General features: G+C 62.8%; 51 protein-coding genes and 2 pseudogenes. 30 read left to right on the top strand and 23 right to left on the bottom strand.

The genetic code is table 11. From position 1 onward, the window contains the following. Positions 1 to 977: efflux RND transporter permease subunit (locus tag MFF30_RS09475; RefSeq protein WP_238279058.1), on the top strand; the 977-nt coding region annotated here is incomplete at its 5' end. On the opposite strand, the gene MFF30_RS26170 is transcribed toward MFF30_RS09475, so the two are convergent. The 8 genes from MFF30_RS26170 to MFF30_RS09440 form a co-directional block, all read right to left on the bottom strand. After that, complete coding sequence (locus tag MFF30_RS26170; RefSeq protein WP_373320872.1) at positions 890 to 1567, bottom strand: DUF1254 domain-containing protein; 678 nt, start codon at positions 1565 to 1567, stop codon at positions 890 to 892. The two genes, MFF30_RS09475 and MFF30_RS26170, sit on opposite strands and share 88 nt — an antisense overlap. A gap of 204 nt (positions 1568 to 1771) precedes the next feature. Then, positions 1772 to 2431 (bottom strand): N-acetyltransferase, encoded by a 660-nt coding sequence (locus MFF30_RS09470; RefSeq protein ID WP_238279056.1) that lies wholly within the window; start codon positions 2429 to 2431, stop codon positions 1772 to 1774. A 367-nt stretch (positions 2432 to 2798) separates the two neighbouring features. Next, positions 2799 to 3911 (bottom strand): GNAT family N-acetyltransferase, encoded by a 1113-nt coding sequence (locus MFF30_RS09465; protein WP_238279054.1) that lies wholly within the window; start codon positions 3909 to 3911, stop codon positions 2799 to 2801. Then, entirely contained in the window at positions 3908 to 4642 is a 735-nt protein-coding gene (locus MFF30_RS09460; RefSeq protein WP_238279052.1) for a GNAT family N-acetyltransferase, read from the bottom strand. The genes MFF30_RS09465 and MFF30_RS09460 overlap by 4 nt, the downstream gene beginning before the upstream one ends. Positions 4643 to 5057: 415 nt before the next feature. Next, positions 5058 to 6167 carry an acyltransferase family protein gene (locus MFF30_RS09455; RefSeq protein ID WP_238279050.1) on the bottom strand — a complete coding sequence of 370 codons (1110 nt, stop codon included), beginning with the start codon at positions 6165 to 6167 and terminating at the stop codon, positions 5058 to 5060. A gap of 291 nt (positions 6168 to 6458) precedes the next feature. After that, complete coding sequence (locus MFF30_RS09450) at positions 6459 to 9689, bottom strand: efflux RND transporter permease subunit (RefSeq protein ID WP_238279048.1); 3231 nt, start codon at positions 9687 to 9689, stop codon at positions 6459 to 6461. Positions 9690 to 9692: 3 nt separating this feature from the next. Continuing rightward, a complete protein-coding gene (locus MFF30_RS09445) occupies positions 9693 to 10949 on the bottom strand; it encodes an efflux RND transporter periplasmic adaptor subunit (protein ID WP_238279046.1) in 1257 nt (418 codons plus the stop codon). Positions 10950 to 11052: 103 nt separating this feature from the next. Continuing rightward, a complete protein-coding gene (locus MFF30_RS09440; protein ID WP_238279044.1) occupies positions 11053 to 11370 on the bottom strand; it encodes a hypothetical protein in 318 nt (105 codons plus the stop codon). 115 nt (positions 11371 to 11485) lie between these two features. On the opposite strand from MFF30_RS09440, the gene MFF30_RS09435 reads away from it, so the two are divergent. Continuing rightward, positions 11486 to 11752, top strand: a complete 267-nt coding sequence (locus tag MFF30_RS09435) for a metal-sensing transcriptional repressor (protein WP_238279042.1) — start codon at positions 11486 to 11488, stop codon at positions 11750 to 11752. A 122-nt stretch (positions 11753 to 11874) separates the two neighbouring features. Here the strand turns inward: MFF30_RS09435 and MFF30_RS09430 are convergent, their stop codons facing one another. The 5 genes from MFF30_RS09430 to MFF30_RS09410 all read right to left on the bottom strand — a co-directional run bounded on the left by MFF30_RS09430 (position 11875) and on the right by MFF30_RS09410 (position 16072). Further along, on the bottom strand, positions 11875 to 12522 hold the full coding sequence (locus MFF30_RS09430) for a transmembrane anchor protein (RefSeq protein WP_238279040.1): 648 nt from the start codon (positions 12520 to 12522) through the stop codon (positions 11875 to 11877). Positions 12523 to 12548: 26 nt separating this feature from the next. Further along, positions 12549 to 13277 carry a HupE/UreJ family protein gene (locus MFF30_RS09425; RefSeq protein ID WP_238279038.1) on the bottom strand — a complete coding sequence of 243 codons (729 nt, stop codon included), beginning with the start codon at positions 13275 to 13277 and terminating at the stop codon, positions 12549 to 12551. Positions 13278 to 13645: 368 nt separating this feature from the next. Continuing rightward, on the bottom strand, positions 13646 to 13897 hold the full coding sequence (locus tag MFF30_RS09420) for a hypothetical protein (protein ID WP_238279036.1): 252 nt from the start codon (positions 13895 to 13897) through the stop codon (positions 13646 to 13648). A gap of 100 nt (positions 13898 to 13997) precedes the next feature. Continuing rightward, positions 13998 to 15326: an ATP-binding protein gene (locus tag MFF30_RS09415; RefSeq protein WP_238279034.1), complete on the bottom strand. Its 1329-nt coding sequence runs from the start codon at positions 15324 to 15326 to the stop codon at positions 13998 to 14000. Then, positions 15323 to 16072: a response regulator transcription factor gene (locus tag MFF30_RS09410; RefSeq protein ID WP_238279032.1), complete on the bottom strand. Its 750-nt coding sequence runs from the start codon at positions 16070 to 16072 to the stop codon at positions 15323 to 15325. The genes MFF30_RS09415 and MFF30_RS09410 overlap by 4 nt, the downstream gene beginning before the upstream one ends. 488 nt (positions 16073 to 16560) lie before the next feature. Here MFF30_RS09410 and MFF30_RS09405 point away from each other — a divergent pair, with 488 nt between their 5' ends. The 5 genes and pseudogenes from MFF30_RS09405 to MFF30_RS09385 all read left to right on the top strand — a co-directional run. Then, complete coding sequence (locus MFF30_RS09405; RefSeq protein ID WP_238279030.1) at positions 16561 to 16827, top strand: metal-sensing transcriptional repressor; 267 nt, start codon at positions 16561 to 16563, stop codon at positions 16825 to 16827. A gap of 11 nt (positions 16828 to 16838) precedes the next feature. After that, positions 16839 to 18170 (top strand): MFS transporter, encoded by a 1332-nt coding sequence (locus MFF30_RS09400; RefSeq protein ID WP_238279028.1) that lies wholly within the window; start codon positions 16839 to 16841, stop codon positions 18168 to 18170. After that, positions 18167 to 18487 carry a hypothetical protein gene (locus MFF30_RS09395; protein WP_238279026.1) on the top strand — a complete coding sequence of 107 codons (321 nt, stop codon included), beginning with the start codon at positions 18167 to 18169 and terminating at the stop codon, positions 18485 to 18487. Before MFF30_RS09400 ends, MFF30_RS09395 begins: the two co-directional genes overlap by 4 nt. 168 nt (positions 18488 to 18655) lie before the next feature. Continuing rightward, positions 18656 to 18862: pseudogene (locus MFF30_RS09390) on the top strand (IS6 family transposase); the annotation flags it as partial. A gap of 5 nt (positions 18863 to 18867) precedes the next feature. Beyond that, positions 18868 to 19023, top strand: a pseudogene (locus MFF30_RS09385) (LysR substrate-binding domain-containing protein); the annotation flags it as partial. A gap of 396 nt (positions 19024 to 19419) precedes the next feature. Here MFF30_RS09385 and MFF30_RS09380 read toward each other — a convergent pair. Beyond that, complete coding sequence (locus tag MFF30_RS09380) at positions 19420 to 19671, bottom strand: hypothetical protein (RefSeq protein ID WP_238279024.1); 252 nt, start codon at positions 19669 to 19671, stop codon at positions 19420 to 19422. Beyond that, the gene (locus MFF30_RS09375) at positions 19668 to 20390 is read right to left on the bottom strand and encodes a nucleotide-binding protein (RefSeq protein ID WP_238279022.1); all 723 of its coding nucleotides are present in this window, start codon (positions 20388 to 20390) and stop codon (positions 19668 to 19670) included. Before MFF30_RS09375 ends, MFF30_RS09380 begins: the two co-directional genes overlap by 4 nt. A gap of 433 nt (positions 20391 to 20823) precedes the next feature. Here MFF30_RS09375 and MFF30_RS09370 point away from each other — a divergent pair, with 433 nt between their 5' ends. Further along, positions 20824 to 21570, top strand: a complete 747-nt coding sequence (locus tag MFF30_RS09370; protein ID WP_306424568.1) for a transcriptional regulator — start codon at positions 20824 to 20826, stop codon at positions 21568 to 21570. 353 nt (positions 21571 to 21923) lie between these two features. Then, positions 21924 to 22526, top strand: coding sequence for a hypothetical protein (locus MFF30_RS09365; protein ID WP_238279021.1), 603 nt, complete (start codon positions 21924 to 21926; stop codon positions 22524 to 22526). A 53-nt stretch (positions 22527 to 22579) separates the two neighbouring features. Here the strand turns inward: MFF30_RS09365 and mobF are convergent, their stop codons facing one another. Both mobF and MFF30_RS09355 read right to left on the bottom strand, forming a co-directional pair. Then, complete coding sequence (mobF, locus tag MFF30_RS09360; RefSeq protein ID WP_238279020.1) at positions 22580 to 25912, bottom strand: MobF family relaxase; 3333 nt, start codon at positions 25910 to 25912, stop codon at positions 22580 to 22582. Positions 25913 to 25954: 42 nt separating this feature from the next. Then, on the bottom strand, positions 25955 to 26260 hold the full coding sequence (locus MFF30_RS09355; protein ID WP_238279018.1) for a hypothetical protein: 306 nt from the start codon (positions 26258 to 26260) through the stop codon (positions 25955 to 25957). Between the two features lie 281 nt (positions 26261 to 26541). Here MFF30_RS09355 and MFF30_RS09350 point away from each other — a divergent pair, with 281 nt between their 5' ends. The 9 genes from MFF30_RS09350 to MFF30_RS09310 all read left to right on the top strand — a co-directional run bounded on the left by MFF30_RS09350 (position 26542) and on the right by MFF30_RS09310 (position 32079). Continuing rightward, positions 26542 to 26994: a hypothetical protein gene (locus tag MFF30_RS09350; RefSeq protein WP_238279016.1), complete on the top strand. Its 453-nt coding sequence runs from the start codon at positions 26542 to 26544 to the stop codon at positions 26992 to 26994. Positions 26995 to 27026: 32 nt separating this feature from the next. Next, entirely contained in the window at positions 27027 to 27797 is a 771-nt protein-coding gene (locus tag MFF30_RS09345) for a P-loop NTPase family protein (RefSeq protein WP_238279014.1), read from the top strand. A 155-nt stretch (positions 27798 to 27952) separates the two neighbouring features. Further along, a complete protein-coding gene (locus MFF30_RS09340) occupies positions 27953 to 28486 on the top strand; it encodes a hypothetical protein (RefSeq protein ID WP_238279013.1) in 534 nt (177 codons plus the stop codon). Between the two features lie 124 nt (positions 28487 to 28610). Further along, entirely contained in the window at positions 28611 to 28961 is a 351-nt protein-coding gene (locus MFF30_RS09335) for a hypothetical protein (RefSeq protein WP_238279011.1), read from the top strand. A gap of 86 nt (positions 28962 to 29047) precedes the next feature. Next, the gene (locus MFF30_RS09330) at positions 29048 to 29371 is read left to right on the top strand and encodes a type II toxin-antitoxin system RelE/ParE family toxin (RefSeq protein WP_238279009.1); all 324 of its coding nucleotides are present in this window, start codon (positions 29048 to 29050) and stop codon (positions 29369 to 29371) included. Next, positions 29371 to 29676, top strand: coding sequence for a helix-turn-helix domain-containing protein (locus tag MFF30_RS09325; RefSeq protein WP_238279007.1), 306 nt, complete (start codon positions 29371 to 29373; stop codon positions 29674 to 29676). The genes MFF30_RS09330 and MFF30_RS09325 overlap by 1 nt, the downstream gene beginning before the upstream one ends. Before the next feature lie 75 nt (positions 29677 to 29751). Then, entirely contained in the window at positions 29752 to 30039 is a 288-nt protein-coding gene (locus tag MFF30_RS09320) for a hypothetical protein (RefSeq protein WP_238279005.1), read from the top strand. Positions 30040 to 30093: 54 nt separating this feature from the next. After that, complete coding sequence (locus MFF30_RS09315; RefSeq protein WP_238279004.1) at positions 30094 to 31173, top strand: hypothetical protein; 1080 nt, start codon at positions 30094 to 30096, stop codon at positions 31171 to 31173. 27 nt (positions 31174 to 31200) lie between these two features. After that, positions 31201 to 32079 (top strand): DUF4238 domain-containing protein, encoded by an 879-nt coding sequence (locus MFF30_RS09310; protein WP_238279002.1) that lies wholly within the window; start codon positions 31201 to 31203, stop codon positions 32077 to 32079. A 137-nt stretch (positions 32080 to 32216) separates the two neighbouring features. Here MFF30_RS09310 and MFF30_RS09305 read toward each other — a convergent pair whose 3' ends face one another. Further along, positions 32217 to 33512, bottom strand: a complete 1296-nt coding sequence (locus tag MFF30_RS09305; RefSeq protein WP_238279000.1) for an AAA family ATPase — start codon at positions 33510 to 33512, stop codon at positions 32217 to 32219. A 29-nt stretch (positions 33513 to 33541) separates the two neighbouring features. Between MFF30_RS09305 and MFF30_RS09300 the strand changes: the two genes are divergently transcribed. Further along, a complete protein-coding gene (locus MFF30_RS09300; RefSeq protein WP_238278997.1) occupies positions 33542 to 36088 on the top strand; it encodes a S8 family peptidase in 2547 nt (848 codons plus the stop codon). 519 nt (positions 36089 to 36607) lie between these two features. Here MFF30_RS09300 and MFF30_RS09295 read toward each other — a convergent pair. Genes MFF30_RS09295 through MFF30_RS09285 form a run of 3 tightly spaced genes read right to left on the bottom strand, consistent with a single transcriptional unit; the run spans position 36608 to position 39032 of the window. Then, on the bottom strand, positions 36608 to 38191 hold the full coding sequence (locus MFF30_RS09295) for a DNA primase family protein (protein ID WP_238278995.1): 1584 nt from the start codon (positions 38189 to 38191) through the stop codon (positions 36608 to 36610). Then, on the bottom strand, positions 38188 to 38853 hold the full coding sequence (locus tag MFF30_RS09290; protein ID WP_238279060.1) for a hypothetical protein: 666 nt from the start codon (positions 38851 to 38853) through the stop codon (positions 38188 to 38190). Before MFF30_RS09290 ends, MFF30_RS09295 begins: the two co-directional genes overlap by 4 nt. Positions 38854 to 38858: 5 nt before the next feature. Then, positions 38859 to 39032: a helix-turn-helix domain-containing protein gene (locus tag MFF30_RS09285; RefSeq protein WP_238278993.1), complete on the bottom strand. Its 174-nt coding sequence runs from the start codon at positions 39030 to 39032 to the stop codon at positions 38859 to 38861. Between the two features lie 162 nt (positions 39033 to 39194). On the opposite strand from MFF30_RS09285, the gene MFF30_RS09280 reads away from it, so the two are divergent. The 4 genes from MFF30_RS09280 to MFF30_RS09265 all read left to right on the top strand — a co-directional run bounded on the left by MFF30_RS09280 (position 39195) and on the right by MFF30_RS09265 (position 42414). Next, a complete protein-coding gene (locus MFF30_RS09280) occupies positions 39195 to 40349 on the top strand; it encodes a hypothetical protein (RefSeq protein WP_238278991.1) in 1155 nt (384 codons plus the stop codon). A 140-nt stretch (positions 40350 to 40489) separates the two neighbouring features. Then, on the top strand, positions 40490 to 41650 hold the full coding sequence (locus MFF30_RS09275; protein ID WP_238278989.1) for a hypothetical protein: 1161 nt from the start codon (positions 40490 to 40492) through the stop codon (positions 41648 to 41650). A gap of 108 nt (positions 41651 to 41758) precedes the next feature. Further along, positions 41759 to 41998 carry a hypothetical protein gene (locus MFF30_RS09270; RefSeq protein WP_238278987.1) on the top strand — a complete coding sequence of 80 codons (240 nt, stop codon included), beginning with the start codon at positions 41759 to 41761 and terminating at the stop codon, positions 41996 to 41998. Further along, entirely contained in the window at positions 41998 to 42414 is a 417-nt protein-coding gene (locus MFF30_RS09265) for a hypothetical protein (RefSeq protein WP_238278985.1), read from the top strand. The genes MFF30_RS09270 and MFF30_RS09265 overlap by 1 nt, the downstream gene beginning before the upstream one ends. Positions 42415 to 42672: 258 nt before the next feature. Here MFF30_RS09265 and MFF30_RS09260 read toward each other — a convergent pair whose 3' ends face one another. Continuing rightward, positions 42673 to 43101 (bottom strand): hypothetical protein, encoded by a 429-nt coding sequence (locus MFF30_RS09260; protein ID WP_238278983.1) that lies wholly within the window; start codon positions 43099 to 43101, stop codon positions 42673 to 42675. Then, complete coding sequence (locus MFF30_RS09255) at positions 43101 to 43709, bottom strand: recombinase family protein (protein ID WP_238278981.1); 609 nt, start codon at positions 43707 to 43709, stop codon at positions 43101 to 43103. The genes MFF30_RS09260 and MFF30_RS09255 overlap by 1 nt, the downstream gene beginning before the upstream one ends. Positions 43710 to 43995: 286 nt before the next feature. Between MFF30_RS09255 and MFF30_RS09250 the strand changes: the two genes are divergently transcribed. The 7 genes from MFF30_RS09250 to MFF30_RS09220 form a co-directional block, all read left to right on the top strand. Beyond that, positions 43996 to 44463: a Ros/MucR family transcriptional regulator gene (locus MFF30_RS09250; protein WP_238278979.1), complete on the top strand. Its 468-nt coding sequence runs from the start codon at positions 43996 to 43998 to the stop codon at positions 44461 to 44463. A 407-nt stretch (positions 44464 to 44870) separates the two neighbouring features. Next, complete coding sequence (locus MFF30_RS09245) at positions 44871 to 45038, top strand: ATP-binding protein (RefSeq protein WP_238278977.1); 168 nt, start codon at positions 44871 to 44873, stop codon at positions 45036 to 45038. A gap of 99 nt (positions 45039 to 45137) precedes the next feature. Next, positions 45138 to 45395 carry a hypothetical protein gene (locus MFF30_RS09240; protein ID WP_238278976.1) on the top strand — a complete coding sequence of 86 codons (258 nt, stop codon included), beginning with the start codon at positions 45138 to 45140 and terminating at the stop codon, positions 45393 to 45395. Between the two features lie 291 nt (positions 45396 to 45686). Continuing rightward, positions 45687 to 45920, top strand: coding sequence for a hypothetical protein (locus MFF30_RS09235; protein WP_238278974.1), 234 nt, complete (start codon positions 45687 to 45689; stop codon positions 45918 to 45920). A 62-nt stretch (positions 45921 to 45982) separates the two neighbouring features. After that, positions 45983 to 46345, top strand: coding sequence for a hypothetical protein (locus MFF30_RS09230; RefSeq protein WP_238278972.1), 363 nt, complete (start codon positions 45983 to 45985; stop codon positions 46343 to 46345). Positions 46346 to 46487: 142 nt separating this feature from the next. After that, positions 46488 to 47834, top strand: a complete 1347-nt coding sequence (locus MFF30_RS09225) for an efflux RND transporter periplasmic adaptor subunit (RefSeq protein WP_238278970.1) — start codon at positions 46488 to 46490, stop codon at positions 47832 to 47834. An 11-nt stretch (positions 47835 to 47845) separates the two neighbouring features. Beyond that, positions 47846 to 50114, top strand: a 2269-nt coding sequence (locus MFF30_RS09220; RefSeq protein ID WP_238278968.1) for an efflux RND transporter permease subunit, incomplete at its 3' end; no start/stop codon positions are given.

Genomic DNA, 50114 nt, shown 5'->3' with positions numbered 1-50114 from the left:
AGGCCGCGCGCCTCGGCCTGAGCACGTCAGCGATCCAGGACGTCATCGGCTCAGCCATCGGCGGCCGCGAGGCGGGCATGGTGTTCGAGGGCGACCGGCGCTTCCCCATCGTCGTTCGGCTGAACGACAAGGTGCGTGAGGACCGCGAGGCCCTGGAGAACATCCCGGTGCCGCTTCCCTCGGGCGTCAACGGGCGGGCCTCCTCCGTGTTGCTGAAGCAGGTCGCGGGTTTCTCTGTCACCGAGGGACCGAACCAGATCTCGCGCGAGAATGGGCGTCGGCGGGTCGTAGTCACCGCCAACGTGCGCGGCCGCGACATTGGTTCGCTCGTGGCCGAGGCACAGGGCAAGGTCGCATCAGGCGTCCGGCTTCCGGCCGGCTACTACGTGACCTGGGGCGGCCAGTTCGAGAACCTCGCCTCTGCCCGACAACGCCTGATGGTCGTCGTCCCTGTGTGCTTTTTTCTGATCTTCCTACTGCTGTTCTCTGCCCTGAACTCGGCCAAGGACGCACTACTGGTTTTCAGCGCGGTGCCGTTGGCTCTTACCGGAGGTGTCGCGGCCCTGTGGCTGCGGGGGATGCCGTTCTCGGTTCCGGCGGCAGTTGGGTTCATCGCCTTGTCGGGAGTGGCGGTCCTCAACGGCCTCGTGATGCTGACCTACATCAAGCAGCTAATCGCGGAGGGACGTCCCCAGAGCGAGGCGATCATCGAAGGTGCGATGACCCGGCTCCGGCCGGTTGCGATGACGGCGCTGGTCGCGTCGCTGGGTTTCGTGCCGATGGCCTTGGCGACGGCGACCGGGGCAGAGATCCAGCGCCCCCTGGCGACGGTCGTGATTGGCGGCCTCATCTCGGCGACCCTGCTGACCCTTGTTGTCCTGCCGGCGCTCTATGGGCGCTTCGCAGCCGCCGTGGCCGTGAAGACGGTCCCGGGCACACAGGCAGGTTCGCAGTTCACTTCAATGGCCGTGGAGTAGCCAAGGCAAGCCATGATCCGTTCCACCAGCATGCCCGAAGGCGTGCCTCCATGAGCAAAAAAGTCGCTCGGGCCACCCCGAAATGGGGCGGCGGGGCCATGCGCCGCCGACGTCAAGTCAGGCCCCATATCTTGAGGGCTGCCAGACGCGCGTTCGGACTGGCCCTTATCGGCATTCTGACCAGCGGTTACCTCCTGTACTGCCTCTGCCACATCGGCCTGAGGCCGTAGGTAGATTCGGTCCAGGCGAATTTGAAAAGACGCCTCTGGAAGGAACGCCGTGGGCCTCGTAGTCCCTGGACGTGCCCGTGCAGTTGCTCCGCCCAAGAACTCCAATCGGGCTCGTTGGCGCCTGGATCCGCTTGGCACCCGGCGAAACGTTCCTGGTTCAGCCGAGTCGGGCGATGAGATAGGTCTGCCGACCCGTCCCCGTGGTGCGTTTGCAGGCGCCGCGAACACGTTCGTCCAGGCGCTGAGCATCTGCGTGAGGAAGTAGCAACCGTCCTCCTCGGGAATGGAATAAGAGTAGAGCTCTGCCCCAACGTCGATGAAGGCAGACGTGTAGAGCATGTCGGCGTCGTGGACCGTGATAGCCCGGAATTTTGCGTCCGGGTACGCGCGGAGGTTCCCGAACTGGGCTATTGGCGTGTCCTCTGCGCCCCTGATGGCAGATCAACTCTTCGAAACTCAGCCGCTCAAGATCGCTTTTGCCCATCCTACAAGGAAATTCGCGAAACTCAACCTGTGTAAGGGGGGTAAATGCTTTGGCGGTTTAGTTACAAAATTCTCATCGATTTATATGCTCTTAAAACGTATACGCTGAAATAGCCCAAATACATACTGTTCCCAAGTTCGTACTGTGTAAGGCAATAGGCCAGATTTTTTTACGGCGCTTAAGGAAGAATAATCCTTGGTATCTATAAACATAATAAGAAACTGCCTGTCAACATTAGCGTTATGCTGTGCAATCAACTCGATGGCTGCTGGCATAATGCCGAGACCGCGATGTCGAGGAGGCGTGTATGCGTTTTCGAGTAGTGCCTCGCCAAAACCGAGTGCCGGTAGGGCGAGCGCTTGACGGATTTGGTCGCTGCTGCCTGGCTCCGTGAGCCATTGAATATGGTAAGGATAGCCGGAATGTTCGTCAGCAGCAACAAAGCAACGGCTAATAAGACTTCCCTTCGAGACCATTTCAAGCCTCCAAAGAATATTAATCTTTTCCTGCTCAAGGAAAGTGTTCTCGTTGAAATGGAACAGCGATTGTAGATCGTCGTGCTGAAAATCTCTCAGTACGAGAGGAATAGGACAAGAAGGCGGAGCAAAATTATCTGAAAGTTTTCGGCGCATACCAATTGATGTTCTAGATAGATACGGACCTTTCTTGATTCTAAATTTAAGACCGTGCAAATCAATATCGTTGTATACTGAACGATGGCTGTAAGTTGGATAGTTCATTGCTTGATTTTCTCCAAATAGCATTATAATAAAAATGCGAGTTCACTTTTATTTGAAGTGTGTTGTTAGCTAAGTTATTATTTACAATAAGGTAAGTTCGTGTACTCTATCAGTTTTATTGGTGTTATATTTAAGACACTAAGATTCTGCCCGATAAGATGCGGAGGCCGGGTTGAGCCGTTGGGATGGCAATGATTCCAAAAGGACGCTCAAACTATAATCCAGATCTGCATGTGGACCCCAACCACAAGGCGTCAGCATAGCCGTGCAGGCCTACATCCAAAAATCGATCTAAAAGATAGAATTTTAAAAATGAAGTTTTTAAATCTAATTTGATAAATATATACTAAGAGTAATCATGGTAAGATTAGGATGGATTAGAATAAGCGTGTCTACTCCTAGATCGCACGTACCTCACAGCCTGCTTTATCCTGCGCTTTAAGTCGGCCCAGGCGAAGCGAGACACCGTCACAAGATGATTGGGATAGAGGAGTGTCCAGAGCGAGCGACGGATCACGATGGTTTGCAGCGGCACCCGCTCTGCCCCAAGTTGCTGCTTGTAGGGCAGGTCACCCCACATCAAGTTGAAATCAGTCAGCCCTCTCGCCGCGCAGGCCTCGATAGAATTGATCAGGCTGATCATACCGAGGCTGCTTCTGGAATAGCCGGGATCATAGCCGTGGGTGAGGAAGTAGGCCTGCTGACCGGCGATGCAGATGAAATCTGCCGCGAGGATCGCGTTCTCTTTGCGAATGATCGTCGCATATCCGACCTCGCCCGCCACCATGGCGAGACGTTCGACCTCTAAGGCGTCGATGCCATACACTCGCCCTTGGCCCTCAATCCGGATGCGTCCGAAGGCTGCGATCGTGTCCAGCACGGGTCGACTCGGCGACGCCTCAAAGCGAACTGAGATCCCTGGGTTCTCGCGGACGAGGCCACGGGCCTTGCGCTTGGTGTTGCTAACCAGTTGCTTCGACATCCTCACGGCCGCGTCGCGCAGCGGCAGCCGCCAATTGTTCTGGTAGTGGAAACTGAAGTGGCTCAATCCCGGGGGAAGCTGGCCGATCACCTCCACGTCCTCGAACACGCAGAAGTGCATGCCTGCCTGCTGCAGGAAGTGACGGCTCAGCACGGAGATCAGCACCGCATCAAGCCTGAACAGCCGTCCCTGATGGACAAGGCCGCCACCCGCACGCGCGAAGACCAGATGGGGGGCGGCGCGATCGGGCCGGCTGCCTTCGACAATTACGAGATCGCGCATGCCATAGGTCCGGAGCCAGACAGGATGCGTGTAGAGCCCGCCTGGAACGGCGTCGGTATAGGTCGCGGCATCGGCCGTTCGGATGCGCAGCGATCCGTCGTCAGCGACGTAGTCGGCGTAGCTTAAAGTTCGCCGGTCTGAGACGTTTGACAGATCCGCGGGCGTGCCTTGCCCGTCGTACAAGGCTGCTCCGCCTTTACCAACGGAGGCGCTCATGTCCTGTTATCCAGCGGTTGAACCCCGGTGCTCTTCTCGTGAGGCATCAGAAAGCCGTTCGGCAACGCTTCGAACTGAAGTGTCCGGAAGAGCCCGAAAACGTACTCGCGCTGGCGCCGGATCAGGTGCGCCGAGAAACCGGAGCGCTGACAGCCCTTCAGCGAGGCGATGTTGTGCTGGTCGACAAAGGTGATGACGTAGCGCGCACCAAGATCGCGAGCGCGCTCTGCAATCAGGGCCATCGCGGCTGACATTATGCCAAGTCCACGGTACTGCGAAGGCGTGTAGGCGTTCTCAAGTAACGCTTCATCGGATTGCAGGAGGGGAAACGACCCGAGAGTCTGGATCTGAGAGTTGTAGGCGGCGCCGGTCAGCCACTGCATGTAGCACGGCTGTCCCGTGCCCTCATCGACGGCAACAAAACAGCTCGGCAGCTTGGTTGCGATGACCTGTTTGCGCCAGCGAACCTCGTCTGGCTCGCGCCCGTCAGATGTCAACTCCGCGGCTGGGAAGAGAAGCGGGATGTCGCTGTCTTTGATTTCGCGCACACTGATCGACAGCTTCGCTCTCGGAGTCAGGAAGGGGATAAAGATGTCGCGTCGCAGTCCGAACGAGAGATGCTCGCGATAGAAACCCTGACGTAGGTGTCGGGTGATGCGAGGCAGGAGTTCGGAGAACTGGCCGCGGATCGTAAGGTCCAAGGCAGTTTTAAGGCCTGGTACAACGCTCATTCTGCAGCCTCCAACGTCGTGCTCTCGCAATGTTGCGATCTAGTAACGCCGTCCAGAAGCGATCAACGTGTGATCGGCTTCAGTTCGTCAAGTAGATGGTATAATCTATCATCAATTTGGTCTCATGTGCTAAAGGCAACTCTGCAAAACCGTGTTACTCATGCATATACTACGTAGCTTTCGAATATGTATAAAACGAGGTTTACGGTTAACTATATTTCATATGGTATTTAGCACTAACGCGGATCGACATCTGACTGTCTGCCTCAAATAGGATACTTAGTGGAATATCATTTGAAATTGTCTTCGATTGGAATACGCTCGATCTTATCACGATTAAAATTGAACTATAGTCTTAGTTGGCATCATGATGTATCCTCCTACTTCAACAAATTCTAGAGAACCGCTTAATTGCTCAGGAAGCTCGTGTCTCGATCCACGTGATCGCGTTACGGATTGCGGGGTCCCAGAGTACGAGGATTGCCCAACTCAGCACTAGTGAAGCAACCAGGCTGATCGCTAGAGCTGTAGTATCCGACATGCCATCGATGATCAGATACCCCATCACACTGCCGCTGACGGATTGGTGGATGAGGTAGAAAGGATAGGTCATCAAGCCCAGCGTCCGCGTGACAGAACGCAAGCGTATGTGGCGTGGAAAGGCAGTATTACATCTAATTGAGATTATGATTGCAATACAAGCACTACCCCAGAGACCCAGTGAAATCGCACCAACACTAACTGGCGATTTTCCAACGACAATGTTTTGAACAAATTCAATCGACCGGCAAAGTATTTCTGCGCATGAGAGTAATATGGCAGCTCCCATCCATTTTAGATTTGCTGACCTTGGCTTGTCCCCCTTGGTCAGTTGCCAGAGTAGCATGCCAAGAGCGAACAGAGGGCCATGCCTCAGCAGCGACGCGTTACGAAAGCCGTAGCCGAAGTCGAGCCAGTTTGCCTCAAATACGTCGAGGTTCGAGAGGGTCAGCAGGATAATATATGGGGTGGCCCAGATGATCAGGATCTTGGCAAGCCGCGACACATCCCGTTGCGGGCATACAATGAAGTAGAGGAGGCAGAATGCATAGAAGGCGAGTTCGATTTCAAGCGTCCAATAGGCTGACGAGAAAAACCGTCCACCGAAAAGCGCCAGGGAGACGATGAAGGATCGCGGATCTAGCGTCGCGAGGTCACCTACCACTGTGTGCGTGCCGCCGAAGATCAGTACGGCCGCGGACCCGATGATCGTGCAGCCCCACGCTGTCGGATAGAGCCGCAGCAGCCTGTTCTTGATGAAGCGTCGCGGCGATGAGTTGGTCAGCGACGCGGCAATGACAAAACCTGAGAGGACAAAAAAAATCTCTACGCCAACCCAACCTACAGGTGGGATAAAGGTAAGAGGAGGGTACTGGTAGGTGAGATGCAGAAGCGCCACCATACCAGCCGCGCAGATACGCAGCAGGTCGAGCCCGTAGATATGACGGTCGTTTCCCGGAAATTCTTCAGCAACCTTTGCGGTCAACAATTCCCAGAATCCTTAGATTGCAAGTAAAAAATAAAATTTTTACTTTTGTATTTAGAATTGATATTTAATGTAATTTTGACTAAATTTTTTAATGCATTAATTACCTGTGTATATGTCGATCAATGAATAATGATAGTCTAGTCACATTCAAGACTGATCATTCGTCAATGCGTGGATCGGAAAATCAGATTCGAACTCGCTCTAGAAGCTCAGCGGCCAGTACGATGATCGCCGTCGCCATCTGCGTGCAACAATGCATCGTGAAGGCAGCAGATGATCTGAGATCGCTCACACGGCGGGCTGAGGTACTTCACTCGAAATTTTAACCATTCGCGATCTTCCGAACCGCGCATAGAGCGCAGGCAAGATCGCTAGGGTGAGCAGGGTCGCGCTGACTAAGCCTCCGATGACTACAGTCGCCAGCGGCTTCTGCACCTCGGCTCCTGTACCCGTCGCCAACGCCATCGGCACGAAGCCCAATGCCGCGACCAAGGCGGTCATCACCACCGGCCGGAGCCGGGTCATCGCTCCTTCGCGTACGGCGGTCAGCACGTCAGCCCCCTCGGCGACCAGTTGCTTGATGTGGTTGAGGAGCACGAGTCCGTTGAGCACCGCGACCCCGGACAGGGCGATGAACCCGACCGCCGCCGACACCGAAAACGGCATTCCCCGCAGCCACAGGGCCGCGACACCGCCGGTGAGCGCCAGCGGAACAGCGCTGAACACGATGGCAGCGTCGCGGGCCGTTCCGAGCGCTCCGAGGAGCAGGATGAAAATCAGGGCGAAGCAGGCTGGCACCACGATCATCAGGCGCTGGCGGGCTGCCGTCAGGTTCTCGAACTGCCCGCCCCAGCGAACCTCGTAGCCCGCCGGCAGCGTTACCTCCTTCGCAATGCGCTCCTGCGCCTCGGCCACGAGCGAGCCGATGTCGCGCCCGCGCACGTTGGCGGTCACCACGACCCGACGGCGCCCATCCTCGCGGCTGACCTGGTTCGGACCCTCCGTAAAGCCGAACGAGGCGATCTGGCGCAGCGGCACGCTCGCGCCCTCCGCCATCCCGGTCTTGGCCGGCAGCGGCACCGGCAGGTTCTTCAGCGCCTCGACGTCGCCGCGGATCGCGTCGGACAGGCGTACGACGATCTTGAAGCGGCGGTCTCCCTCGAACACCAGGCCGGCGTCCTTGCCGCCGATGGCCGTGCCGATGACGTCCTGCACGTCGGCGAGGCTGAGCCCCCGTCGGGCGATCTCACGCCGATCGATCTTGATATCCAAGAACGGTAGGCCGACCGCCTCCTCGACCTTCACGTCGGCGGCTCCGTCAAGGCCCCGCAGGATCCCGGCGATCTTATTGGCGCCATCCACCATTGGGCCGAACTCTTCCCCGAATACCTTCACCGCCAGGTCATCGCGGACGCCGGCGATGAGCTCATTGAAGCGCATCTGGATCGGCTGGGAGAACCCGAGCAGGGTGCCGGGGATCAGCTTTGCCTCCGCCTCAAGCTCGCCGATCAGGGCTTCCTTGGTGAGGTTCGGGTCGGGCCACGCCGCCTGGGGCTTCATGATGAGGTAGGCATCGCAGGCGTTGGGCGGCATCGGGTCGGCGGCGATGTCCGGGGTGCCGCATCGCGAGAACACGAAGGCGATCTGCGGGAACTTGCTCATTGCCTGCTCGACGCCGAGCTGCATGGACTGGGATTGCGTGATCGAGGTCGACGGGATGCGCCGGGCCTCCATGACGATGTTCTTCTCGTCGAGGGTCGGGGCGAACTCCTGCCCCAGCGTCGTGAACAGTGCGCCCGCAAGGCCGAGCAGGACGACCGCGCCTGCGACGAAGGCCATGGGCGCCCGGATCGCGCCGTTTAGGAGCGGACGGTAGGCCGCCTTGATCCCTCGGATGAGAGCGTTCTCGGACTCGCTCACGCGACCGGTGACGAAGGTCGCGATCATCGCCGGCACGAAGGTCAGCGACAGCACGAAGGCGGCCACAAGGGCGATCAGCACGGTTAAGGCCATCGGTGTGAACGTCTTGCCCTCGACCCCGGTAAAGGTGAGGAGGGGCACGTAGACCAGGATGATGATGGCCTGTCCGTACACGGACGGCTTGATCATCTCCTCGGCTGAGACCCGGACCGTAACCAACCGCTCGTCTAATGACAGCTTGCGTCCGAGTTCGTGCTGACGCTCGGCGAGGTGGCGCAGGCTGTTCTCGGCGATGATGACCGCGCCGTCGACGATGAGGCCGAAGTCGAGCGCGCCCAGGCTCATCAGGTTGGCGCTGATACGGCCGGCGAGCATACCGCTGGCCGTCAACATCATCGCGACCGGGATGACCAGCGCCGTGATGATGGCTGCACGGATGTTGCCGAGCGCCAGAAACAGCACGACGATGACGAGGAACGCTCCCTCGGCAAGGTTCTTGGCCACCGTCCTGACTGTGGCGTCGACGAGTTCGGTCCGGCTCAGCATGGTCCGGGCCATGATGCCCGGGGGGAGCAGCTTGTTGATCTCGGTGATCTTGGCGTCCGCCGCGGCCGACACCGTGCGGCTGTTGCCGCCGATGAGCATCAGGGCGGTGCCGAGCACCACCTCTTGCCCGTTCTCGCTGGCCGAGCCGGTCCGGAGCTCGCGCCCGATGGTGACGTTCGCCACGTCGCGAACTAGGATCGGCACCCCGGCGCGGGTGGCGACCACGATCTCGGCGATCTCGCCCATGTTCCCGATCAGGCCGCCGGCCCGGACGATGTAGCCCTCGCCGTTGCGCTCGACGTAATTTGCCCCGCGGGTGGCGTTGTTCGCCTCGATGGCATCGGCCACGTCCTTGAACGACAGGCCGTAGCCGACGAGCCTCATCGGGTCGGGCTGGACCTGGTACTCCTTGACGTAGCCGCCGATAGCGTCGGCGCCGGCGACCCCGGGCACGCTCTTCATCTGCGGCCGGATGATCCAGTCCTGCACCGTGCGCAGGTAGACGGTGCGGCGGAACTCGTCGGTCAGGCGTTCGCCCTCGGGCGTCAGGTAGCTGCCGTCGGTCTGCCAGCCAGGCTTGCCGTCCCGGACGGGAGCCCCTTCGCCCGGCGGGAGATACTCGACCGCCCACCAGTAGATCTCGCCGAGGCCGGTTGAGATCGGCCCGAGCTTGACCTCGACCCCCGGCGGCAGCGTCCCACGCACCTCGATCAGGCGTTCGTTCACCTGGGACCGGGCGAAGTAGACGTCGACCTTGTCGCTGAACACCGCGGTGAGCTGGGCAAACCCGTTGCGCGAGAACGAGCGCATGGTCTCCAGGCCCGGGGTGCCGGCGAGCGCCCGCTCGATCAGCACCGTGACCTGCTTCTCGATCTCCACCGGCGTCAGGGAGGTCGCCACGGCGTTGATCTGGACCTGGTTGTTGGTGACGTCGGGCACGGCGTCGATGGGCAGCCGGGCCAGGGACCACGCGCCGATAGCGGTGGCGATGAGCGTCACTAGGATGACCGCGTAGCGGTTGGTGACGGAGAAGGCGAGGATCGGGCGGATCATGGCTTAGTCCTCCGCCGCGGACTTGCCGAGCTCGGCCTTCAGGGTGAAGCTGTTGGCAACGACGACTTCGTCGCCAGGCTCCAGCCCCGAGGTCACCTCGACGTTTCCGTCGTCGGAACGCCCGACTCCCACCGGTCTCGCCTCAAAGCCGCCTTCGACCTTTACGAACACAGTCGGCTTGCCCCCGATCGTCTGGATCGCCTCGGATGGGACGAGGGTGCGCACCGGCTTGTCCGAGACGGCGATCTCGGCCGTAACGAAGGATCCGGGCCGCCACCGCTCCTCGGGATTGGGCAGCTCGGCGACGACCCGTGCGGCGCGGGTGTTCTGGTCGAGAACCGGGCCGATGAACACGATCTTGCCGTTGGCCCGTTCGTCGGTCGCCTGGGTCCACACGGTGACCGTCTGCCCCTCGCGCGTCAGCGGCAGGTCGCCCGGCGAGACCGAGAGGTCGACCCAGACCTGGGCGAGGTTCACGACGCTGTAGAGCTCCGTCTCCAGGTTGTCGCGACCGACCGCGGCGCCGAGGTCGACTCTACGCTCGACGATCTTGCCGGCGATGGGGGACCGGATCTCCTGCCGCTCGAACTGGGCTGCCGGTAGGGATGGCAGGGCCTCGATCTCGGCCGGGTTTAAACCGAGGAAGGTGAGCTTTCGCCGGGCTGAGTCGACCTTGACCTTGAGCTCCTCGTAGCTCGCCTGGGAGCGCAGGTACTGCTGCTCGGACGAGATGCGCTTGTCCCACAGCGACTGATCACGCTCGTACAGGGTCTTCTGCAAGGCGGCGGACAGGCGGGCGGCGAGGTACTCGCTCTTGGTGTCGGCGATCTCGCGGCTGTCAAGCAGGGCGACGACCTCGCCCTTGGCGACCCGGTCGCCGAGGCCCTTTCGCAGTTCAGCCACCGTGCCCTGGGTCTTCACCGCGATCCGGGCGGTGTTGTTGGCGCTCGGGACGATGGTGCCCGGCACGTGGAGGTGGCGGGCGAGCCGGCCGCCCTTGACGCTATCCGTGCGGATGCCGGCCTTGGTGACCTGATCGTCGGTCAGCCGGACGAGGCCGGGTTCGTCCCGGGGCGCTTCCTCGGGCTTCGGGGCCGCTGCCGCCGTCGGTGCCGGACTAGCGGTCGCGGCGGGGCCGAACGTCGGGAAGCCGCCCTGGGCGAGGCGCGTGCGAAGCGCGTCTGTCGCGCCCGGCCAAGCGGTCGCGATCAGGAAGCCGCCGCCGACGGCCCCCAGGACGAGGAGGGTACGTTTAAACATATCTATGCCATAAGCCCTCGCTGCCGGTCTCTGCCGTTCGGCGAGCCCCGGGGAACGCAGGTGCGTAAGAGGAAAAGCCCCGACCTAGCCGGGCGACCCTGGCTCAGCCCCTGGGTGGCTCGAACGGCGCCTTGCCCTGCCGAATGCCCTGGGCACGGTCATGGACGGCCTGGAACCGGACTTCTGCGGCGTTCACCGACTTCGGCATGTTCGTCGGGTAGGCGAACGCCAGGATCTGCACGTGGGATTGCGTATGGTGAACGAGGTCCGCCGACCCGGACCCCTCGGGACCATGATCGTCGTCGTGCTCGCCGTGACCGATCCCATGGAGGAGGTGGGTATAGGCCGCTAAGCTGCCACCGCGCGCTTCCGCGACCAACGGCATCACCGAGGTCGCGATCAGCACGAGTGCAACGAGCACCGACAGGAACCGCCCGATCCGACCCACTCCCGACGCAACGCCTCCGCCTCACGCAGCCGCCCCGGGACCGCGATTTCACCTTAACGTATCCCACCCGGGGGGATAGGATGTCAACATGCAGCACGCCTCTCACCCCGATATCGTTAAGCGCCTCAAGCGCGCCCACGGCCACCTCGCGGGCGTCATCGCCATGATCGAGGAGGGGCGACCGTGCGTGGACCTCGCCCAGCAGCTTCATGCGGTCGAGAGCGCGATCACGAACGCGAAGCGTGTCATGATCCAGGACCACATGGAGCATTGCCTGGCGGACGGGGTCGGACACGGGGGCAAGTCCGCCAAGGACGCCCTCTCCGAGTTCAAGGCGATGGCGAAGTACCTCTAAAGTTCGCCGCCAAGCCTGGCTCTTCTTCGAACCGGACCTCCGCGCACCCGCTCGCCGCGCGGGTCGGGGGCCTCGTCGGCACTTGCCTTCTCACCGGGCCCCCGGCCTGCTCAACCGACTTGCTACTTCATGATCTTCAGATCGTCGAAGTCGCCGGTGACCTTCACGGTCACGGTGACAGGCGCCTGACCACGATTGCGCCAGAACCAACCGTGGTGACCTTCGTAGCCGGCGGTCAGTACGCCCGTATCGCCGGTGGCGTCGCGACCGCGTTTGTAACTGCTTTCCTTGCCGCCGGGCGCGGTGCCGTGCATGTCGTAGTTCACCGAGCTGCCGGACGCGCTCCAGCTGTAATTTGCCTTGGCGCCGGCCTTCATAGCCATCTTAATCTCGGAGCCCTCGCCGGGCTTCAGCGTGACCGACTTCTCCTGCGGCACCGCCGCCGTCTGGGCCTGCGCCCCGCCGATCACGAAGAGTGCCAGGACCCTGTTCATAAGGTCCGAGCGCGGGGACGGACCCGCCGGCTGGCTGGCCGGTGCTGCATCCCGTTGCCGGTCCGCCTCGGCCTCGGCCGCGACCTGGGTCTTGATCTCGCCCATCTCGGTGAGCCCGAGCATCCGACCTATGCCCGTCGGGTCGATTGCGTATTCCGCCGGTAGGACGACGGTGATGAGAAGCACCGCGGCAGTGGCGGCAGCTATGCCGGTCGATCTCAAGAGTTGGTAGGAGCTCGGCAACTCGGCCCGTGACGGCATATCGCTGTTGTACACGCTTCATCTCCCGTTTTGAAGACTGGTTACTTGACGACAAGGAAGCCGGTGAGTTGCATCCCCACGAGCGTAAATCCGGCAGCCATCATTGCGACGTTGGCTGCATAAGCGTGGCGGAAGAAGCCGCCCGAGCGTCGCCAAAACCCCATCACGATCAGGATCGCGCCGAGGGCGAGCAATTGGCCGAGTTCGACGCCGACGTTGAACGCCAACAGGTTCGGCACCAGCCCGTCCCGGGCGACATCGTAATCCTGGATCTTCGTCGCCAAGCCGAACCCGTGGAAAAGGCCGAAGATCAAGGTCGCGGCTTTGGTGTTCGGCTGGACGCCAAACCAACGTTGAAATGCACCGAGGTTGTCGAGGGCCTTGTAGACGACCGACAGGCCGATAATCGCATCGATCAGGTAAGCATTGATGCCGATCTCATAGTACACCCCTAAAAGCATGGTCGTGGAGTGCCCGAGCGCGAACAGGCTTACGTATAGTCCGATGTCCTTGACTCGATAAAGAAAGAAGATAACCCCTGCCAAGAAAAGTAGATGATCATATCCGGTGACCATGTGCTTGGCACCGAGGTAGACGAAGGAGACGAGGTGGACGCCGGAAATCTCCTGGATGTAGCCTTTATCGCCTTCGGCCACGCCGTGAGCCAGGGCGACGCCGCCTGAGACAAGCAGGCCGAACGGGATCAGGAGCGCGCGTAGTACCCCAGCATAGGGTACGAATGCACCATTCCCCGTGGGAAGTCGTGCCATGAATGAGGATCCCCGATTTTAAGCGGAAGGCCGCTCCCGGGCGGCTCCATCATGGTTCCGCGCGTAGCCCTCCCGCGCAGTGACAGGCAAAAGCAACACTCTGAAGGATAAATGGCTCTGAGAACAGATTTGATTTTTGGAAGGGTTTGATCGTGGGTCGCATTGCTTAGGAGCGATGCATCTGCAACATCGCGCAGTGCGGTATAACGTCAAATTTACCCACGCATTATACCAGAACTTTCGAATCTGGCCGGGGAGTTGCTCCCAAGGCGTAGCCGATCCCGACGGTCAAGAGGTCGAACACGACCAATAAGGGAAGCATCCGCATCGATGTGCCTTCTCGGCCGCCGGGAGCTTATGTCCTGGATCTACTTATCGTCGTGGGAATGACCGTGGGTATTCCGGTCCTTCTTAGTCGTGTTGGGCTTCCCGCCCGCATCGACCACTCCCGCCTCGGCCCCGCGCGGGGCGTCATGGTTGGGGCCGCCCGAGACGCCTCCCGTATTGGAGACCGCCCGTTCCGGGTTGGAGGCGTTACCTCCGCCGTCCCGAGCGAAGGCGGGAGCCGAGAGGGCGGTCAGTGTACAGGCGGCGAGAAAGGCGGCGAAGGTACGCTTCATGAGTTCGATATCCACGCTTGCGACGACCGAATGGGCCGCGTCGAGAGGGGGGATAGCAAACCTATTTGACACCCGGACGCCGCGTTCGTGACGAAGTGTGTCAGCCCCCCATGGTCAGTAGCGAAACCCGAACCTGGAAGCCGCCTTCGGGCCGATTGACCAGGATGATCTCGCCCTTCTCTTCCTCTATGATGCGGCGCGCGGTCGTCAGCCCGAGGCCGGTGCCCCCGGTATTGCGGTTCCTCGACGTTTCCAGCCGCATGAACGGTTCGAAGGCCTGGGCGAACTTGTCCGGAGGAATGCCGGGCCCGTCATCCTCGATGACCACGAGAAGCCTCCTAACATCTGCCTGGAGCGAAAGCCGTGCGCGGGATCCGTAGCGCACGGCGTTATCGACGAGATTATCCAGGGCACGCCGAAGGGCGACCGGGCGCACCGTCGCGAGCGCACGCCGGGGACCGACGTAACCTACGTCCTGGCCGGCGTCGGAGGCCGCGTCGGCGATGCTCATAAGAATGCTTGCGACGTTCGTGTTTCGGCGTGGCTCCGGATCGGCGTTGCCGCGGAGGTAGGCGAGCGTCGAATCGATCATGGCCTGCATGTCGTCGAGGTCAGAGCTCATCGCACGGCTCTCCATGGCATCGGTCAGGCCGTCGAGGCGTAGGCGAAGTCGCGCGATGGGGGTGCGAAGGTCGTGGGAGACGGCAGCCAGCGCCTGCGTACGTTCCGCCAGAAGCAGGTGGATGCGTGCCTGCATCGCGTTGAGGGCCCGGGCGATCCCGCGGGTCTCGTCGGGGCCAGCCTCGCGGATCACGACGACATCGCCGTGTCCGATCTTCCCCGTGATGCGGGTAAGATCACGGAGTGGACCCGCGATCCTGTGCATCAGGAAGACGGAGGCGATGCCGACCAGGATAGCCATCGCGGTGGAGAGGTAAGGCCAGGGTCCGAGTCGGGCGAGGCTCGGCGCATGGGCAAAGCGGAAGGTAAGAAAGCTGCTGTCGGGCAGTGCCAGTGCGCCGCCCAGCTCCTCCTCTTGATGAATGGCCTCGTTGTCGCTCCCTATCGCCAGGGCAAGTTCGTTCCCGAAGCTAGGCTCCACGGCGACCATCCGGGCCCGCAGCGACCGAAGCCTGGGGTCGACGGCTTCTTCCTGCCGCAAGGGTGAGATCGAGGACCAGCGGAGCTGGAAATGCGACGACGACAAGGCCTTTGCCTCCGCATCGCGCTCAGGCGGCGGTCTCCGTAACACTGCCTCGCGGGCAAGCGTAAGTTGGTTGACGACATGCCCCGCGAACGCGTCGTCCGCCGCGGCGACCGACTGACGATAGAGCAGCAGGGCACCACCGTGGACAGCAAGGATGGCCAGGAGAAGAACGGCAACCGTGCGCGCTTCGAGGCTACGCGCCAACGAGGCGATTCGGCTCATGCGCGCTCGACCTTCGAGGCGAACATGTAGCCAGCCCCACGAATGGTTTTGATGATGGGGGACGCGCCTTCGAAGGGGTCGATCTTGAGCCTCAAGCGGCTGACGAGCTTGTCGACGCTGCGGTCCGTTGGCGATCCGAGCCGGGCGCGGGAGAGCTCCAGGATGGTTTCGCGTGCGAGGACTCGGCCTGGATGCTCCAGGAAAACCAGTAGTAGGTCGTACTCCGCGCCGGACAGATCAACGCTCGCACCCCCGGGATCGAGGAGTAATCGGCTGCGCAGGTCGAGCCGCCAGCCGGAGAAGACGAGCGTCTCCGCCTTCGGTGAGGAGGGCGATGACGGGGCGATGGAGGCACGCCGAAGCACGGCGCGGACCCGAGCGAGAAACTCGGGCCGGCCGAACGGTTTGGCGATGTAATCGTCGGCACCGAGTTCCAGGCCAAGAACCCGGTCAGCCTCCTCGTTGCGTGCGCTGATCATGATGACCGGGACCGTGCTCCGGGCGCGTACCGCTCGAAGCAGGTCGAGGCCCGAGGTGCCCGGCAACATGATGTCCAAGAGGATGAGGTCCGCGCCCCCGGCGGGCAGGATACGCCAGAACTCCGCTGCGTTCCTGCTCCCGCTGACCCGGTAGCCACTTTCGTTGAGGAGGCGCGTTACGAGCATGCGCAAGCCGTCGTCGTCCTCGACGAGGATGATGTGGCCCGTATCGACAGGCAGCGGGATATCCCTGGTTTGCGGAACCATCGCCCCCTCAGGCTAAAGACCGTTGCGGGTCGATTGCGAATTGGCCGGTCTGTCCGAACCGAAAGCGGTCGAACCCGACGCGGCGAAGGTTCTCGACTGATCCAGCTTGCGCTGAGACCGGATGAACCAGGGGCATGTCGCAACCGGCGACAAAGGCCTCAGGATGAGCCGAACCCGCCTTGCTGCGGAGGCCGTCAATCGACCGACTCACAGATTTGGGCCGTGCAACCGCTCCTGCCTACGGCTAAACGCGCAGGCAAGTTGGAGCTTATGACACACGGGCATCGAGCTGGCCGGCCTCGGCGCCGGGCAGCTCGAACGTCGTCTGGATTCTCCGGACGCCTTCGGCACGTTCGTGAACAGCCTGGGCCCTTAAGTCGTCGTCGGCTGATCCTACCAAACTCGGATGCCACCATTTTCGGATCAGACAGTCCAGCGAACCCCAAATCTGACTTCACATATCCCATCCGGGGGGATAGCATGTCAACATGTACCACGCCTCCCACCTCGACATCGTCAAGCGCCTGAAGCGCGCCCATGGCCACCTTGCCAGCGTCATCACCATGATCGAGGAGGGCCGTCCCTGCGTCGACCTCGCCCAGCAGCTCCAAGCGGTCGAGAGCGCGATCTCGAACGCAAAGCGCCTCCTGATCCAGGACCACATGGAGCATTGCCTCGGGCACGGAATGGAAAGCGGCATCAAGAACGCGTCGGACGCCCTCTCCGAGTTCAAGGCTATGGCGAAGTACCTTTAGGACCCATCACCATGCTCAGCGTCCTCTCGAACCGGACCTACCGGCATCTCTTCGCCGCTCAGGTCATCGCCCTCGTAGGAACCGGCCTTCTCACGGTCGCTCTTGGCCTGCTCGCCTACAAGCTGGCAGGAGACCGGGCCGGCGCGGTCCTCGGGACCGCCCTGGCCATCAAGATGGTCGCTTACGTCGCGGTCGCGCCCGTCGCCGGCGCCTTCACCGGGCAACTGCCGCGGCGTGCCTTCCTGGTGGCCACGGACCTCGTACGAGCTGCCATTGCCCTGCTGCTCCCGTTCGTCGACCAAGTCTGGCAGATCTACGTCCTGATCTTCATCCTGCAGTCGGCATCGGCAGCGTTCACTCCGACCTTCCAGGCGACCATCCCGGACATCCTGCCGGACGAGCGCGACTACACCAGGGCGCTGTCTCTCTCACGCCTCGCCTACGATCTGGAGAACCTGCTCAGCCCGACCCTGGCGGCCCTGCTGCTGACTGTCATCAGCTACAATTGGCTGTTCGGCGGAACCGTCGTGGGCTTCCTATGCTCGGCGGCCCTGGTGGTCTCCGTGACCTTGCCGGCAGCGACGCGGAGCGAGCGCACCGGTGGGATCTACGACCGTACGACGCGGGGCCTGCGGATCTACCTCGCGACCCCCCGCCTTCGCGGCTTGCTCGCCATGAACCTCGCGGTCGCCGCCGCCGGAGCTATGGTCATCGTCAACACCGTGGTGATCGTCCAGGCCTTGCTTGGACGTTCTCAGAATGACGTGGCCATCGCCCTCGGATGCTTCGGGGGCGGCTCGATGATTGCGGCCCTGGTCCTGCCGCGGGTACTCGAACGCCTGTCCGACCGCGGCGTGATGCTGCCGTCCGCGGCCTTTCTCGGCGTTGTCCTTGTAGGTGTCGCGGTCCTCACTTGGGGTGGGGCCATCGGCTGGCCGGTGTTGCTCGCGACTTGGCTTGTCCTTGGGATCGGCTACTCCGCCGCCCAAACCCCGACCGGACGCCTCCTGCGTCGTTCGGCAAGCCCAGAGGACCGACCGGCGGTGTTCGCGGCACAATTCGCGCTATCGCACGCCTCGTGGCTCGTGACCTACCCGATGGCTGGCTGGCTCGGAGCCACGGTCGGGATGCCAATGACCCTGGCGGTCCTCGGCGCGTTGACCGTTGCAGGCGTCGCGGCGGCCGCCTTGCTCTGGCCCGCCTCCGATCCAGACGTCGTCGCGCATGCCCACGGTAATCTCGATCCGTCCCATCCGCACGTCCAAGGGACCGGCCACAGTCGACACGAGCACGCCTTCGTCATCGACGACCTGCATCGCGAATGGCCGGCGAGGGCGGGGTGAACTACGTCGGAAAGCGAAGGCTTGCCATGGCAATGATACTCTCGGCCGGCTTCCTCGAACCGGCCGTCGCCCGCGATTGCGAGGGACTGCTCCGGATGCACGGGCTCCTGCGTCGGGGGGCAAGCCAATGCGCATTCGAGCAATACAACCCTGAGATCGTCGAGGCTGCGCGGCAGTGCTTCGGCGAGGTCGCGCCCGGTGTCGGAGAGCACTCGATGTACGCCGGAGCCGCCGAGTTCGACCAGATGGCCTCGCTAAGCGGACAAGGGAGAGCCTGTTCGGAGATAGAGCGCCGCTTTCCGATGGCCGTCAGATAGTTCCGTAACTTTCGGAGCCTGTTGGAGTGGGACGACAGCCCGAATTCGGCTTGGCTCTTAAATTGGAACGGATGATGTAGATGGGCCTGTCGCAAACGCGAATGCGCCTTCGTTCACGGATTGTTAGCTATCCCTGACCAGCTTGCCGCCTCCGCCTTGGAGCCGGCCATGATCCTGTCCGCTATCGCCGCCAAGCTGAAGCAGCGCTCCAAGGCTGACTTCAAGGGCCGGCACTACGAGGCGTCGCTCATCGTCCAGGCCATCTCCTGGTACCTGCGCTATCCGCTCAGCTACCGCGACATCGAGAAGTTGCTCCTGGCGCGTGGCCTGGAGGTCGATCACGGCACCCTGAACCACTGGGTGCTCGCCTACAGCTTCGAGATCAAGTCGCCGAACACATCGCTACAGGGCGGCTGGTCCGGGTCCTGGAGGACTGGTGCCCGCCGTTCCCGGGCTACTACCTGTACTACCCGAGGCGCCGCCAGACCCCGCCGGCACTGGCGGCCCTCGTCGAGGCGCTGCGTCACAGGGGCTGATCGGCTTGGCCGCAACGACGGCGGCCGTAGGTCCACCTTCGGACATCAAGCCAACTTCCGCTTCCCACGCCGAGCCGAAGTTGCCAGACCGCCGACGAATGACTGCTTATGAGAAGCACCCAGGCCGAACCAGGCGGCGGGGTTGGGTCCCGACCCCAGCGAGCGTAGCTCTGCATTTTCGAATGCAAAAGTAAGGATTTCCGTCACAGATGCACCGATCCCTAGTATTACAGATATACCGATTACCTGATTAACCGATTTCGGTTCTGCTCATCGCTCCTCCAGCGTCTCCTGCCATGCATGGTAAATAAGGCATGCCGACCCAGCTGCGCATCTCATGCGCGTCCATTAATCAAGATACACCGATGTCTGTGCATCGGTGCATCTGTGATTCAGTCAGACTGAAGGCATATAGCCCTTCGCGGTGAAGTATGCGGTCAGGGCCTCGTCGAGGACGTCCTGCATCATCAGATCGCGGTCGGCAGCCACAGAGCGGATTCGGCGGTAGTGGGACTGCTTGATGTAGAGGCTCACCTTCTTCCGCGCGTTCGGGTCCTTCGACGCCGGTGCGGCTTCGTCAGCCTTCTCCTCGGGGGCTTCAGCCACAAGCGGCTGGATCTCGGCCATGCTGTTGCGCTGGCGGCTCATGTGACGACCTTGTGTGCGAGGGCGACCTTGGTGCGAACCCATTCATAGACGTCGCGGAACTCGTCCACGCTCTTCCGCTCCGCCTCGGTAAGTCCCGATATCTCGAAAACGGTCTGCCCCGATATCAGTGTTTCGGGAATAACCGATTTCTGGTGGATGACTGTGCTCACGTAAGGGAGATTGCTCGCCTCCAGGTAGGCGAGGGCCTCGGTCTTCGGACGAGGTGTGTTCGTGACAGATGCGCTGACCACAACGGAGAATGGGACCCTCTCCCGTCGCAGGTGTGCGATGAAGGGGGGCAGGGCTTTAATGTCGTCCGCTGTCGGCCGCATCGGCACCAGCACGTGGTGAGCTGCGCGCGACGCGTTAAGGGCGATGGGCCCGTTTAGGCTGCCAGGCGTGTCGATGAAGAGGATCTCGATGCCCTTGGCCTTGATGGCCCCGAGCGTGGCGCGGAGGTGGTCCTCGTTCGGCGATAGTTCGTGGTGGACCTCCGGAGGGCCGTAGCCTCGGCTCAGGCGTGTGGCGCCCCAATCCCGGGAGCCTCCCTGCTGGTCTGTATCAAGGATAGCGGTCTGATAACCGTCCAGTTGGGCGGCCACGGCAAGATGCCGGCAGAGCGTGGTTTTGGTCGCCCCACCCTTCTGCGTCGCCAGAGTCACAATCTTCAAAACAGCATCCCCCGATATCAGCTCATCGGTGCATCGGTAAATCGGCATGTCCGTTTTTCGGAGGATACCGACGAACAGATATGCCGATCACCCTTCAGACCACATGGTTAATAAACCGTAAAGTTTCCGGTCGTTCTGACGGGCTGGGGCGCGATCCTGATGCGAGGGCGATGTTGCCCTCTCGGCGTTGACTCGGCCGTGCAGTCCCGCCGACATGGAGCATCCGTAGCTGCATCCATTCAGTTTGCACTCGGATCAGGAGTTCACCGCCGCCGCAAGTCAGACCCTGAAAAGCCAACGGCCCCACCCCTGGCAGGGTGAGGCCGTCGAAATCGAGATGGTGTGTGAGGACGTCTGGTGACCCTCACAAGCCATGGACCGCCCCCGGGCGTCAAGTCGGAACGCGAGTTCCGGCAACGATATGGCTTTGCCTGTGGACGGGAGCGCCCCTTGGCGCGTCCGAACGATCTGTTGCGGCCCTATGATGGGGCTGAGGATGATATTTGCCGACGAACTAAAACGCGCGATCGGGACGGCGCCGCGAATCACCCTGCCTGGGATCTCGTCGCTCCTCTGGAAGGCCTACGCCGACGGCCAGGTGTCGGAAGCCGAGGCCGAGGAACTGGCCGCGCTTATCGAGATCCAGAAGATCGTCCCGGCCCCGCTGAAACAGGCCAGGAGGTCCGTAGGCTCCCGGCCTCGGACGGACGAGAGCCTGGAGCGTAGGCGCGTCTGGGCGGCCTCCGGACGCTTCCCTCCATCCGTGGCCAGGCACTTCACTCCCGCAGAGCAGGCGGTGCTTGCCGTGGTCGCGGCCGAGTTCTGCCGGGAAGGGGACTGCCGCTTGACCGTGGGCGGGATCGCCGGACTGGCGGGGGTCTCCGAAACCTCGGTGAGGAACGCGATGCGGGAAGCGGTGGCGCGCAACCTGGTAGCGGTCGAGGAGCGCAGGCTCACGCGGTGGCGCAACGACACGAACATTGTGCGCATCGTCTCGCGGGAGTGGACGGTATGGCTCCGTATAGCCAAGGGGCGCCGGGAACCGAAGGTCCTCCCCGAGCTTACGGGTGAAGCCTCAACGGACGCGGTTCCCGCCTCTTGGGGAGGGTGCAGGCCTGCGAAGGGCTCAAATACTGTTAGTTCTAGAACTGGGAATTCTGGGGATCGGAAACGTCGCAAGGCTGCCGAAAAGCAGGGTCGCGGTACCATCAGCGCACTGGCCGGATGAAGACGAGCCCCTTGCCGGCACCGTCTGGATGATCGCGGCAGCCTAAGATGCCGGAATGAGACAAGATACACCTCGTCCACCGTCGACGGGGCGATGACGGCTGCCTGCCCCCCCAATCAGCGTCCACCGATTCGCGCGGGGATGGGCGGTCGAGGACATTTCCGACCCCTGGAACGACCGTGGGCGGTCTCTGCTGAGCCCTCAGCCGGCCAAAACTGCAGCTGAACAGCTGCACCCGCCCCCCTCAATTCGGTGCGGCCACGTTTTTTGGCATTCGGCACCCCACGGCGAAAATCAGGAGTGGCATCCTGAAGGGTCCGCCCGCGTCAGGGCTCGACTTCCAGGAGATTGCCATGATCACGCACGCCTCATTCTTGAAGCAGATACAGCCAGCCGTCGAAGAACTCCGGGACATTAGCCAGAGATCCAAGGGCTCATTTCGCAGCGAGTACATCGCAGTCTCGCACTTTTACAGCTGCCTGGACAATGCATTCGTTCCGAACTGGCAGTATGACTTGGATGTACAGGAGGAATTGCGCAGTTTGCTGAAGCGGCCGCCTGTCGTGGCTGTGACTTCGGCTCTTGCGGGCGCGGTCGAATGCCTGGCGTCGCTCCACCGGCGAGACCCGTCCGATGCGGGCTGGCAATTCCTCGACTTCCTCGACGATGTGAGCGCAGCGGGCGCCGTGGGGGGGCTTGATGCCCCTTCCGCTCACTTCCTGCGCTTGGCAGCTTACTGCGCCGTCGTAGTGCACGGGACCCCAGGGGCTGCCCTGCCGGACCTCCCGCTATCACCGGAGACGGAAACGGTCGCGCCGGAGTTCCGGCACCCTCGCATCCACCTCTCGCACGTGCCCGGCAGACCACCCCGGGGGCCGTACGGTGACGAGGGCCAGGTCGCTTCCGGTCTACCCGACGACACGAACGACCCGAAGGGATCGGGGTGGGGGGTCTAATGGGCCGCCTCCACGGGAGGAGCGCGGAGCACGGTAGCCCGTCCCGCGCGACTTCAGGGACGCGGCGCCGGTGTCCGTGTCCGTGTCCTCCGCATACGTGCGCGAGGCGGGGAAGCGTCGGAGAGGGTGCGTCCAAGGTCGGCGGCCAGGGCCGCGATCCGGGTCAGGGCCTGCGCGCGAGCTGCGAGCTTGATGATGAGCGGCTCCAGCGCTTGCGCGATGCGTCGGCGCCGTCCCTGGGCGGGAAGGATCGTCGGCGTCAGACCTTGCACGGCCCGGCGCTCCATGCGGGCAAGCCCGCGCCGGAATCCGTCCTCAGCCGCATGCCGGACGGCCGCCGCCCGGTCGAGGAGGTCGAGGGCTCCCTCGCTCCCTGGACGCCGGCTGAAGTTGGCGGCCGCGTTGCTCCACAGGTCGGCCGCGCGGATCGGGCGGGCGTCGCCGATACCCCTTTGGGCAGCCACGGCACGCCGCTCGCCGCCCTCGCCGAGAACAAGCCAGGATGTGGATCGGTGGCGCGACAGCCCCACGTAAAAGGCCGCAGCGCCGACACCTTCGGACCCCCTTGGCATCGCGAGGATACTCTCCTCGGCGGTGGCCCCCTGCGCCGCCGAGAGGGTCAGGCAGTCGCCAGGACCGAGCCTGATACGGCCGCCGGTCTCGCGGTCGCGCAACGCGGTCCATGGAACGAGCCCCTCGCGCCCGCTCGACGCGCGCAGGACGAGGCCGGCCTCCTCCACCGCGAGGACCTCCACCACCGAGCCGTTCACGCCAAGCTGGCCGCGACCGGCACCGCGCGCGTGCGTTCGGCCGTAGAGCCTGATACGGTCACCAACGGCGACGGGCAAGGCGTAGAGGTCTCCGGCCTGGTCGACGGCGTCCAGCACAGCGATGTCAGGACCAAGGCGTCCCATCGCGCGCTTCCGCTGCCGGATGGCGAGGCTGACCGCTCGGCAGTCCTCCCGCGTCGGGGCTACGACGAGCACCGCGTCCTCGCCGATCGCGGCGGCCCGCTCTTGCCAGAGGTCCGCGACGGCTTCGGCGGTCTCGCTCAGGGTGCCGGGAGCGAGGCGGGCCCGGTTCTGGTCGCGGAGAACATCGAGGACGTCGCCGGCCCGACCGGCACGGGCGAGACCAGCGAGTTCGCGTTCCTCGACGGTGCGTTGGCGGACGGTCGACGTCACTTCCGCCACTTCTCCACCGAGGGCGCGGCCGAGAAGACCGACAACTCCGCCGGCCTCCACGCTTCGGCCTTGGCGCGGGTCGCCGATGGCGACGAGGGTGCATCCGACCGCTTCGCGCAGCTCCAGGGTGGCGAGCGAGTCCTTCACGGAAACGAGGCTGACCTCGTCGACCAGGATCACCGCGTCCACGTCGAGCCGCAACGTCCCGGCCCGCGCACGGGCGAGGAGGGCGGCAAGGGCGATGCAGCGTTCCGGGGGGATTCCCGCATCCGAAAGAGCCTGGGCCTGCCGCCAAGCGGTCGCGGTCCCGTAGACCTTGCGCCCCTGAGCCTCCCAGGCCCGAACGAGCCCAGACAAGAGCGTCGACTTGCCGGCGCCCGCCGCTCCGACGAGGACACCGACCCGACCGCCCGTTCCGATCTCGCGCATGGCCTTCCCCTGTGCCTGCCCATGCTCTCCGGTGAGGTTCAGGCCGGCGCCGGCCGCTCCGGCATCCACTTCCTGGATGGTAAGGGCGGCGGAGCGGTCCCCGGCCGCCGCGCGCGCCAGAGCCACGAGGCGCGTCTCGCGGTCGATATGGCAGCCCGTCGTCAACCGAACCGCCAACGCGCCGCGCGGACCCCGCACCTCGCGCACGATCACCGGGGTGTGGACGCCATCCTCCTCGATGCCACCCGCGAGGAGGGCGCGGGCCACGTCGTCGATCTCCGCCGCGTCCTCGATGCCGGCGGCCACCAGGCCCCGGGCCGCTGCCAGGCGGGCCGCGCTCTCGTCGACAACGGCCTCACCCTTGAAGGCTTCTGCGAGGATGGGGGCCGCTGCGACGCGGGCGATCTCCATGCGCTCGGCGCGGTCGGGCAGGGGAATAGGGGTGTCCAGATTGGACCAGGCGACCGGCCGCCACCCAAGGGACTCGGCCTCGCGGCGCCACGCGTCGAGGTCGCCAACGTCGTCGGTTTTCGCGGCACGCCTGTCCCCCTGGACGCCGTTCTTGAGCAGGCCGATGCGCCGGGCGGCGTCGAGGCTATTCCAATCGAGGCCCTGGTCCTGAGCGTATGCCCGGGCGGCCGCCTCGCCCTGGGTCGTGCGCCTGCTGAACGCTGCACGCACGCGCTCGGGCACTGCCACGACGCAGGCGGCACCCGTTGCGGGGTCGAGCCTCGTGTCGATACCGATCCGGCGCAGGCCAGTGGCGATGTGGGACTGATAGAGGGCCCCCCACTCGTGAACTCGGCCGTGCAGCTGCGCCAGGTCAACGGTGCCAACGTGCCCCGAATCCGTGAGGACGTGCGACAGGGCGCATACGTGGGTGTGCAGCTGGGGCGATCCCGCTACCCGGACGGTAGCAAGGTGGGTGTAGGCCTCGCCGGTCTCAGGGTCGCGGGTCGCGATCTCCGTCGTCGGCCGAGAGGTGAAGTGGTCGAACCCAAGCCAGGCCATGTGGCCTGGTTCGTACCCACCCCGGCCGCCCTTGCCCCTCCGAGCCCGCCCGAGCGTGCCCTCGATGGTCCGCATCGTCGCCGCCACGGCGGCCCTATGCACGGCATGCAGGAGGGCGCGCTCAGCCTCCGTCTCGGCGAAGGCCCATGCCAGCGACAGCGACTTGTCGGCCGAGAAGCACAGGTCCACGAACCGGACGGGCGCGCGGGTCGCGGTCAGCCCGTCGAGGAACGCTGTTGGGCGCAGGGGGCCACCGTCGGCGCGGCAACCCTGCGCGACCGCTGCCACGACACCGGCGTCCGGCGCGGCGTCATCGGCGCCGAGGAGCCGAAGCAGGCGTGTCCGCAGGCCTGCGGCGCGCTCCGCCGGCAGGGGCTCGCTCGTACCAGCATGTCGGCCGGCAACAACCCGGGCGACTTCCTCGGCGGTCGGGAGGCGGTCGGTGGCAAGCCCCGTCTCGGCCGCCAGAGAGGGCATCGCCTCCCGCTGCTTCCGTCCCTCCACTGGCTCGCCATCGGCGCGCCGGCCCGCGAGGAGCTGCGCGAGCGCGTCGACATCTGGGATCTGATGCGGGTCGAGGCCGAGCAGGGTGGCGAGGCGCGGGTCGAGGTCCTCGCGGATGCGGGGGACCGTCGCGTTGAAGGCATCAGGTCCTGCCGACGCGGCCCCAGGCGTGCGGGCATAGTAAGCCGCGACCTGGGCCATCTCGGCCGGAAGGGTAGGCTCGAGGAGGTGGGCGACCATGGCGCGCGCCCCGCTCAAACCCCCGGCGCTCCCGGTCCGGTACGTCAGCATCGGCGGGCCCTACCGTCCGGCCTGGATGGCGACCGCCACCGCGCCGGGGATCGCGTCGAGGCCGGCCCGCATGCCATCCAGGCTGTCGCCCTGGGCGTCGAGACTGTCCGCGATCCGGCCCAGCGCCTCGGCGAGCCCGTCCCCGCCGCCTTCGGCCCCGAGGTCCGTCACGGCCGCCAGGAGCGCGTCGAGGAGGGCGGTCTGCGCCTGTTGGCCGACGATTATCTGGCCCATCGCGGCACCGAGCGTGGCCACCTCCAGGCGGAGGTCCGCTACCTCCACCGTCAGTGCCCCGAGGGCATCCCGTTCCGCCACAGTCCAGACCCTCGAACCTCTGCCCCGGCCTTGGCGCCGGGCGACGATTCGCATTGTACCCCCGCGCCGCGCCGGCCGCCGGCGCCACCTTGGGTGCCTTGGTCTGTAGGGACATCGAAGACCCCTGAACGTCCCGGTCCTTTCCGCGTGAGGCTCCACTCGGCCCCCTGTGCGGCCCTCGTCCTCCGAATGGGGAGGGGACGCTGATGGCCCGCCAGACCCAAGGAATCGCCGCAGCCTTCGCGAGGGTCCGAGCCGGCGACCGGAGGTTGGCGACGTGGATGACGCAGCACCACGACGAACTGCTGCGCGAACTCGGCGCCGGCCGGATCGAGTGGGCGGCGGCCCTCGTCGTTTTCGCCGGGCTGAACCTGACGGATGAACATGGGCGCCGGTCCCTGAGCCGGGACACGGCGTCGAGGACCTGGCGACGGGTCCGGAGGGCGGTGGCAGCTGCGCGTCAGGTTGAGGCGCGCATGGCACCTCGCCCGGGCGAGTTGGTTCGTGGGGTCCACCTGGTCGCGTCTCTCGCACCGCCCGTCATGCGCATCGCGCCCGCGCGGCCCTCGCCGATGGCGGTCCCGCCGATCGGCGGCGTGGACGAGGCGACCGAGCGCATCGCGGCCGTCCTCGCCGGCATGGGGGCCAGCCGCGTGCCCCTGCCGTCTCAACCCCTCCGCCAACACCAGTCGGCCCCCATGCGCCCGGCTTCCGACGAGGATTCCTCATCATGACGAAGACCAAGGCCGCCCGCCTCGAAGAACCCTTGCCCGAGGCCCCGCCCGAGCGCTCGTTCGCGCCCGAGAGCCAGCCCAGGCTGATCCTGCCGATGGGACGTGGATCGCGCGGGAAGACCCTCCTTTCGCGCTGGATGATCGACCGCGCCATGAATGCCGGCCGCACGCCTTTCATCGCCGACGGCGACCGGACGAACCAAACCCTTGCGCGGTATTTCCCCGGTGCCGTGAGCCCACCCTCGGCCGACGACGCGGACGTGCGGAGCTGGATCGCCGGCCTCGTGGAGGCACAGATCGCCGGCCGGCACGACACCATCCTGGATCTCGGCGGTGGGGACCTGACCATGAAAGCCCTGGCTCGCGAAATGGACCTGCTGTCCTGGCTCACGAGCCTGGGCGTCGATGTCGTGCCCGTGCACCTGCTGGGCCCGTCGATCGACGACGCGGCATACCTCCAGAGCGTCGAGGAAGGTGGCTTGCTCGCCAGCCCGAAAACAATCCTGGTGCTGAACGAAGGCACGGTCGCCCCGGGGCGCAGCGCGCACGCGGCATTCAGCGAGACGGTGCAGACGATGCCGATTTTCGCGGCCACTGTCGGTCGAGGTGCGAGGCTCGTCTCGATGCCGCGCCTGGAGTGCGCTCCCGACCTTGAAGGGGACGGCTTGCCGTTCCTCGTCGCGGCGCAAGGCTACGGGCAGCCGGGTGCGCGCGCCCTCGGTCCCTGGAAGGCCCAGCAAATCGTGATCTGGTTGCGCCGGATGGAAGCGAGCTTCGCCCCCGTCGCGGAGTGGCTCCCGTGAGCCGCGGCGCCGCGCCGATCCCGCGACAGATCTCATCCGAGGTTCAATCCAACAGCACGGCCGATGCGCTACGGGAGTCTGCACGCGCGAGCGGACTTCAGCCAGGGGACCCGCTCTCGCCTCTCGTCGCGGGTTTCGCGGGGGCTATCGAGCACTTGGACGAGCGCCACGACATGCTCGTGGCGGCCACCGCCGAGACGGTGGACACCCTACGCATCGTCCTCGCGGAGGGACGCGAGACGGCCGACGCCGAAGCCGCCCGGTTCCGCGCCGAGTGCAGGTCGACGGAAGCGGAGACCGTGGCGAGCCTGTCCACGTCGCTCGCCGAAGCCTCTGGCCGTGCATTCGCCGGCCGTGTCCAGGCCATCGACCGGCGCACCGCCGCGCTCGTGGCGCTTGGGCTAGTCGCGGCCCTCATCGTGGGTGCCGGCGGCGGCTGGTGGACGGGCGTGACGACGACGCGCGCTGCGCTCGTCGGAACGGAGGACGGCCTGCGCGCTGCTTTCCGGCATGGCCCTGAGACCGCACGGCTCTGGCTCGACCTCATGACCTGGAACGACGTCCAGAGGGCCATCGTGCGCTGCCGGGACGCTGGCGACATTCGGGAGGAAGGCGGCCGGAAGACATGCCGTCTGCTGCTCTGGGTCTCTCCTCCACCCGTGGTACCACCGCCGGGATTGCCACCCTGATAGGGGAATTCTACGAGATACGTGCAAAAATGCCTACCATGGTGTCGATCCATGATTTATATGTCAGGATGAATTTTCGCACTATGGGCGCAAAAAACGCCGACATAGAGGTTGGAGAGATCGAATGGCACGGGCAAACATCGAACAAGCTGTCGAGGATCTGAGCCAGCTTTACGGCACCGCATTCGGAGGCAAGACCGTAGGCCGGTTCACCGTCACTCGTGACCAGCTCGCTGGACTGATGCGCGTGAAGGTGGCTCACGATAAGACCATCGGCCTCCTCAGAGAGGCGGCGCTGAACGACGCCGATTTGGTCCTCGGGCAGTGTGCCGGCGGTCTGTACGGCGTCGTCGGGGCCCGCAAAGCGGCCCGGTGGCGGAAGCTGCCGCGTGCGACGCTAGCAGCTTTGGTCGGTGCAACTGCGGAAAGTCAGGAGACCGCGGGCGACGACGAAACCGAGGACGGAGAGGACTGACCGATCGCGGTGGAAACAGGTGCATCGCCACACGCCATCGGGAACGAAACCCTTGTGTAATGCTTTTTTTGATATAGGTTCTGGCCATGGCCTGGCAGGTTGAGATTCTCAACGAGGCTGTCATGGCCGAGCTTGATGCGTGGCCCGTGAAGGTACGCGCTTCCTTGGACAAGATCGTGGAGCGGATCGAGACACTCGGTCTGGACCGACTTCACGAGCCGCACGTCAAGCATCTCCAGGGCAAGCTCTGGGAGATGCGCCCGAGCGCTGCCGGCGACGATGGCCGCGCTCTGTACGTGTCGGTTACCGGGAAGCGGGTCGTGATCGTGGCCGCCTTCATGAAGAAGACCAGGAAGACCCCCAAGCGGTGGTTGGATCTGGCTGTAGAGAGAGCGAAAGAAGCATCCTGATGGCTATTTCTTTCAAGACTGTCCGCGACCGCTGGAACGCTGATCCGGAATATCAGGCCGCCCGGGCCGAAGTCTCGCCTGAGATGGAGCTCGCCTTCGCCATGGCCGAAGCACGTCATCGTGCCCAGCTGTCTCAGGCTGAAGTCGCGCGGCGCATTGGCACGTCTCAGGCGATGGTTGCACGGTGGGAGAAGGGCAAGGTCGCGCCTACCACCACGTCTCTGCGCCGGTTTGCCCAGGCGACGGGCGCACCGCTGCACATCCAGCTTGGCAATGAGCCCGTGCGCGAGGAGTGTTTCGCCTAGGATGTCCCAAGCACATTGCTCCGCATCAGCAAGTCGAGACGATGAAGCTCGCAGAATCTCTCTGCGAGCTGATGCATGACGTTACGGACCGTCTATATCGCCCATCTGTCGTCCGACGAGTACGATCGCTTTCGTGAACGCGACCCTGCGCTGCCGTCGATGTACCCGGCGTGGCTGTCTGCAGTTGAGGCGCGTATGAGTGCCCTACGAAGCAGGGGGGCTAGGGGGGCGCTGTACCCCATTAACTTCGACGATTTCATACGAAGCATGGAAATTCTTCACGTCCAGACCTTCGATGAAGCAACTCGCGACCGCTATGCTGAGGATATGGCCGCAGCTGATAATGCGATGTCGAGGCTGTAGGCATCAGCCATAATGCAGACTGCGATACCGTGGTGATGTGAGTAGCATGTAATCATGAATCCGCAGATCAATGCGCTTCTGCGAGAAGCCCTTATGTGCAGCTTATTCGTTGATCCGACAAGTCCAGGGATTACTGTTCCAGAACTATTTGAAATTGGCCGGCAGGCTGGATTCCAGGACGGCGAGATAGGCGATACCATTCCGCATCTTTCGAAAGAAGAGGGGAATGGGTTCCGGTATTTACCCTCGCACCATGACGTAATTTTTGGAGAGCTGCTTGAGGCGGCAGATCCTCCTCTTTTCGACACTGTGGCTGCTGACTTCGTAAAGACTGAACTCAACGTCCGTATCCGCGCGGATGGTATCCGAAATGCTCGATTGGACCGTGGGGTCATCGTCGAGCGTGCAATTACCGCCGGGCATAATCGAGTGGCAGTCGAAGGCGCGATCACCTGCCTTGTCGCTGGTGAGGTATTAGCGCTGGCAGGCGAATCTTTGACACCCCGGCAGATGCACGGTCCCCTCAGCTTGTTCGCGGAGAAGCAGAGACCGCGTTCGGCCCGGACGAACCCTGCCGTACGAACGCGCGCGCTCGCCCTTGTGCGTGATATTGTCGGCCGGCGTACCGATGGGCGCCCGCGGCACGCCGAGCCTCTCGACGCATTTGCAGATGCTCTTGAGCGGATCGGCTTCCGGCAGTTCCGCGCATGGTGGAGGCAAACTGTCAGCGAACTCCGCGGGAGCGATCCTGGTGCTGCCCCGATCGCTTGCACGGTTCTGTCGGCAGCGCTCGTAGAGGGTGCGCTCACTTTCGCGGCTCGATACGCACGCGATCGCCAGCTTGGAGCGTTCCAGTCCTCAGACTTCGACGGTGATCCGCGAACCTGGAAGGCCGAGAAGCTCATTGAGAGCGCAACCCGGGGTGGTCCCGCTGCGATCCTCACAGCACAACTCCGCGTACGAGCCGAGCACCTGAACCGCATGCGTCAGCGCGTGCACGTCGGTCGCCTCCTTGGCGAGAATCCAGGTGGTGTTCCAGATCTCCAGCCGGAGGAGGGACGTGACGCCAAATCCACGGCTGAGCAGGTCATTCGGGCGGTACTCGATTGGCTGGAGCGGTCGCAATCAGCCTGACCGCTTCCCTCATCCGACGACGGGTACATGACCTTCCCAGCCGGGCAGCACTTTGTCCCTGAGATGCTGCAGAAGCGCTTCGTCGATCCGGAGGGGATGCTCTGGGTCTACGACAAGCGTGTGCCAGGCCGGGGTATCTGGCGCAGCAAGCCCAAGGGCATCTTCAAGGAGCGGCACGTCTACACGGTCGCTCGCCCTGATGGGGGGCCCAGCGCCATGGTGGAGCGAGCGCTTGGAGCGGTAGAGAATGCCGCCGATCCGGTTCTCGGACGGATCGTCGACCGCGTACGCGCAGGCCAGTCCCTGAACCTGAGCGCCGATGAGCGCAGGACCTTGCTCCTGTTCCTGTACATCCAGCACAAGCGCAGCCCCGAGTTCTTCAGAAGCTTTCCTCTCGATGGCGATGTCGAGGATCTGGCACTCTCTGCCATCGAAGTGATGGAGGCAGAGAGTGGCCCAATGCCGCCAGACCAAAGAGCAGCCTATCTCTCGGCAGCAGGCCTTAAGCAGGTCGAACAAGCCCTTCGGATGAGCGTCCTGATGAACATATCGCCCCAGGTGTTCGGGGTGCTTGAGGCCCGCGGGATTGCGGTTGCCTTTATCCCGCGCTCCGACCGTAGCTTCGTTCTAGGAAGCCTGCCGTTCGCTCGTTTCATGTCCTCGCGAGGCAGGGAGGATCTAGGAGACCCGGAGAGCGAGCTTTGGCTCCCGATCGCGTCCGATGTTGCGGTGTCGACCTACGGGGCAAAGGGCGAGGATCGGGTTGTCCATCTCGTTCAGGACCGACCGATCCGTCAGGTGAATGGGGCCCTCGTCGGCCAGAGCAGCGTCATCGCCTCTGGTTCACGGGATCTCCTGCGCGCCGTAACGCGGCGGCTTGGCCGGGTCACTGGTTCGAAGGGGTAGCGGGGCCTCAAGAGCCCGCAGGACACTGAGGCGCCGCACGGGTGCGAAAGTTTCGTACCCTCAGGTCCGGAAATTTGCCGGGGCGGCGGCGCCCGCGCGTCATAGAGCGCAGCTTAACTCTTGTTCAGGTTATAATACTACTCAGCTTTCTTGCCGACGGTGCGACTTATCGTCGATTTGTCCTTTCCGGCAATGCTGCCGATTTCTTCGTAGGAAAGGCATAGCTGTTCATCTTGATGCATTATCCTAAATAGCTGCGCAGCATCAGAGAACAGTAACTCGCGGCGGCTAGGATCAAGCCGTGCACTATTAAGAGTAGCAAATCTTCTAAGTGTCTCAAGAAGTTTGATGGGCTCGTCTGCTTTTGAAATAAGAGACCTTTTATAGGTACGAACTATTGACTCGATTTCAGCACCTGTGGCGCCTTCTGTGAACCAGGCAATTAACTTCAAATGTGATTCAGACACTTTAAATGGAGCTATAAAATTCCTTGCAATCTGAACCCTGACGTCAAATTTCGGGCGAGGTATTTCTAGCTGCACTTCAAAACGGCGCCAGACAGCAGGGTCGAGCAGCTTCGGATGATTAGTGATACCAATCGTGATGCCTACGTCTCGTCGTGAGTCAAGATTTTGCAGCAAGGCATTGACGACCCGCTTGATTTCACCGACCTCTTGAGGATCATCTCTTAGCTTCGCTACTGCATCAAACTCGTCAAGTAAAAGGACGCATCGATATTTATTTGCAAAGGCAAAAAGATTTCCTATATTTCTTGCGGTTGTTCCTAAGAAAGAGGAAATAAGACCGTCTATTCTTACAAGAATAACTGGTATATCAAGCTGAGAAGCCATCCACATGGCTAGTCGTGTTTTTCCTGTCCCGGGTGGTCCATAGATCAGGCAGCTTCGAGACGGCTGCATTCCGTTCTCTTCTAAGATAGATAGATTGTTCCACTCCTCGATAATAGATTGAACTGCAATCTCGATTGCTTCGTCGAAGATCGGAGGCTGGGGCCGGACGTCTGGAGGGAAGATGATCTCAGCCAGCGCTGCAGCCGTTTCGCGATCAACCGGCACGGGCGTATTGCGCGTCAGCGTTTCCCCTGGAACGTGGGCTCGCGACTGAGCGATACGGCTTGGGCCAAGCTCCACAGTACGCTCGGCAGCTGTGAGTAAGCCGGAAAGAACACCAGAAGATTTTGTATCACCGTCCCGCGCCACAGCATCTCGAAGCCGTTCGACTTGCTTTCGGATCGCGGGCGTCGGCTGCGAGAGTGCGGCCCGGCACAAAGCCTGAATGATCGGGAAGTGTTCCAAATTACAGCACCGTTGCGCAAAATCGTTCCTATAATGTTCTCTCACATAAATCTGTTGCGTTGTAAACGCCGTTTGGTGCACGATATGATGAAATTGTTGCACTGTGGCGGCCGGCACCTACCCCGGATCGCTGGAAGGTCCCTATCATGGTCGGCCCAATCCAGATCATCCTCAACACGGACAATTTCGAAGAGGGTCGTGACGTCGGCGGCGGCGGTCCAAAGAAAGACTTTTTTGCCGGCCGTGATGCTTTGTTCCGTGCTCATAAGCAATCTTTGATAAACCAGCTGAACGCGGTTGGCGAAACTCTAGCTGCTCAGCAAAACGGGAATATAGGTTTCATTAAAGTATTTCTGAGACGTGAGGCTTGGGCTAAAAGCCATCGGCCTCTCCGTGCGATCTTCAATCCCAACCGTATTTCGCTGGTGGGTGGCGGCGATATTGGTGAAATGTACTTCGAGGCTCAACCAAACGTCTTGAGCGCCGTCGCGCGCGAGATCTCCAAAGCTGAGGAGAACACGCGTCTCAAGTACGATGAGAACTCGGGGCGCGAGATGCCTAACCCATCAGCCGCGAAGAGCGAAACAGGAGCCATAGATCGGATTGAGCTATACGGGCCAAGCGACCGTCGGCAGTTTTCGGTCGAGGAGGCCTTGAATTGGCTCGCCAACCCAATGACTGGCAGCAGCTACCAAGTGGAGATGTTCGAGGTCCCTCCAGCGCGAGGCCGTTGGGACGCTGTTGGGCAAGACCGGCAGCGCCTCTATGCCAGTTTCCTCGATGGGCTGACCGCCATTGGCCAGGGCCTGGCGGTTCAGCGCCTCCAAACAGGAGAGAAGGATCAGCCTCAACTGACATTGCGCCTAGCCCGCTCTGCCGAGCCGCCAACGGTGCAGCTCACGATGTCGCAATCTGCAGACCGCAAGCGTCCCCGCGAACTGGCTCCTTTCGACGCAGATTTGAAACGCCACCGTCGTCTGCTCGCATTCCTCGATCACCATCCTCTGGTGCGCCGGGTCGATCTGCCGCCCATTGTGACCCGCACAACCGTTAGAGGACGCCTTTCCGCCCGTTCTTCTGCGGGCGTCGGTCAACCTAGTTGTCAGCAGGCGTCTCTGCCGCAGAGGAACACGACTCGGACTTACCCGAAGCTCGGAATCATCGACGGTGGGATTGGTGCCTCGCTGTCCGATTGGGTGATCGACCGCTGGGACATTCTCAACGACGTCGACGTCGATGCGGATCATGGCACCTTCATCGGTGGCTTGGCAGTCGGAGGTAACACTCTGAATGGTCTAGAGATCTGCCCTGAGCCAGATGGTGCCGAACTCGTCGACATTGCGGTGTTTCCAACGGAGGACAACCCAACTGCCTTCACCAGCTACTACCCCGATGGGCTTCCACAGTTTTTTGATGAGATCGGCTACGCCGTAGCCGACGCGAAGGCGCGGCACGATGTGCGTGTGTTCAATATGAGTTTGAACATCCAGCATCCTGCCGAACCTGATCGGTACAGCGGCTACGCCAAACGGCTCGACGACCTTGCAGACGCTCACAACGCCATCTTCTTCATCTCGGCCGGCAATACAGCTCCTCAATCCTTGCGGCCAGAATGGCATCAGGATGAGACACAGGCGCTAGTCGCTCTGGCCTCGGCACGTAACGACAGCATGCTGATGCCTGCCGAGAGCGTCCGGAACGTGTCCGTCGCAGCGTTGAATCCACCGGGGCTATCGAACGTCGTACCGCACGCACCGGCTCGCTACTCGCGCCGGGGGCCTGGCCTTCGTGCCGGGGTCAAGCCGGATCTCGCCCATATTGGCGGCTCAGGCTCACCGCAAAGCCCCCTGGGTCACGGTCTTTCCTCCGTGAAGCCTAACGGCGATGTCTGTGACGGTTGCGGGACAAGCTATGCATCACCCCTGGGGGCCAAGAGCGCTGCGGTACTCGACCACAACATCGAAGGTGAAGTTTCACGGGAGACGCTGATCGGCCTTCTTCTGCACCACGCTCGGTTGCCCAAGGTGCTTGCGGGGAAAACCCTGGCGACTGTCGCACGCGATCTCGCCGGCTTCGGAATGCCGCCCTCTGCTCGTGAGATTCTCGAAGGAAACGACCATCAGATTACCCTGGTCTTTGCCTCGCGCATTCGCCCCAACCAACAGATCGAGTTCCAGTTTGCGTGGCCTCCTTCGCTCGTCACCCCAGAGGGGAAATGCCGAGGCAGCGCGAAGCTCACACTCGTTTCGACGCCACCTCTTGATACCCGCTTTGGCTCGGAATTTGTCCGGGTGAATGTCGACGCATCGCTGCAACAAGAGGACTTCGACGCTGAAGGGAAACCACGCTGGAAGGGCCGACTTGACCCTGTGTACCTACCAAAGAACAACGAGGGCGCGGCCTTTGAAGCCGAGCGGATCGAGCACGGTCTCAAGTGGAGCCCTGTCAAGGCTTTTGCTAAGACGATGCCTCGGGGTGTCGGCAAGTCGTCGAGCTGGCGCATGTTCGTCAGCTATGTGACGCGTGCCGGCGAGCAGATGCCGGAGGATGGCGTTCCATTCACCGCGCTGCTGACCATCTCCGATCCCCAGGGCGCGGCGCCCGTGTTCAACGATATGCGCCAGACCCTGAACGCTCTCGGTGTGCGCATCGAAGACATCCGAACAGCAGCACGCGTCGCTACGCGAATCTAGGCCACAAGCAGGTGTTGCCGTGAAGGGGGCGGTAAATAGGGGCCATGAGCGCATCGAGCAGGCGGTCCCGTTCGCCTTTCGAGAGGCGCATGGCCTGGGCTAGGGCATTGCCACGCAGGCCCAGGTCACCTGCCTGAACACGCGCAGGGATCGGAGTTCGCCATCCGCTCGCATGCATCGATCCTGTATGCGAAGGGCCCTGAGCGGTCGGGTGGGGCGATTGGGTGAAGGGCGAAAGACATTGCAGGGACCTGGAATGGTAGCAACCGGTGTCGATCATCCCAATCCTCCCAGGAGCAAGCGGAACCTCCCTACCCCAAGTCATTGAGTCTACTGAGATTGGGAGTTTTAGGGAGGATTGGGAGAATTTTGTGAAGTTCATCTCAGGTGCTTACGGCCGGGTAGATAGAGAAGGTAGGCCGCCGAAAACCTCCCAATCCTCCCAAGTCCTCCCAAACCATTGTTTTTCAATGGCTTGGGCGAGGGAGGAGTTTGTGAATTCCGGGAGGATTGGGAGTATCAGTCGCCATCACGATACCGACGATACGCATTCTCGTCCGCGTGCAGGGGCTCGCCGTAGTTGTCGACGAACTCGGACGGCAACTTCGTCGTCTCGATATCCACCCACCATTGCACGCCGGACTTGATATCGGGCATGCCGCGCCCCCTCAGCTCGCGTCCGAGCATGTTCGCTGAACGCGATGCCTCGCCGTTGACCTTGGCCCAAGCCACGTAGAGTTCATGGAGGACGGTCGCCTGGGTCCGGTGGCCGATGGTCGGCTTCGTGCAGACGGCCAGGAACCTCCCGATCGGATCGGAATCGGCCCGGTACGTTTCGGTGGCGGCTTCGACGTCGGGCGGGATGACGAGGCCGTTGTCGAGCCAGTCGCACAGACCCGAGAGCAAGCGGTTCAGGATGCCCGAGGCCTCGGCCTTCAGCTTCTCCCCGAGCTTTCGGTCGCGCTCTTCCTTCGGGATGAACACGCTCCACGGCACCAGGTTGAGCCGGCCCCAAATTCCCTCGTCCGTCCCATCGACCTTCGGGCGGTAGTTGCCCTGGATGGTGAGCTTGAAGCTCGGCTTGAAGGTGAAGAACGCCTTGTTGAGGTGACGGGCGTCCATGGGCTCGCCACCCGTGGCAAGCTTGATCAGCGCCTCGGCGAGCTTCGCGCCCTTCTCGGGTTCCGAGGTTCGCAGCATGCGGATGCCGGGTAGGCGGGCCAGATCCGGCGTGGCTTCCCCGCCTCGACGGGCCCGGCCACTCTCGATGAAGGTCTCGATCGGGATCGTGGCGCCGTAGTCGCCGGCCACGTATCCCACCGCATCGACGTAGACGGACTTCCCGTTCCGGCCCGTGCCCCAATGGAAGACGAGCTTCTGTTCGCTGATGTCGCCCGTGAGCGAAAGACCGCTCCACTGGTCAAGGAAGCGACGATTGTTGATGTCCGGCTGTACGCGAAGCAGGAAGCCGTCGAAGGTCGGGCACGCTGCGTTGGGGTCGTAGGTCACGGGCGCGATCTTGGTGATGCGGTCCTCGGGATTGTGCGGCATGAGGGTGACGTAGGGTTCGATGGGGTGCTTTGCGATCGTCAAGGTGCCGTTCAGGACGTTGATCCGCATCGGGTCGGCATCGAAGTCACTCGGCTTGACCGTCAGGTAGGCCGTCGCATGCTTCGCGATGGCGCTGAGTTTGGAGGCCGCCTCCGACGATCGCCCCCACGACGCGAGCTTGTCGGACAGCATTTCACCCTTGCCGTCCTTCTTCGGTACGAGCTCTACATCAAGGTCCGTGTCGCGGATCGCGTCCGCTTCGACCTGAATGGCTCTGACCGTGTCGTGTTCTGCACGGAGAACCTTCTCGGCGGCCCCGTCCGCGTCCCAGCGCTTACCGTCCCAGGCCATCCACCCGACCGTCGAACACCACAGGAACCGGTCGCGGTTGCGTGCGACGAACCGCTCTGCGTTTCCAAGGTCCGTCTGAGGGAGGAACGCGAGCTTCTGGTCGAGCTCGGATCCGGGCTGCGGTGACCGGCGTGTCGCCTTGTCGAGCTTCCCGCGTTGCGCTCTCTCGCGGGCGACATCGAGGTTGATAGGCTCGTTCATGCCGCTGCCTTCCGGACGGCATCCGCCGGCACTAGGATCGATGGGAGGCGTACCTTTGAGAGCATGACCTGCAGAGCCGTACCGTGGGGGATGTCCGCTGCCAGGATCGAGCCGGCTTCGAGAAGGTCCATTCGCGCGAGTTGCTCGTCGACCACCACGACGCCCCGACGCTCGTCCGCGAGCCACGCTGCAGGATTGCGATAGACGACGAGGGGGTCCTTGCCTGTGCCGGGACAGGGGTATTCGAGCCCGAGCAATCCTGTACGGCCGAGCCACGTCGCAACGCGTCCTGTACGGGGATGCCAAGCTACGACATCGAGGGGCGCTCCCGCGGTATCACGGGCCAGCAGCGTGTATGCGGCAACGCGATCGCTCTTAGCGTCACGGACGAGACGGGCGAACTCGAAGCGCTGCTTACGCCCGAACACCACGGAATCCCGTAGGATCAGGTCGAAGCCGCCGACACTTCGCCAGGCGCTGAGTTTGCCGGGAATGCCTTGGTCCAGCAGCCAAGCGAAGTCGGGCCCGCGCAGGCCGAAGCCGCGCGCCTGTTCCCTCTCCGCATCCATGCGGACTCGGCGTTGTTTTACCTCGCGTCTCATCACCTCGGTTGGAGGCGCATCAGCACGCGACAGCGAGATATCAGGAGAGGTGGCACGCATCAGATTCAAGCCGCTTCCGCAGATCCGGTCGAGGCCTCGTCGATCCGAAGCAGCTTCCGGACCGGTGCCGTCGGAATGACGATGCGCTTGCCGATGCGAACGGCCTGAACGTCGCCACGCTCGATCGCGACGTACACCGCGTTCCGGGACATTCCGACCATCTCGGCGAACTGGGCCACGCTGCATGTCGGGCGGCTTAGCCAGTCCTTGGATCTCTCATTCAGCACGCGTGTCTCCATTCTTCACGCGAAATCACGTGATATAAATGGCATCTTGCGGACCGAAGGGCAAGGACATATTCACTGGAAAATGGGTGATCAAACGGGAGCGGGTGGGCACAGATGACAAATGATAGTGGGACGCCGAAACGGCGGGGCAGGCCCCCTGCTCCCGAGGAAAAGAAGCGGCGTCATAATCTGACATTCAGAATAAGAGGAGATCTAAAAGAAGAAATAGAACGTAGAGCGACTTCCAACGGCCGATCTATTAGCGAAGAAATGGAGTTTATTATTGAAAAGTCTCTCCCGATATTTGACGAAAACGCGAATGCGTTCATCAGTGATATTAGGCCGTTGCTCGGCATTCATATGAAAGACAAATTCAATTCAGTAAGTAAAGAATCTTATCAGCGCGATATCAAAATTGACTATTTAACTAGTAAAGACGATTCTAGATCATATTCGAGTAATAAATTGACAGATTCTCATAGGAATATGGATAAATCATATAAAGAATTGGCGTTATTTCATGAAAGTTCCAGAGATACGAGCATTGCGGCTCATGTATCTGATAAAAATTATGGATCGAACGAAGATATAGATCAAATATCATATGAAAAATCTAACAATGCCAGGGAATCAGCTATAAAAATGGCTGAGTCATTCATTGAGGCTTCAAGAAAAGGCATAGTCGAAGCTCTAAATTCAATTTTAAGTAATAATTCTATAGAAAATCCTCATGACAACAGTGATACAGACCGTGTAATAGACATGTCTATTATTCAAAGGATTGACGATGCCAAAGCAAAATACGATGTTTCGGCGGAATTGGATCGTCTTCGGGCCGAGGTCGACGCTCTGAAGTCCGGCGGACAGAAGCTCGCTGGCGCTCCTAATGCTCAGGTGGCTCAGGACGAGACAACGAGGCAGGAGTATCCGGATTTCTCCATCGCCGAGCTGATAGTCCTGATCAGTCGCCTAACCGCGCCGTCCCCTGACCTGAACGTACTATGGTCTTCGTCTTGGCCGCATAGGTTCGCTGACCTGCCGGCAGAAACCCGGGCTGCCCTTGTCGGCAAGTTCAAAGGGCGGGCTTCGGCGTTGTACGAGGACATGATGCGCCCGAAATCCTCCAACGGTTCGGGGAGGCCGTCCATGCGGTCCAGCCCTCAGGACATCTCCCACGGCCTTCAGGTCCGCGCCCTACAGCGTATGCAGAATGCCCTTCTGCCTCGTGATAAAAACGAGGACGAGGGATTCGACGATTACGAAGAGTAGCCTCCCAAGGGATGAGCGTAGGCCTGCCGACAGCGATGGGACCGACGGGTGGACTGGGAACCACGGTTTAACCCTCGCCCTGGACAATGGGGCCAAGAGCGTGGCCGTCCCTGGTCTTCGCACAACCGGATGTCCCCCGCATGTCGTTGCAGCTGCCCAAGGGGTACGTCCCCACCTGCATCGCCCCGCTTTTCGTAGTGGCTCGCACGCTGCAGGGTCACGCCCCGGTCGCAGGTCCTCGCACTCTCAACATCTCGTCCCTTGGGATCTATGGCTCAAGCCTCATTACCGTCCCGGGGCGAGGCCGGCGGGTATCGTACAACCTGGTGGTTCGAGAGGTCGCGGCGTCTCACATCGGCGTCGAGCTGGTGCTCGAAGCGCGCGATATCCCTCAGCCCGAGCCACGCCTTCTCCCTCGGCCTCGCATCCCTGTGCCGATGCGGGCGCCGGAACCCCAGCCCGGCGAGGTCGCCGTCGCCGAGATCGAAGCTGCGGACGAAGACGACGGCGACGTCGAAGGTGAGGATGCCTTCGCGGAACCGCCACGGCCCTTCCAGCCCCTGCGGTGTCCGGCGACCATTTCTGTGACGTTGGTGCCGCCCTACCGGTCCGCTCTCCTGTCCGAGCATCTGTCTGCCAGCGCCCGAGCGCTCGGCCTCGCGGGACTGGCGCGCCCCCTGCCCAAAGGTGTGAGCGTCAGCTTCCCATCGATGGCGGATATGCTGGGCGCCGAGCTTCGAGAGATTCTCATCGAGGGTGGTGGAAGCGCAGCCCTAGTCGACGAGCGGACGGGCACCCTGATCGACATACCTCCGGGCTTCTGGCGGACCGACGCGGCAGGGGTGGCGCTCGCGTCCGACGAGATGGTCACGATGATCTCGCCGCAGGCTGGAGAAGTCCGAGGACGGGCGTGCATCGGCCCTCGCCAATTGGAAGCGGCATGGCTCGCGGTCCACGAGCGTCTGTTCGGGCCTGCACCGGTGCAAGTGCCACCTCTTCGTACGCCTGGGATCATCCTGCTGGAGAGGGTGGCGCACGAATTGAGCTACGTGAACGGTGCGCCTGAGCGCTGGCATCTCAAGCTCGATCACATCGCCGCGTGGGTCCAGGTCAGTTGGAATGCGGATGAGCTCGGCCCCTACCGACAGGGTATGGGGACGGCGGCTGCTCGGCTCATCGCGCTCCCGCAGCATCTCCGGGTCGGAGCCCCCAATGCCGCAAGAACGGCGCAGTGGGTAGAATGGGAGAGGATCTACGCCGAGCGGGCCGGCAGAGAATATGCGGCCGTCGAGAATAGGTAGCCCCATTCCCGGGGCGCCCGATACATTCCTAGGTCGATTAAATCGAGGTGCTTTCGCTGATCTTCCGGCCACCGTCGCTATTCCGGCTACGGGTTTCGGAGGTCAGCGATGCCCAAGCATCCCCAACTCGATCTGCAAGATGAGCCCGCATTCAAGACGGGGAAGGCCGCAAGCTACATCGGAGTCGCCCATTCGACGCTGAACAAGATGCGGCGAGAAGGGCGGGCCCCGGCGCATGTGGTCGTCGGCTGGAGGAAGTTCGTCTGGGCTCGGCGCGATCTGGACAGCTACCTGGCCGCCCGCCGGGTCGAGGCAGCTGCTGCCTCCGATCAGGGAGGCGAGGCCTGATGCGTGCCCCCTTCCCCCGTCGTGGGTCCGACGCCGAGACGAAGCGCAAGGCCAAGGCTCGGCTGCCTGTCTACCGAGCCATGTGCGAGCTCGGTACGGGCGTGGTGTTCGCCGACCCTGGCACCCGGCGTTTCGGTCCGCCGAGCGCCATGCCGTTCGTCGCCATTTTCGATGATCAGTCCTTCCAGGGGCCGAGCGCCTTCGATGCGCCATCGCTTTATGCGGTGCTGTCGCAGGTTCAGCGCGTGGTGGTACTGACCAGCGAGCCTACGTCCGAGCCGTATGCCTGGACGGCCACCCTGCTCCCCGGTGGTATCTCGGCCCTCGTGGTGGAGACCGACCCTGCCCAGGGAGAGGATTGGTACCGTTTCATCCGCGGCTATGCACCGGATGTACGGATGATCGTGCTTCCATGAGCCCGAATGCCGTGGTCGCTCTCATCACCTTCGTGCCGCAGTCCGCTGCGGCACGCCCCACTCTCGTCGAAGAGAGCTTTGCGGGCGGGCTTCGATCTGCGGCCTGATAGGTCGCTTGCGCACCTGCGAAGTGGCCGCACCATACGTCGCGTGTCAGCTATCGAGGTTGAGCTTCGACCCCGAACGCCTCCTGGGTGAGCCTTCGTCATTCCCCGTAGGCCCGATGACTCGTCCAATCGGTTTCAGGTCAATCTGAGGCTACGGATATGGCCCCCGGAAGAGGTCACCAGATGCCTTGCGCCGGAACAACGTTCGCCATCGGCGGCGCTGATGCTCCGGGCGATCATGGTTCATGTGGCAGCGCTGGCAGAAGGCAGCGAGGTTCTTGGGCTTGTTGTTGGCCGTGTCGTGATCACGGTGGCCAGTTGCCAGGACCACGCGTGTGGTTCGGACCCGTCCGAGGACATCGTCATCTCCGATCCCGAGGCAGATGAAGCGCCCAGCTCCGTCACGCCACCAGCCCTCCACTCCGTCCCACCAACGACCGTCGCCAAGATGGAAGACGCGTTGTCCATGCGGACGGGCACAGACCTCACAGCGTCCCTTCGCTCGCTCGAAGCGGATCACGGCCGAGAGTTGCGGCCAGTCGATGGGGTAGAAGAAGCGGTGCTCGCGCCGGATGGGCATCAGGAGGATGCCTGTCGGGTCACCGCAGCGGCGACGTCTGCCTGGCTGCGGGTGCGTGCCTGGGGGAAGTAGCTATAGAAGGTGTCCCGGCTCACTCCCAAGCGCTTGGCGATGGCCGCGATCGAGATGGTGCCCGAGTGCAACAGGGCGCGGCCCACCTCGATATCGGCTGGCGTCAGCTTCTTGGGCCGTCCCCCTTTGCGTCCGCGCGCCAGGGCAGCCTTCAGCCCCTCCATGGTGCGCTCGCGGTTGAGGTCGAGGAAGTACTCGGCCATGGCGCCGTGCATCTGTAGGGCAAAGCGCCCGTGGGCCGTGTCGCTATCGAACTGCTCAGTCAGCGATCGGAAGTGGACCTCCTTCACGCGGAGGGAGTCGATGGTGCGCATCATCTCGACGAGAGACCGACCGAGCCGGTCAAGCTTCCAGACCACCAGCACATCGGTCGGGCGGAGGTAGGCTAGGGCCGCCTCGAACTCGGGTCGCTTGGTTCCAGCCTTGCCGGACTTCTTTTCCTCGAACATGCGCTCGCACCCAGCCTTAGTCAGCGCGTCACGCTGCAGGTCGAGGTTCTGATCGAGGGTGGAGACGCGGGCATATCCGACGAGCATGTCGGGATAGTGATCCAGGTGCGTTTAATCCGCAATAGAAATCCGGTCATATTTTCCCGACAGAAACCGACCGGTTTGAGGATGCTCAAACTGCGCTCAGTGAGGATGACGGGAAAACGGTCGAATACGCGACGGAGGCGAGCTATGCACAGCCAACACCTGAAGGCTGTGATAAAGTATGAGTGTGTGGATGAAGGGGTAAAGCACTGAGGCTCTGAGTTGTCCTTGATAATTGTCCTCAAATGTACGATCTGGAGAGTGTGGGGGCGCGAAACCGAATAGTAGCATGTCAGACAACACAAAAAATCAAACCACCGATGTCATCGACCTCATCAGCGATATCGTCTGCGCGTATGTATCGAACAACCCGGTTCGTCCGGCTGATTTATCTGACTTAATTCGCAGTATGCACGGTGCGCTCCAAGGATTAGCTAGCGGGACCGGCGCGACCATATCGGAGGCCGAGATTGAGAAGCCTACCGCAGCTCAGATCCGCAAGTCAGTGCAGCCAGGCGGCATCGTCAGCTTCTTAGACGGTAAGACCTACAAGACCCTGAAGCGCCACCTAAGCACGCATGGGCTAGACCCGCATAGCTATCGCCAGCGCTTCGGCTTGTCGGCCGACTACCCGATGGTTGCACCAAGCTACGCCGCGAAGCGCTCGGCCCTGGCAAAATCCATTGGTCTCGGCAGGATTGCTAATCGTGGCGAGGACGAGCCGCCCAAGGCCAAGGGACGTGGGAAGGCTGCGTAGCCTCAAGGCTTCGTGCAAGGCAGCCTTCATAGCGCGGCCGCCTACCACTTCAAGAATGTTGCGAACAGCCAAGCTTTGCTAACCACCCGCTGAACAAGGCAGGATGTTTAAGAATGGCGCCAGGGATCACGGCTGGAACGATCGACACCAAGGCTGCCCGGCTTCGACGTCTCTGGCGCGGGCACGATACGAACGTCCGCTCCAGTGGCCTCGCCATGGGCCGACCTGTGCTGGCCACCACAGAACCAAGCGCGCTGCGGCGCCCCGCTCATGGAGTTACAGCGCGAGAATTGATTGCTATGGCGCGCGCGGTGCGAGCCGGAAGTGCGTCGCAGACCTGATATCCCTGCCTCGAAGCGCCTAGGGTGTCGTTCAGACCGGCATCGTTGCGGTTCAGGTCGTTGACGATGAGGGCGTTCTGCTCGTTGCCCGTGCCCTCCGATACCGGCGGAACTGGCCTCAGCCAGACTATCGCACGCCGGATCGTCAAGGCGGAAGGTGGGACCATCGCCGTGGTCAATCGACCGGAAGGCGGCCTGCAGGTCCGGATCTCCCTGCCGCGGGCCGGCCGCTGACACACTTCGTCACGAACCGGGCGTCCGCCTGTCAAACAGCCTCGCTATCTCCGATCTTGAAGCGGCCTCATCTAGCCGTCGATTCCCAGAGACAGCATCATGAAGCGCTCCATTGCCGTCTTCCTCGCCGCCGGCCTGCTCGCCGATCTCTTGGCACCTGCCTTCGCCGCTGAGGACGGGCATGGAAACGCGAACAATCCCGAGCAATCCGCACCGAACACCGGCGGCGTCGCGGGCGGTCCGGCCCATCGCGACGACCCGCGCACGAGCGAGACCCGCGAGGTCAGCAAGGACGGGAAGCCCGTTCACTCCGACAAAAATGGCCACGCCCACGGTCATTCCCACGACAAGAAATGAATGAAGGGCGGGAGGCTCGTGGGGTGGTGAGGACGCGCCGATGCGGATGCTTCCCCTGCTGGTCGTCTTTGCGATTCTGGCCGCCAGCATCGGATACGCCCTAGCGGCGGCCCCCCCGGCCGATCCCGCCTCAAAACCTTCGCGGTGCGCTGGTGCCCCCTCGCGTACCGTGAAAAGCCCGCCTCGGCTGACTTGTCGAGGCGGGCACACCGAATGTTCTGAACGATGATGTCAGGCGCAGTTCACCTCCCCTGGATCACCTTCCCGCCTTCGGAACTCGGGGAGTGCGTCATGAGAATGCGCGTCTTGGTCTTGGTCGCCGCCACGTTGGTCCTATCGCCGATGGCCGCGTCGGCCCAATACTACGGCGGCGGGTATGGGGAGCGTGGCAGGGACGTCTATATCGACCGCTACCACCATGGCGACCACGACGACGTCATCGTCCATCGCTCTCGGCCGCACCGCGAGGAGCAGCCGGTCTACTTCGAGCGTAGGCACCACCATCACCATCACTACGACTATTGAGGTTCACGTCTCGTCACTCCCCCCGATGTACGGGTGGCCCAGAAATCCTCCACAAGGGACCAATGAACGCGGGATTCGAGATCAGGGCCTATGAGACGATGCGCGGCTGGTGGGCGACCACTCTCCGCGTGCTTTCGTTCGTCATGGTCCTGATGCTCGTCGTCCCCGGCGTGATCCATTCCGCCGAGGCCCACCGCTCGGTCAGCCACGAACTGTCGGTGTCCGTACCGACCCAGGGGGGCGCGACCGACCATTCGGACGCCTGCCCGGCCTGCCACGCCAATTGTGGCTGCCACCAAGTCCTGAACGTCAACGGGTCGCCTACGCTGCCGTCCCGTGGGACCGCACGCACCTCCTACGCGACCGTGACGCCCCCCGTCGGATCGGTTTCACCCGACCGCCTTCCAAGGCCGCCTCGCGCCTGAGGCGACCCCGCCACGTCCGTGGCGCGTCCCGGCCGGCCCTCGCGGGTCCCGACCGCCTCACCATCGCGAATAACCAGTACGGGACCGTCCCGAGCCACATAAGCGGCAATGCGACGTCCCTGGCGGACCCGGGCCCATTCTCATGCGTGCATTCCTATCCGTGGCCTTCCTGGCCATCGGCATCGTCATCGGCGGTGCGTTCCCCCGCGTGTCCGAGGTCGTGCAGGGCGCCCTCGCGACCGCCGGCCTGATGAACGACCGGCCGCCGCCGCCGACCAAAGCGTCCGTCACCAAGCCTCCGGCCACCCAGGCCGATGACGGGTACGGGCACGGCGATCACGGCCACGAGCACGCGGAGGGTGAGCCCAAGCCCTCCGGCGAGCACAACCATGCCGAGGGCGAGGAGGGCGAAGGCAAGATCAAGATGTCCGCCGAGCAGGCCGCGGATCAGGACATCAAGCTGGCGAGGGTCGAGGGGGGCATCCTCTTGCGACACCTGCTGGTGCCCGGCACCATCGCCCAGGACGCCGACCGGATCGCCCGCGTGCCGGTGCGTGTCGTCGGCACGGTCTCCGAAATGCGCAAGCGCCTCGGCGAGGCGGTGGCCAAGGGCGAAGTCGTGGCCGTCCTCGACAGCCGCGAGGTCGCCGAGGCCAAGAGCGACTTCCTCACCGCAACGGTCAAGGCCGACCTGGACAAAACCAACTTCGACCGCCAGCAGGCACTCTGGGACAAGCGAATCTCGGCGGAGTCGGCCTTCCTCAACGCAAAGGCCGCCTATTCCGAGGCGACCCTGCGGGTCGACCTTGCGCGCCAGAAACTCTCGGCCCTGGGGCTAAACGCGGCCGAGGTCGCCATGTCCGCCAAGAAGGACGAGACCACTCCGAACCTATCTAGCCTGCGCCGCTACGAGCTCAAATCCCCCCTCGCCGGGCGGGTGGTCGAGCGCAAGGTCGACGTCGGCGCCGCCGTCGGCAAGGAAGGCGACCCGGCCGACGTCTACACCGTCGCTGACCTGTCCTCCGTGTGGATCGAGCTCGCCGTCCCGATCACCGAGCTCCCGAAAGTCCGCGAAGGCGCCAAGGTGACCATCGTAGGGGGCGACGACGCCTCACGTGGCGAGGGCAAGGTCGTGTTCGTCAGCCCGATCCTCAATCCGGAGACGCGCTCCGCCCGGGTCATCGTCGCCCTGCCGAACAAGGACATGGCCTGGCGACCGGGGACATTCGTGACCACCGAGGTCGAGATCGCCCAGGATATGGTGAAGGTACGGCTGCCTAGATCTGCCATCCAGACCATTGGGGCTGAGAAGGTCGCTTTCGTACGTACGCTTGAGGGCTTCGAACGCAGGGACGTGACCCTCGGCAAGGTCGACGACGACGCCTTCGAGGTCCTGTCCGGCATCGAGCCCGGTGAAGAGGTCGCGGTGGCCAACTCTTTCCTCCTCAAGGCTGAGCTCGGCAAGTCCGAAGCCAACCACGCGCACTGAGGGCGGGCATCATGATCTCGAAAATCCTCGACTTTTCTGTCCACCAGCGCTGGCTGGTGGTGCTTCTCTCGCTGCTGGCGGCCGGCTTCGGCGTGTTCTCGCTGACGAAGCTACCCATCGACGCGGTGCCGGACATCACCAACAATCAGGTGCAGATCAACACCACGGCGCCGTCTCTCTCCCCGGTCGATATCGAGAAGCAGGTCACCTACCCGGTTGAGACCGCACTCGCAGGCATCAAGGGTCTCGAATACACACGCTCGCTCTCGCGCAACGGTTTCTCGCAGGTCACCGCAGTCTTCTCCGAGAAGCTCGATATCTATTTTGCCCGCCAACAGGTGGCGGAGCGGATCGGCGAGGCGAAGTCGAACCTGCCGCCGGGGGCCGAGCCCCACATGGGCCCGATCTCCACCGGTCTCGGCGAGATCTACATGTGGTCGATCCACTATGCTAAGCCGGATGAGCGAAAGGTCTCCCCGGACGGCAAGGCCGGCTGGCAGTCGGACGGAAGCTACCTGACGCCCGAGGGCCAGCGGCTTGCGACCGAGCTCGAACGCACAGCCTACCTGCGCACGGTCCAGGACTGGATCCTCCGCCCCCAGGTGAAGACCGTGCCGGGCGTAGCCGGCGTCGACAGCATCGGCGGCTTCGACAAGCAGTACCACGTCCAGCCCGACCCGATGAAGCTGACCGCCCTCGACCTGTCCTTCGCCGACCTCGGACGGGCGCTGGAGGCCAACAACGCCAACCAGGGCGCGCGCTACCTGGAGGATAACGGCGAGGGCTACGTCGTGCGCGCTGCCGGCCGGCTGGAGACCATGGAGGACATCGGTTCCGTCGTGGTGACCACGCGCGGTGGGGTGCCTGTCCGCATCTCCGACCTCGCCGAGGTCCGGATCGGGCGCGACCTGCGCACAGGGTCGGGCAGCGAGGACGGACGAGAGGTCGTCATCGGTACCGCCCTGATGCTGATCGGCGAGAACAGCCGGACGGTGGCGGCCGCTGTCGATGCGAAGATGACCGAGATCCGGCGTACCCTCCCACCCGGCGTCGAGGTCCAGACCGTCCTCAACCGCACGGTTCTCGTCGAGGCCACCATCCGGACCGTGGCCAAGAACCTGGCCGAGGGCGCCGCCCTCGTCATCGTCATCCTGTTCCTGCTGCTCGGCAACATCCGGGCGGCCATCGTCACCGCCCTCGTCATCCCAGTGGCGATGCTGATGACCATGACCGGCATGGTCCAGGGCCGCATCAGCGCCAACCTCATGAGTCTCGGTGCCCTAGACTTCGGCCTCATCGTCGACGGGGCGGTCATCATCACTGAAAACGCCCTGCGCCATCTGGCGGAGCGGCAGACTGAGCTTAGGCGCAAGCTCGATCTGGAGGAGCGTCTCGTCACCGTGCGGGCCTCGGCCGAGGAGATGATCAAGCCGTCCCTATACGGGCAGGCCATCATCATCCTCGTTTACGTGCCGCTCCTGACCTTCACAGGAGTAGAGGGCAAGATGTTCGAACCGATGTCCCTCACCGTTATCATCGCCCTTGTCTCGGCCTTCGTACTCTCCCTCACCTTCGTGCCGGCGATGATCGCCATCGTCATTACCGGCCGGGTTACGGAGAAGGACAACATCCTCATCCGGGGCATTAAGGCCGCTTACCGCCCCGTTCTCGGCGCCGCGCTGCGGGTTCCGATGACCTTCGTGGCGGTCGCCTTGGCGCTGCTCGTCGGCGCTGGGTTCCTGTTCACCACGCTCGGGCAGGAGTTCATCCCGCAGCTTGACGAGAAGAGCATCGCGCTCAACGCGCAGCGCATTCCCTCGACCTCCCTGACCCAGTCGCAGGCGATGCAGCTGAAGGTCGAGCATGCGATCAGCCGATTCCCCCAGGTCGCCTACGTTTTCTCGAAGACCGGAACCGCGGAGGTCGCCTCCGACCCGATGCCGCCGAGCTCGTCCGATACCTTCGTCATCCTTAGGCCGCAGGAGGAATGGCCGGATCCGGACCTGTCCAAGGCCGGCCTGCAGAAACAGATCGAAAATGCCCTCGGGGCGCTCGCCGGCAACATCTACGAGTTCTCTCAGCCGATCCAGCTTCGCTTCAACGAGCTCCTGGCCGGAACCCGCGGCGACCTTGCCGTAAAGGTCTTCGGGGAGGAGTTCGAGCCGATGCTCAAGGCCGCCAATCAGGTCGCCACGATCCTGCGTGGGACGGAGGGCGCCGATGACGTCAAGGTCGAGCAGACCGCCGGCCTGCCCTTCTTGGAGATCAAAATCAACAAGG

Source organism: Methylobacterium goesingense, assembly GCF_022179225.1.
Taxonomy (GTDB): domain Bacteria; phylum Pseudomonadota; class Alphaproteobacteria; order Rhizobiales; family Beijerinckiaceae; genus Methylobacterium; species Methylobacterium goesingense.
This window is presented reverse-complemented; position numbering and strand designations above follow the sequence as displayed.

Coding starts and splice junctions, on each gene's coding strand:
- MFF30_RS09435 (WP_238279042.1), top strand. CDS start 11,486: ATGCAGCACGCCTCTCACCCCGATATCGTTAAGCGCCTCAAGCGCGCC.
- MFF30_RS09315 (WP_238279004.1), top strand. CDS start 30,094: ATGAATCCGCAGATCAATGCGCTTCTGCGAGAAGCCCTTATGTGCAGC.
- MFF30_RS09425 (WP_238279038.1), bottom strand. CDS start 13,277: ATGGCACGACTTCCCACGGGGAATGGTGCATTCGTACCCTATGCTGGG.
- MFF30_RS09470 (WP_238279056.1), bottom strand. CDS start 2,431: ATGAACTATCCAACTTACAGCCATCGTTCAGTATACAACGATATTGAT.
- MFF30_RS09245 (WP_238278977.1), top strand. CDS start 44,871: ATGAGGGCGTTCTGCTCGTTGCCCGTGCCCTCCGATACCGGCGGAACT.
- MFF30_RS09445 (WP_238279046.1), bottom strand. CDS start 10,949: ATGTTTAAACGTACCCTCCTCGTCCTGGGGGCCGTCGGCGGCGGCTTC.
- MFF30_RS09260 (WP_238278983.1), bottom strand. CDS start 43,101: ATGCCCATCCGGCGCGAGCACCGCTTCTTCTACCCCATCGACTGGCCG.
- MFF30_RS09250 (WP_238278979.1), top strand. CDS start 43,996: ATGTCAGACAACACAAAAAATCAAACCACCGATGTCATCGACCTCATC.
- MFF30_RS09325 (WP_238279007.1), top strand. CDS start 29,371: ATGGCTATTTCTTTCAAGACTGTCCGCGACCGCTGGAACGCTGATCCG.
- MFF30_RS09460 (WP_238279052.1), bottom strand. CDS start 4,642: ATGAGCGTTGTACCAGGCCTTAAAACTGCCTTGGACCTTACGATCCGC.
- MFF30_RS09295 (WP_238278995.1), bottom strand. CDS start 38,191: ATGAACGAGCCTATCAACCTCGATGTCGCCCGCGAGAGAGCGCAACGC.
- MFF30_RS09450 (WP_238279048.1), bottom strand. CDS start 9,689: ATGATCCGCCCGATCCTCGCCTTCTCCGTCACCAACCGCTACGCGGTC.
- MFF30_RS09375 (WP_238279022.1), bottom strand. CDS start 20,390: ATGCCGATTTACCGATGCACCGATGAGCTGATATCGGGGGATGCTGTT.
- MFF30_RS09240 (WP_238278976.1), top strand. CDS start 45,138: ATGAAGCGCTCCATTGCCGTCTTCCTCGCCGCCGGCCTGCTCGCCGAT.
- MFF30_RS09420 (WP_238279036.1), bottom strand. CDS start 13,897: ATGAAGCGTACCTTCGCCGCCTTTCTCGCCGCCTGTACACTGACCGCC.
- MFF30_RS09320 (WP_238279005.1), top strand. CDS start 29,752: ATGACGTTACGGACCGTCTATATCGCCCATCTGTCGTCCGACGAGTAC.
- MFF30_RS09230 (WP_238278972.1), top strand. CDS start 45,983: ATGAACGCGGGATTCGAGATCAGGGCCTATGAGACGATGCGCGGCTGG.
- MFF30_RS09275 (WP_238278989.1), top strand. CDS start 40,490: ATGTCGTTGCAGCTGCCCAAGGGGTACGTCCCCACCTGCATCGCCCCG.
- MFF30_RS09255 (WP_238278981.1), bottom strand. CDS start 43,709: ATGCTCGTCGGATATGCCCGCGTCTCCACCCTCGATCAGAACCTCGAC.
- MFF30_RS09400 (WP_238279028.1), top strand. CDS start 16,839: ATGCTCAGCGTCCTCTCGAACCGGACCTACCGGCATCTCTTCGCCGCT.
- MFF30_RS09225 (WP_238278970.1), top strand. CDS start 46,488: ATGCGTGCATTCCTATCCGTGGCCTTCCTGGCCATCGGCATCGTCATC.
- MFF30_RS09405 (WP_238279030.1), top strand. CDS start 16,561: ATGTACCACGCCTCCCACCTCGACATCGTCAAGCGCCTGAAGCGCGCC.
- MFF30_RS09265 (WP_238278985.1), top strand. CDS start 41,998: ATGCGTGCCCCCTTCCCCCGTCGTGGGTCCGACGCCGAGACGAAGCGC.
- MFF30_RS09365 (WP_238279021.1), top strand. CDS start 21,924: ATGATCACGCACGCCTCATTCTTGAAGCAGATACAGCCAGCCGTCGAA.
- MFF30_RS09335 (WP_238279011.1), top strand. CDS start 28,611: ATGGCACGGGCAAACATCGAACAAGCTGTCGAGGATCTGAGCCAGCTT.
- MFF30_RS09370 (WP_306424568.1), top strand. CDS start 20,824: ATGATGGGGCTGAGGATGATATTTGCCGACGAACTAAAACGCGCGATC.
- MFF30_RS09235 (WP_238278974.1), top strand. CDS start 45,687: ATGAGAATGCGCGTCTTGGTCTTGGTCGCCGCCACGTTGGTCCTATCG.
- MFF30_RS09270 (WP_238278987.1), top strand. CDS start 41,759: ATGCCCAAGCATCCCCAACTCGATCTGCAAGATGAGCCCGCATTCAAG.
- MFF30_RS09330 (WP_238279009.1), top strand. CDS start 29,048: ATGGCCTGGCAGGTTGAGATTCTCAACGAGGCTGTCATGGCCGAGCTT.
- MFF30_RS09465 (WP_238279054.1), bottom strand. CDS start 3,911: ATGAGCGCCTCCGTTGGTAAAGGCGGAGCAGCCTTGTACGACGGGCAA.
- MFF30_RS09380 (WP_238279024.1), bottom strand. CDS start 19,671: ATGAGCCGCCAGCGCAACAGCATGGCCGAGATCCAGCCGCTTGTGGCT.
- MFF30_RS09350 (WP_238279016.1), top strand. CDS start 26,542: ATGACGCAGCACCACGACGAACTGCTGCGCGAACTCGGCGCCGGCCGG.
- MFF30_RS09410 (WP_238279032.1), bottom strand. CDS start 16,072: ATGGTTCCGCAAACCAGGGATATCCCGCTGCCTGTCGATACGGGCCAC.
- MFF30_RS09310 (WP_238279002.1), top strand. CDS start 31,201: ATGACCTTCCCAGCCGGGCAGCACTTTGTCCCTGAGATGCTGCAGAAG.
- MFF30_RS09415 (WP_238279034.1), bottom strand. CDS start 15,326: ATGAGCCGAATCGCCTCGTTGGCGCGTAGCCTCGAAGCGCGCACGGTT.
- MFF30_RS09290 (WP_238279060.1), bottom strand. CDS start 38,853: ATGCGTGCCACCTCTCCTGATATCTCGCTGTCGCGTGCTGATGCGCCT.
- MFF30_RS09300 (WP_238278997.1), top strand. CDS start 33,542: ATGGTCGGCCCAATCCAGATCATCCTCAACACGGACAATTTCGAAGAG.
- MFF30_RS09280 (WP_238278991.1), top strand. CDS start 39,195: ATGACAAATGATAGTGGGACGCCGAAACGGCGGGGCAGGCCCCCTGCT.